The organism is Cupriavidus sp. FW305-3-2-15-C-LB2, assembly GCF_058787575.1.
Genome location: NZ_JBYSZW010000033.1, coordinates 5,024 through 59,362 on the forward strand (window position 1 = coordinate 5,024; position 54,339 = coordinate 59,362).

Below are 54,339 nucleotides of genomic sequence, written 5' to 3' on the forward strand. Positions count from 1 at the left end.
TGCGCGGGCCGTGGCCCGCGCTTCCATGTTGGAATGGTGCCGCTTACGCCGTTTCCACTTCTTCCTTCAGGATCGCTTCCTCGATGTCCTCGAGGTCTTCGATCGGCTCGAATTCGTTGACGTTGTCGATCTCGGTGCCCATCGCGATATTGGTCACGCGCTCCAGGATCACCTCGACCACCACCGGCACCGAGAACTCGGCCATCAGGTCGCGCGCTTCGGCGAAGGCCGGGGCGATGTCTTCCGGCTTGAACACGCGGATCGCCTTGCAGCCCAGGCCCTCGACCACCTTGACGTGGTCCACGCCGTAGCCGTTCAGTTCAGGCGAGTTGACGTTGTCGAAGGCCAGCTGCACGCAGTAGTCCATCTCGAAGTTGCGCTGCGCCTGGCGGATCAGGCCGAGGTAGGAGTTGTTCACCACCACGTGGATGTACGGCACCTTGAACTGCGCGGCCACGGCCAGTTCTTCGATCATGAACTGGAAGTCGTAGTCGCCCGAGATCGCCACCACATCCGAATCCGGCGAGGCGGTCTTCACGCCGATCGCGGCCGGGATGGTCCAGCCCAGCGGGCCGGCCTGGCCGCAGTTGATCCAGTGGCGCGGCTCGTTGACCGACAGGAACTGGGCCGCGGCGATCTGCGACAGGCCGATGGTGCTGACATAACGCACGTCGCGCGGGAAGTACTGGTTCATCTCGCGGTACACGCGCTGCGGCTTGACCGGCACGTTGTCGAAATCGCTCTTGCGCTGCATGGTGCGGCGGCGCTTCTGCACGTCGGCCACCCACGACTTGCGGCACGGCAGGCGGCCGGCCATCTTCATTTCGCGGGCAACTTCAACGAACAGTTCCAGCGCGGCCTTGGCGTCCGACACGATGCCCAGGTCAGGTCCGAACACGCGGCCGATCTGGGTGGGTTCGATATCGACGTGCACGAACTTGCGGCCCTTGGTGTAGACATCGACGCTGCCGGTGTGGCGGTTGGCCCAGCGGTTGCCGATGCCCATCACGAAGTCCGAAGCCAGCAGCGTGGCGTTGCCGTAGCGGTGCGAGGTCTGCAGGCCGACCATGCCGGCTTGCAGCGGGTGGTCGTCGGCCAGCACGCCCCAGCCCATCAGGGTCGGCACCACTGGCACGTTGACCAGTTCAGCGAACTCGACCAGCAGATCCGCCGCGTCGGCGTTGATCACGCCGCCGCCGCACACGATCAGCGGGCGCTCGGCCGCGTTCAGCATCGAGATGGCCTTCTCGATCTGGGCGCGCGAGGCAGCCGGCTTGTACGGCTGCAGCGACTGGTAGGTGTCGACATCGAATTCGATCTCGGCCACCTGCACATCGAACGGCAGGTCGATCAGCACCGGACCCGGGCGGCCCGAACGCATGATGTGGAAGGCTTGCTGGAACACTTGCGGCACCAGGGCCGGCTCGCGCACGGTCACGGCCCACTTGGTCACGGGCTTGGCGATCGACTCGATATCGACGGCCTGGAAGTCTTCCTTGTACAGGCGGGCGCGCGGGGCCTGGCCGGTAATGCAGAGGATGGGGATCGAATCGGCCCAGGCCGAGTACAGGCCGGTGATCATGTCGGTGCCGGCGGGGCCCGAGGTGCCGACGCAGACGCCGATGTTGCCCGGCTCGGCACGGGTGTAGCCTTCGGCCATGTGCGAGGCGCCCTCGACGTGGCGGGCCAGCACGTGGTTGATGTTGCCCGACTTGCGCATTGCCGAGTAGAACGGGTTGATGGCCGCGCCCGGCACGCCGAATGCCGTGGTCACGCCTTCCTTCTCCAGCACGGCGATTGCCGCGTCGATTGCTCTCATCTTTGCCATGATCTTGTCTCCAGTGATGGTGTGAATTCCGTTGGAGTCGATCCTATTCCCGCAGGCGGGGTGGGATAAACAGAAGGGAGATCAGTTGATTCGATACCTGGGGTACGCAATATCGCCTTGGAAGCCAGATCGGACGGTCGGCGGGGGTACGCCGGGGTACGCAATTGGATATGTGGTGTGACGGTGCGGGCACGCAGCGCAGCGGTGGGTACGGGGCCGCGCCAGCCGGCCGCCGCAGCGCAGTGCGGCAAAATGGCGGGATTCCTCGCCATCCGGGCCGACCATGTATTCCAGGCTGCCGTCTACTTACGAACTGCTTGAGGCGCTTGTCGCCGTCCCGCCCGGGCCGGCCGCCTACCCTCCGGCGCCGGGCGGCCGCCTCGGGCGCGCGCTGTGGGCGGGCTTCATCGCGGCGCTGGTCGCGACCATCCTGAGTGGCGCGGCCCTGGCCGTCTGGCGGCTGTGGCTGAAGCACCCGGTGCCGCCGTGGTCGCTGCGGACCTTCGAGGCGCTGCTGGCCTTGTCGGCCGCCTGTTACGTCGGCGCCGGACTCACGCGCGCCGGCACCGTGCTGGCCAGGCTGCGCCATCCGCTGCGCTGGCAGGCCGCCGAGATGGACCGCCACAGCGTGGCCGAGGATGCGCTGCTGCGCCGGTTGGCGCGCATCCCGCCGCAGCAGCTGCAGGCGCGCCAGCGGCGTGTGGTGTTGCAACTGCGGTTGTGGGAAGGTGCTGCGCGTACCCTGGCAGGGCTGCTGGCACTGGCGCCGGCCGCGGCCGTGGTGGCGGCACTGCCGCGCCAGCAGGCCATGGCCGGGACGCTGCTGTGGCTCTACGGCGTGATGGTGGTGACCGGCGCGGCCTGCTACCTGTACCTGCACGTGCAATGCAGCCGGCCGCTGCGGCGGCTGGCCCATGTGCTGGGCGAAGCGGCCGAGATGAACGCGCAGGTCAGGGCGCGGGCGGCTCCGGCCGCCTGATTCCGCACCGGCTTGGGGTGACGCGGCATGCCCCTGGCAGCGGCCCTGACGCGGCCGTATGCGGATGCCGCGATCCTGCCCATCAGCCGCGCAGGGATGCCACATCCCCGGGGATGCCGCACAATGGCGCCCGGGAGACGAATATCCGATGGACAAACTCAAGCAAATCGAAGCCTTTATCGCCGTGGTGGAGCACGGCAGCATGGCGGCCGCGGCGCTCACGCAGAACGTGACGCCGGTGATGATCGGCCGCCGCATCAACGCGCTGGAAGCCCGCATCGGCGTCAAGCTGCTGCACCGGTCCACGCGCCGCATCGCCGTGACCGAGCAGGGCGCGGTGTTCATGGAGCAGTGCAAGAAGGCGCTGGCCGACCTGGACCGCGCCGAGATGCTGATCGCCGAAGGCAAGCACAAGGCCACCGGCCACCTGATCGTTTCGGCACCGGCGGCGTTCGGGCGCAAGCACGTGGCACCGCACGCGCCGGCGTTCCTCTCGGCCAACCCGGAAGTGCAGATCTCGTTCAACCTGACCGACCGCGTGGTCGACCTGGTGCGCGAAGGCTATGACGTCGGCATCCGCATCGGCGGCGCCATCGACCCGAACTTTGTCGCGATCAAGCTGGCCTCGAACAAGCGCGTGGTGTGCGGCACGCCGGCGTACTTCGCCAGGTACGGCGTGCCGCAGACGCTGGACGACCTGGCCCAGCACAACTGCCTGGCGTTCAACCTGCAGGGCGGCCAGCAGCGCGGCTGGTACTTCAGCCAGAACGGCAAGACCGTGACCGTGCGCGTCAACGGCAACCTGGACTGCAACGACGGCGAGCTGCTGCACCGCTGGACCGGCGAGGGCCTGGGCCTGGGCTGGCGCTCGACCTGGGAGATCCTGCCGCAGCTGGAAAGCGGCGAGCTGATCACGGTGCTGGACGAATACGCGCTGCCGGCCTACGACATCCTTGCCGTGTACCCGCAGCAGCGGCCGGTGCCGGCCAAGATCCGTTTCTTCATCGAGCACCTGAAGGCGCAGTTCGCGCGCCCGGGCTACTGGATGGACACGGCGGGCGGCAACTGAGGCCGCCGCCGAGCGCGATGCCGATCACAGCCTGGCTGGCCGACCTGGTGGTCATCGTGCACGGGCTGTTTATCCTGTTCGTGGTGGCGGGCGGCCTGCTGGTGTTGCGCTGGCCGCGTGTCGCATGGCTGCACCTGCCGGCGGCGGTGTGGGGCGTGCTGATCGAATGGTCCGGCTGGATCTGCCCGCTGACGCCGCTGGAAAACATGCTGCGCCGGGCCGCGGGACAGGCGGGCTACAGCGGCGGTTTTGTCGAGCGCTACCTGTTGCCGCTGATCTATCCGGCCGGGCTCACGCCCGCGGTGCAGCTGTGGCTCGGCGCGGTGGTGCTGGTGGTCAACGTGGTGGTCTATGCGTTGTGGTGGCGCCGCCGGCGAGCCGCGCGGCACCACCACTGAGCGGCTTGCTTCAGCCCGCCGGCTCGAAGCGCGGCGCGCGCTTCTGCATATTGGCCAGCACTGCCTCGCGCTGGTTGGGTGAGCCGACCAGCCGGTCCTGCTCGTCGGACTCGGCCTGCAGGATGGCGGCATTGTCGCCGCGCTCCACCACCGCCATCAGGCGCTTGGCCGCGCGGATCGCATCCGGGTTCTTCTGTGCCACCTGGCGCGCGGCTTCCAGCGCCGCGGCGCGCGGGTCGTCGGCGAGGTAGGTGCCCAGGCCCAGTTCGCAGGCTTCGGTGCCGCTCAGCACGCGCGCGCTGTAGATCAGCTCGCGCAGCACGTCGGGGCGCACCAGGCCGCGCGTGAGCACCATGCCGGCCATGTCGGGCACCAGCCCCCACTTCATTTCCATGACCGACAGCCTGGTATCGGGCGCGACGTAGCGTACGTCAGCGCCCAGCGCCACCTGCAGCCCGCCGCCGAAAGCCACGCCGTGGACCGCGGCGAAGACCGGCACCGGCAGTTCGCGCCAGACCATGCACGCGTACTGCGGGCGATTGGACATGCCGTTGGTACGCTTGCCGAGGCGGCCCGCGCCGATGCTGTCGTTGTGGGATTCGCCGCCACCGCCCGACAACATGCCCGCCATGCGGCCCATGTCCAGCCCCGCGCAGAAGGCGCGGCCCTCGCCTGACAGGACCACGGCGCGCAGGTCGGGCATGCGCGCCAGTTGCTCGCCGGTCTCGATCAGCGCGTCGAACATGGCCTGGTCGAGCGCGTTCATCTTGTCGGGGCGGTTCAGGCGGACGTCGGCGACGCCGTCTTCGATGGTGACGAGGATACGTTCGTTGCTGCTGGCGCTCATGCGCTGGCTCCTTGTGATGCGGGTTCTCAACGGCCCTTGAACTGGGGCTTGCGCTTCTCCATGAAGGCGGCTACGCCTTCCTTGCAGTCATCGCTGCGGCTGGCGCGCGACTGCAGCGTGGCCTCCACTTCGAGCTGCGCGGCCAGGTCGTTGTCGAAGCTCTGGTTGAGGGCTTCCTTGATCATGCCGTAGGCCATGGTCGGCATGGTGGCCAGGTGGCGGGCCAGCTTGCCGGCCTCGTCCTGCAGCGCGTCGTCGGCGTGGACCTTCCACACCAGGCCGATGCGCTGGGCCTCCTCGGCATCGATCTTCTCGGCCAGGATGGCCAGCGCGCGGGCGCGCATCTCGCCGGCATAGCGCGGCACGAAGTAGGTGCTGCCGGCGTCCGGGACCAGGCCGATCTTGGAGAAGGCCTGCAGGAAGCTGGCCGAGCGGGCCGCCAGCACCACGTCGCCCGCCAGCGCCAGGCTCATGCCGGCACCGGCGGCCACGCCGTTGACCGCGGTGACGACCGGCTTGGGCATCTGGCGCAGCGCCATGATGATCGGGTGGTAGCGCTCGCGCAGCAGCGTGCCGGAATCGGAGATGCCATCCTTGCCGCGCGCGGCCAGGTCGGCGCCAGCGCAGAAGCCGCGGCCCGCGCCGGTGATCAGCACGGCGCGCACGCCGGCATCGCCGGCGGCGCGCTCAACGCCCTCGCGCAGCTCGCGCATCAGGTCGCCGTTCATCGCGTTGAGCACGTCCGGGCGGTTCAGGGTCAGCGTGGCCACGCCTTCGCTGGCTTGATAGAGGACGGATGCCGTCATGGGTGGTTCTCCTTGTTGCTTGGTCGTGGTTCGGTGCGGGTGCGGAAACCTACTGCGGCTTCTTCAGCGCGTCGGCGGAGGCGTCGCCCAGCTTGCTGCCGCCGTCGCAGTCGAGGATGGTGCCGGTGACGTAGTGCGCGTTGTCGCTGCTCAGGTACATCGCGGCATCGGCGATATCGTCCTTGGTGCCGTAGTCGCGCAGCGCCAGGCGGGCCTTGTAGCGCGCCTCCATCTCGGCCGTGGGCGCCAGCCGCGCCATGCCTTCGGTGTCGGCGATCGGGCCGGGCGAGATGCCGTTCACGCGCACGCCGGCCGGGCCCCATTCCATCGCCAGGCACTTGATCAGCATGTTGATGCCGGCCTTGGCGGCGCAGGCATGGGCCTGGAACATCATGGCGTTGACCGCCTGCGGCGCGGTGATCGCGATCAGCGACGCACCCGGCTTGGCCAGGTGGTCGAAGCTGGCGCGGAACACGTTGAAGGTGCCGAGCAGGTCGATATCGACCACCGTCTTGAAGGCATTGGCCGACATGCCGACCACGGGCGCGAGGAAGTTGCCCGCGGCGCCGGAGATCACCACGTCGATCGGTCCCAGTTTGTCCTGGGCGCGTGCGAAGGCCGCTTCCACTGCGGCATAGTCGCGCACGTCGGCGGCCATGCCGATGGCGGTGCCGCCGGCCGCGGTGATGGTGTCGGCGGCGGCCTGGATGCGCTCGGCGGTGCGGCTGATCAGCGCCAGCTTCGCCCCGGCGCGCGCGAAGCCGTGCGCGATGCCGAGGTTGATGCCGGAGGAGGCGCCGGCGACGAATACGGTCTTGCCGGCAAAGGCGTCGGGGCGGAAGGCACTGGGCATGGGAAGTCCTCTCGATCGATGGTCATGCGATGCGGGCCGCGATCCGGCGTCAGACAGGACCGTGGCGTTGCGAAATGCAGGGGAGAGCTAGCGCCGGCGGCGTGGCTGCAGCGCAGGTATCGCGCGATGGCGCATGACGGTCTCCATGTTTCTGTTCTGGTGTGCGTCCGCCCCGGATCCTGCGGGGGGCGGCGCCGGCCTCTGGCTCGGGCCTCCGGCATCCTAACCCGAAGCCGGGATTCGATCTCGCGTATTGCCGGCAATGCCGGCCACCGCGGACGCAACAATGGCGGCGCCGGGAATGCCTTCCGGGCGCTGCAACTAGCTGGCGGGAAAGGAAAAAACGGGTGCGGGACTGCGTCGCGGCCAGGCGGCGGGACAGGGCGCCATTCCGCAGCGCAAAACCCAGTCCTCAGAAAAAAGAAAGCCCGCACACCGTTGCAGCGTGCGGGCGGCCTACCGACGATGAGGTGCCGGAAGGCAGAGTGCTCATGAAGTGCGCCCCCGCGTCTTCATGGCGGGGTCAAGTGTGCGCGCGGGCGGCAGTGGCCGCTTTGACTCACGTCAAGCAGACGCCTACGCGAGCAGCGCGGTCACCAGGTCCTTGCCGCGCGACACCGGCGCGGTTTCCTCGAAATGCAGCGCACCTTCCACGTGGCCCAGGTGGTCCACCATCAGCGTGACGGCCCGCTCGACATCGCCGGCACGGGCGGCCTCGATGAATTCGCGGTGCTCGTCCGACGAGCAGGCCGCGTCGCGGCGCGACTGGTACAGCATGGTGATGACCGCGCTGCGCGTCGACAGCTCGCGCATCATCTCGGTCAGCACGCCGTTGCCGACCACCTCGGCCAGCACGATATGGAAGTCGCCCAGCAGCCGGGTGCGTACCTGCGCATCGTTGCCACCCAGCGCCTTGCGTTCGGCCGCCAGGTGGCGGTCGATGCGCTTGTAGTCGGCCGGGGTCGCCTTGGCAACGAACTCGCGCGCCAGCGCCGCTTCCAGGATGCGGCGCACCGCGAAGACCTCGCGCGCCTCCTCGGCGCTGGGCTTGGCCACGAAGGCACCCTTGTCGGGCACGATCTGGATGACCTTGTCCTTGGACAGCATCAGCAGCGCCGCGCGCACCTTGGTGCGGCTGACGCGGTAGACACTGGCCAGGGCCTCCTCGCGCAGCTTGGTGCCGGGCGGCAGGCGGTGCGAAACGATGGCCGCGACAATGTCTTCGGCGATCGCTTCGGCGGTCATGTCAGGATCGATATGCTCGGGCATGGCAGCGCACTTGCGCAGGGGCTGCGCGGTTGGGGAGATGGCATGATTCTATCGCCCCGGCGCAGGGACCGGAGAACCGGCGGTAACGCCGTCCTCCGCCATCGCGGCCAGGCCAGCATCCAGGTCGGTCGCCTCGATGGCGCCGTTGAGCACGCCATGGGCCCGTTCGCGGTCGATATCCTTCTCCCAGGCGGCCACCACCACGGTCGCCACGCAGTTGCCGATCAGGTTGCCCAGTGCACGCGCGATGCCGATGAACCAGTCCACCGACAGCACCAGCACCAGCCCGATGGCGGGAATCGCCGGGTGTGCCGACAGCGTCGCGGCCAGGATCACGATGGCCGAGCCGGGGATGCCGTGCGCGCCCTTGGAGGTGACCAGCGCCACCGCCAGGATGCCGAGCAGGTCGCCCATCGCCAGCGGCGTGTTGGTCGCCTGCGCGATAAAAACCGCGGCCAGCGTCAGGTAGATCGAGAACGCATCCAGGTTGAACGAGTAGCCGGTCGGGATCACCAGGCCCACCACCGACTTCTTGATGCCCATGAACTCCAGCTTCTTCATCACCTGCGGCAGCACGCTGTCGGACGAGGCCGTGCCCAGCACCACCAGCAGCTCGGCGCGCAGGTAGCGGATCAGCTTGATCACCGAGAAGCCGCACACGCGCATGATGGTGCCCAGCACCACCAGCACGAACACGATCACCGCGCCGTAGAACAGGAATACCAGGAAGCCGAGCTGCTTGAGCGAGCCGATGCCGTACTTGCCCACGGTGAAGGCCACCGCGCCCAGCACGCCCAGCGGCGCCAGCTTGATGATGAAGCCCATCATCTTGAACAGCGTATGCGAGAAGGTGTCGATCAGCCTGACCAGCGGCCGGCCCGGCTCACCCACCAGAGACAGCGCGCAGCCGAACAGGATCGACACCAGCAGCACCTGCAGCACGTCGCCGTTGGCAAAGGCGCCGAACACGGTATTGGGGATCAGCTTGAGCAGGAAGTCGACCGTGCCCTGGTCCTTCACCTTGGTCGCGTTGTCGATAAATCCGGCGATGGCCGACGCATCGAGCGAACGCGGGTCGACATTCATGCCGACGCCGGGCTGGAACACATAGGCCAGCAGGATGCCCAGCGCCAGCGCGATGGTGGTGACGATCTCGAAGTACACCACCGCCTTGATGCCGACGCGGCCGACCTTCTTCAGCTCGCCGGCGCCGCAGATGCCGGCCACCACCACGCAGAACACGATCGGGCCGATCAGCATCTTGATCAGCTTGATAAAGGCATCGCCAAGCGGCTTGAGCTTGGCGGCGAATTCAGGGAATGCCAGGCCGAGTGCCGTGCCAATTACCAGGGCAATCAGCACCTGGCCAAACAGCGAACGGGTGAAGCGGATGTGCAAACGGGGCTGGGGGGCGCCGGGGCGGGGCTGCGAGGGAACTGCATGCTGCATGGTTGTCTCCGTACCGGGCCGGTCCGGCGCCTGTCCATTGGCTGGCGCTGGCTGGCCCATCTGATCCAGGAATCACCGGCGGCCCCGTACTGCTCTACTGGCGGGTGGCTGCCGGCCTTACGTTCCGTGCTGGCTTCCGGGTCGGGAGCGCGCCACTTCGCGGATGGCCCCCCTGTTGAGGCGGAATCCACGCAATCGCCTGTCCGGACCGGATTGTCCGCGGCAAATTGTCTGAACGTGGAAGCGAATATAGTGCATATCATTTTTGTATGCAATTTTTGAATTCACTGTGCTAACATGAATCGCACAGAATAGAGCTTCGGCCCGGGCGCCACGCCCGCGCCGGCAGGCCTTGCGGCAGACGCCGGCGGGTCTTGCCGGACCACCCGCCGCGGCGTTCACGCACTTCCAGCAGGAGACAACGCATGGCAGCAAATCCGTCGCCGTCCGCCGCAGAGACTGGCACGCGCATCATGGCCTGGGCCGACGCCCTGGCCGTCCACACCGAGCAGCCCGGCATGCTCACCCGTACCTACCTGACCGAGGCCCACCACGGCGCCGCCGCGCAGCTGACCGAATGGATGCAGCAGGCCGGCATGACGGTGCGGCGCGACGCCGCCGGCAACGTGATCGGCCGCTATGAGGGCACTTCGCCCGATGCGCCGGCGCTGCTGACGGGCTCGCACTTCGACACCGTGCGCGACGGCGGCCGCTATGACGGCAACCTCGGCGTGATCCTGCCGATCGCGTGCGTGGCCGAATGGAACCGCCAGGGCAAGCGCTTCCCGTTTGCGATCGAGGTGGTCGGCTTTGCCGAGGAAGAGGGCGTGCGCTTCAAGGCCACGCTGCTGGGCAGCCGCGCCATCGCCGGCACCTTCGACAACAACGTGCTGGACAACGTCGACGACAGCGGCAAGACCATGCGCCAGGTGATGCGCGAGGCCGGTTTCGACGCCACTGCCTTGCCCGCCGCCAGGCATGACAGCAGCAAGGTCGCGGCCTTCATCGAAGTCCACATCGAACAAGGTCCGGTGCTGCTCAATGAAAACCTGCCGGTGGGCGTGGTGACGGCAATCTCCGGCGCCACCCGCTTTATCGTCGAGCTCGAAGGCCTGGCCGGCCACGCCGGCACGGTGCCGATGGACATGCGCCGCGACGCCGCCATGGCCGGGGCCGAGATCGGCCTGTATATCGAGAAGCGCTGCGGCGGCAAGCCGGGCCTGGTCGGCACGGTCGGCCAGTTCAACGTGCCCAACGGCGCCGCCAACGTGGTGCCGGGCCGCGCCGTGTTCTCCATCGACATCCGCGCCGGCGCTGACGCCGAGCGCGAGGCCGCCGTCAACGACGTGCTGGCCGAGATCGAGCGCGTGTGCGCGCGCCGCAACGTGCGCACGCAGGTGCGCAAGACCCATGAGGCCAAGAGTGTTCCCTGCGCCCCGTGGCTGCAAGAGCAATGGGCCGCCGCGATTGCCCGCCAGGGCGTGCCGGTGCGCCACCTGCCGTCGGGCGCCGGCCACGACGCCATGGCCATTGCCGCCATCGCCGACGTCGCCATGCTGTTCGTGCGCTGCGGCAACGGCGGCATCAGCCACCATCCCACCGAAACCATGACCGCCGAGGACGCCGCCCTGTCCGCGCGCGTGTTCAGCGATTTCGTCGAGCACTTCCGCCTGCCGCAGTAAGCCAGCGCAGATTCCCCGGAACCCACCCGAACCCCTCCGTAGTTGAGAGAACAAGTCATGACCGCACGAGACAATATGAACCCCACTGAAACCACGCTGACGCAGTTCATCGACCAGCACCGTCCGGAACAGGAAGCCTTCCTGGCCGAACTGGTCAAGGTGCCCTCGGACAACCCCGCAGGCGACTGCGACGCCCATGGCAAGCGCGCCAAGGAACTGCTGGAGGGCCTGGGCTTCACGGTGGAGGCGCACAAGGTGCCGGACGAGCTAGTGAAGGCAGCCGGCATGATCAGCGCCACCAACCTGATCGTGCGCAAGCAGTTCGGCACGGGCGGCCCGACCATCGCCATGAACGCCCACGGCGACGTGGTGCCCCCGGGCCTGGGCTGGACCAAGGACCCGTACGGCGGTGAAGTGGCCGACAGCGAGCACGGCCCGGTCATGTACGGCCGCGGCGTGGCGGTATCCAAATCTGACTTCGCCACCTACACCTACGCCGTGCTGGCGCTGATGGAAGCAGAGAAGCAGGGCGCCAGGATCAACGGCGCGGTTGAGCTGCAGTTCACCTATGACGAGGAAACCGGCGGCGACATCGGTCCCAAGTTCCTGCTCGACAACAACCTGAGCAAGGCCGACTACGCCATCTCGGCCGGCTTCTCGTACGGCATCACCTCGTCGCACAACGGCTGCCTGCACGTCGAAGTGACGGTCAAGGGCAAGCAGGGCCACGCCGCCATGCCGCATACGGGCGTGGATGCGATCGAAGCCGCCACCCACATCCTGCAAGCCATCTACGGCCTGCGCGCCGAGCTGGCCACGCGCAAGTCGAAGGTGCCGGGCATCGACACCGCCACGCTGAACGTCGGCCTGATCAAGGGCGGCATCAATACCAACGTGGTGCCTGACCTGGTGACCTTCCGCGTCGACCGCCGCATGATCCCCGAGGAAATCGGCTTCGACGCCGAAGGCGAGATCCGCGCCGTGGTGGAAAAGGCCGCCAAGGACCGTCCGGGCATCGAAGTGAAGGTCGAGCGCATCATCCTGGCCGAGCCGCTGTCGGAACTGCCGGGCGTGGAAAAGCTGATCGGCGCGCTGAAGAGCCGTGCCGAGTCCGTATTCGGCGTGGAGATCCCGGTGCAAGGCGTGCCGCTCTACACCGACGCGCGCCACTACACCAAGCGCGGCATCCCGACCGTGCTGTACGGCGCCGGCCCGCGCACGCTGATGGAAGCCCGCGGCCATAACTCGGACGAGAACCTGCGCCTGAACGACCTGAACCGCGCGACCAAGGTGGTGGCGCTGGCGCTGTCGGACCTGATGAAGTAAGTCATTTCGATTGAGCCGGACTGCCAACAGGCGGTCGGCCAACGCAAAAGCGCCACGGAGACCCCGTGGCGCTTTGCTTTCTTGTTCTCAAGCTTTCCGCAATATCGCGGCACACCACGCGGCGGACTCTGCTTCCACCTGCTCATTCGGAATGCCGATGCCGGCACGCATCGAAACCCTGCCTTCCTCAATCATCTGCTGGAAAAGGACCTCCTCGTCGCGTGCCTGCCTGCGCCGCGCCAGATACTCGCGCACCAGCGCCTCAGCAACCTGCGAGGTGGTAAGGCCCTCAGCCGCGGCCTCGGCTATGAATGCGTCACGCAATTGCGGGTTCAGCGTGAGAATGAACGGGGCTTCTTCCGACACCAGCATGTCCAATGTCCTTGTAATGACGAAGAATAGGCATTGTCGATACCAGGGCACCTGCGCGACTATGGGACACGTCGGAACTTGCCGCGGCCGATTCCTCCTACGCCGGCAGCGTCGTCGCCCCCACCCCCAGCACCCGCTGCATCAGCACCGTATCGATCCATTGCCCGTGCTTGAACCCCACCGCTTCCAGCCGGCCGACGGTGCGGAAGCCCAGGCGCTCATGCACGGCCAGCGAACCGGCGCCTTCGCCGCCGGCGGTGCAGGCGATCACGGCGACCATCTGGCGCCAGGGACCGGTCTCGCAGCGGGCGACCAGTTCGGCCAGCAGGGCCTGGCCCAGGCCCTCGCCGACGCGGCGGTGGTCGATATAGATCGAATCCTCGATGGCGAAGCGGTAGGCGCTGCGCGCGCGGTAGGACGATGCATAGGCATAGCCCAGCACCTCGCCGTCGCGCACGGCGACCAGGTAGGGCAGGCCCTTGCGGTGGACTTCGGCAAAACGCAGCTGCATCTCGTCCAGGCTCGGCGGCGTTTCCTCGAACGAGGCGCGGCCGTGCAGCACATGGTGCGCGTAGATGGCGTGGATGGCAGGAACGTCGGCGGGTGTGGCGTCGCGCAGGGTGAAGGGTTTGCGCGTGCCGGCGGACGGCGTCGTGGCGGAAACGGTAGTGGAAGTCATCGGGAATGGCGCCCTATGCAAGGACTTGGGGCAACGCAGGATGCGTGCCGGCCACTTGCACCAGCGTGATGCTGCGCGAGGGCCGGTGTCTTGTATATAGTGCGGATTGATTTGCACCGCATTAGTGCCAACGCCCCGGGGCGGGGCACGGCAACGACAAGAAAGGACCCTGCCATGATCACCATCTACCACAACCCCCGCTGCTCCAAGTCGCGCGAAACGCTCGCCCTGGTCCAGGCCGCCAGCGAGCGGCTGGGCGAACCGGTGGAAATCGTGGAATACCTGAAAGAGCCGCCGTCGCTGGCCACGCTGCGCCAGTTGCACACCATGCTGGGCGTGCCGGTACGCGAGATGCTGCGCGACAACGAAGCGCCGTACGCCGATCTGGGCCTGGCCGATCCTGGCCTGACCGAGGCCGAGCTGCTGGCCGCCGTGGCCGACAACCCGATCCTGCTGCAGCGTCCGGTGGTGGTGCGCAACCGCCGCGCCGCGATCGGCCGGCCGCCCGAGAACGTGGCGCCGCTGCTGGCCTGAGCCAGCCCATGCACGGCACCAAATAAAACCGGCCCCCACGTGGTGGGGGCCGGCCGGTGCTTGAGGCAAACAGCTTCAGGCGGGTCGTCTAATGAACACCCAGCCAGTGCATGGCCTCCTGACCGAAAGCGATGGCCGCCAGTACGACCAGTAGCACCACCAGCGTCACCGTGCTGACGTATAGCGTGGCCTTGGCGACTTCGGCGTCCTCATCCGAGGTGTGGCGATGGGTGATAGGTGTGGCGCCCCGCGTGGCATGCGGCCAATGGATCCGGCCGGCCAGGTCTCTCAAGTGCAGGTCGGTATGAAAACGCATGATCGACACCTCCTCGGCAGGCGCCGCGCGATCCGGGCAACATGGCTCAAACGGCATATGGCGTGGCTGCGCAAGTGCGCCGGATAGTCTGTGGCTCGTTTCGCCCGGTACGCCATATCCGCTTCTACTATAGGCGCGCTGGCGTGGGATGCGAACGCAAAGCCTGCAAGGGGCGTGCCGCCGTGGCTGCCGCGGCGCAGCAACCGTTCAGGGCTGCCCGGACGAAGGTGAGGGCTCGCTAGCGTCCGCTGCGGCATCGGACGCCAGGCTGGCCAGTGCGGCCTCGCGCTCACGCAGCGTAGCGAGCATGTTGCAGAACAGCGCACCCTGTTCGAGCGCATCGTCCAGCGCCACATGGGTGTGCGGCAGCGGATCCATCCAGGCGGCCGGGAAGGCCGCCTTGACGGTCTTGCGGTAGGGGCGCCCGGTCAGCGCAAAGCCCAGCGTCTTGATGTCGAGGGCGGCCCAGCCAAAGGGCGAGCGCCCGGCGAACCGCATCATGTACCAGAACATCCAGGTGAAATCGAAGCCGGCCGGAAAGGCCACGAAGACCGGCTTGCCGGGCAGGCTCTCGACCCATTCGACATAGCGGACCATGGCGTCCTCGGGGCGCTGCAGGTCGCGCCGGCAGGCGCTCCAGGCTTCGGGCTGGGTTTGCCACCACTGCATCTGCACCGGGTGGCCGGCGGCGCCGGGCAGGGTCTCGAGGTTGGCGGAGAACGTGCCCACCACGGTCTTGTCCGCCAGCATTGCCGCGGACGCGAACGACAGCATCGAATGCGGGCCCGGGATCGGGCCGTCGGCTTCCACGTCGGTGCTGACGTAGATCTCCGGGCGGGTGTCGGGCACCTGTCGCTTGGCCACGGCCTCAGCCCACTTCGGTCAGGTGATCGGCCACGAACGGGTTGTTGCGGCGTTCCTCGCCGAAGGTGGAGACCGGGCCGTGCCCGGGAATGAAAGTCACGTCCTCGCCCAGTGGCCACAGCCGCGTGCGGATCGAGCGGATCAGATCGGCATGGTTGCCGCGCGGGAAGTCGGTGCGGCCGATCGAGCCGGCGAACAGCACGTCGCCCACCACCGCCAGCCGGTTGGCGCGCGAGAAGAACACCACGTGGCCGGGCGTGTGGCCGGGGCAGTGGTAGACCTCCAGCGTCTCGTTGCCGAACTGCACGGTGTCGCCGTTCTCCAGCCAGCGGTCTGGCTCGAAGCTCTCGGCGTGGCCGAAGCCGAAGCGGCGCGTCTGCTCGGGCAGCTGCTCGATCCAGAAGCGCTCGTCCTGCTGCGGGCCTTCGATGGGGATATCCAGCTCGCGCGCGAGCGCTGCGGCGCCGGCGCAGTGATCGACATGGCCATGCGTCAGGAAGATCTTTTCCAGCGTGACGCCTTGCTCCCTGACCGCCTCACGGATGCGATCCAGGTCGCCGCCGGGATCGCAGACCGCGGCGCGGCCGGTGCTTTCATCGATCAGCAGCGAACAGTTTTGCTGGAAGGGCGTGACGGGAATGAGCAGGGCTTTCATGGACGATTTCTTGTGCGCCGGGCGCCTTCTGGCCGGGCGCCACGGAGTGGCCCGCACGGACGGCGGGCGGTGCCCAGCATTGTAGCGCCGGGCGGCGATTCACCGCCCGCGATGCAAGTCGTGTGCTTTATGCATTACCCGCGCGAAAGCCCCGTCTCGGGCGGGAATCCCTTGCCACAAGCGGGATTCCGGGCAGATAGGTCATGATCGTGCGAAATCGCACAGATTTCGTAACAAAATGAAAGAGATAGTCGTAAAGAGTCAATGTTAGACTGCCGCCCATGTTACGGATCTCCGCTCTCGTTAAGCGCTGGCAACGGCTGGCCAAGCTCGGCGCATGCACCGCATGTGCCGTGGTGCTGGCCGCCTGTGCCACGCCCCCTGAAGGCGACAACGCAAGCAACGACAACGCTGGCGCCGTGCCCACGCGCGCGGCAAAGAACGGCAAGGCCGGCAAGACCGATCGCACCGACGCAGACAACAAGTCCGCGCGCGCCTCGGGCAGCGGCAGCTGGAACCTGTTCGGCTATGACGCGGACGAAGGCCGCAGCGGCAGCTCGCTGGACGGCCTGCGCGCCGACATCGGCACGTTCGAGCAGCGCGGCGTTTCGTCCTGGTACGGCAAGGGCTTCCACGGCCGCAAGACCGCCAACGGCGAACGCTTCGACATGCGCGCCATGACCGCCGCCCATCCGACGCTGCCGCTCGACAGCTGGGTGCTGGTGCGCAACCTGCGCAACAACAAGGTTGCAGTGCTGCGCATCAATGACCGCGGGCCATACCACGGCAACCGCGTGCTGGACGTGTCCTACGGCGCCGCGCGCCGCCTGGGCTTCGTCGAACGCGGCGCCACCAACGTCGAAATCCGCCGCCTGACGCGCACCGAAGTGGCCGCGCTGGGTCCGCAGATCGATGCCGGCGGCACCGAGGCCGGCGACGGCAGCGGCGACGACGACGTATCCGTGCCGGAACTGGCCAACTCGCTGGCGCCCGCCAAGGCGCGCAAGTCGACCAAGGCCGGCGGCAAGACCGTCAAGCGCACACGGCGCTGACCAGGGCAGCGCCGCCGCATGCCGCCGCGCGCTGACACCTCTGCTTTACCTTCCTCCTCCCGATCCCGGGATCACGCGCGCACCGCGTCAGTCCTCTGCCTGCCCCGCGCGCTGCGCCAGCGCCAGCTGGTAGAGCGCATCGGTGCCGGCGCCGGTGATGGCGGCCGCCAGCTTGGCGGCGCGCTTGGCCGGCAGTTCCGCCAGCAGCAGCGCCAGCACGCGCTGGGCCTCGGCATCCGGCAAGCCATCCGCGGCAGTTGCGGCGCCAGCGCCTTCCACCACCAGCACGAATTCCCCCTTGGCCCGGTTCGGGTCGGCGGCCAGCCAGGCCGGCGCCTGCGCCACGGGCAGCACAGCGATGTCCTCGAACAGCTTGGTCAGTTCACGCCCGACCAGCAGCCGGCGCTCGCCTGGCAGGCCCGCGGCCAGCGCTGCCAGCGTGTCGGCAATGCGGTGCGGCGCCTCGTAGCAGACCCAGGCGTGGTCCAGCGCCGCCAGCCGGGCGATGGCCTCGGTGCGCGCCTTGGGCTTGCTGGGCAGGAAGCCGACAAAGGTGAAGCGGCCTTCGCCGGCATCGAGCATGTCGCCCGCCACCGACAGCGCGGCCACCGCGGCACTGGGGCCGGGCAGTGGCACCACCGGATGGCCGGCGGCGCGCACCGCCTCGACCAGGCGCGCACCCGGGTCGGAGATGCCCGGCGTGCCGGCGTCGGAGACGTAGGCGATGCGCTCGCCGGCCGCCAGGCGCGCCGCGATGCGGCCCGCGGCCTCGCGCTCGTTGTGCTCGTGCACGGCCACCAGCGGCCGCTGCAGGCCCACGCGCGACAGCAGCTGGCCGGTATTGCGGGTGTCTTCGCAGGCCACGGCGTCGGCCAGGCCGAGCACATGCAGCGCGCGCAGCGACAGGTCGGCGACGTTGCCGATGGGCGTGGCCACGACATAAAGGGTGCCGGCCGGATAGGACTGGCTGGCCGCCAGGGAGATCCAGTCACTCATGCTTGAGAACTTCCGTTGATGCCATCATTCAAATCCACCACGCAGTTGCAAAACACACAGCTACGCGGTGCGCAGGCGGAGGACCGGGCCCTGGCACACCTGCGGCGCCAGGGCCTGGAGCCCGTGGTGCGCAATTATCGCTGCAAAGGCGGCGAGATCGATCTGGTCATGCGCGCGCCGGACGGCACGCTGGTGTTCGTTGAGGTGCGCCAGCGCAGCGGCCGGGGCTTCGGCGGCGCGGCCGCCAGCGTCACGCCGGCCAAGCAGCGGCGCGTGCTGCTGGCAGCAGCGCACTACCTGGCCACGCTGGCGCAGGTGCCGCCGTGCCGCTTCGACGTGGTGGCCCTGGAACCCGGCCGGCTGGACTGGCTGCAGCATGCCTTTGACCAGGATGCCGCCGGGGCTGGTTCATAATGCGCGGCAGACCCTAAGGTACGATCCGCGGATCGCAATGGCAACAACAAGGCCCCAGAGCCATGAGTATCGACAGTATCCAGCAACAGTTTCTAGACAGCGCCGAGACCAAGCGACAGGCCGCGGCGGTGATGGCCCCCTATATCGACGCCGCCGTGGAACGCATGGTCGGCGCGCTGACCAGCGGCAACAAGATCCTGGCCTGCGGCAACGGCGGCTCCGCAGCCGATGCGCAGCACTTTGCCGCCGAACTGGTCGGGCGCTTCGAGCGCGAGCGCCCCGGCCTGGCCGCGATCGCGCTGACCACCGACAGCTCGATCCTGACCGCGATCGGCAACGACTATGACTTCAGCAAGGTGTTTTCCAAGCAGGTCGAGGCGCTGGGCCAGCCCGGCGACATCCTGCTGGCGCTTTCCACCTCGGGCAATTCTGCCAACGTGATCGCCGCCATCGAAGCCGCGCGCCAGCGCGAGATGGCCGTGGTTGCGCTGACCGGCAAGGGTGGCGGCACCATCGCTGGCCTGCTCGATGAATTCGATATCCACCTGTGCGTGCCGAGCGAGCGCACCGCGCGCATCCAGGAAGTGCACCTGCTGACCCTGCATTGCCTGTGCGACGGCATCGACGAGGCACTGCTCGGGGAAGCCTGATGCTGCCTTCCTCCCATTCCCAACATCCAGCCACAGCAAGGACCGCATGACGAACCTGCCCACTACGCAAGCCCCCCGGAACGGCGCCGGCGCGCGCCATCCTTCCCGCACCGCCGGCCTTGGCCGCGCCAGCCTGGCCGCGGCGGCCGTGCTGGTCTGCGCCACCCAGCTCGCCGGCTGCTTCCCCGTGATCGCCGGCGCCATGGGGACCGGCGTGGCCATGGCCACCGACCGCCGCCCGGCCGCCACCCAGACCGTGGACCGCGGCCTGCAGCTCGAGGCCGAGAACACCATCAACTCGCGCTACCGCGGCCAGGCCCGCGTCAACGTGACCGTGTTCAACCGCAAGGTGCTGCTGACCGGCGAAGCCAGCAACGACACCGTCAAGCAGCAGGTCGAGCAGTATGTGCGTGGCCTGCAGAATGCGCGCGTGGTGATCAATGAGCTCGAGGTCGTCAACTCGCCGGGCTTCATGACCCAGAGCCAGGACGCCTACCTGACCAGCAAGGTCAAGACCCTGCTGATGACCGCCGACGGCGTGCCGTCCAACTCGATCAAGGTCACCACCGAGAAGAGCGTGGTCTACCTGCTGGGCGTGGTCACCGCCGCCGAGGGCGACCGCGCCACCGACGTGGCGCGCAATGCCTCGGGCGTGACCAAGGTGGTCAAGGCCTTCGACTACGTCAACGACACCGAGCGCGCGCGCCTGGACTCGGCTTCCACCTCGCAGAACCCGTCGTTCGACGGCAATGTCGGCACGCCGGCGCCGGTGCAGTCGGTGCCGGGCGTGGGCGGTCCGATCGATGCGCCGGCCGGGGCCGCCACGGGCACCACCGCGACCACCAGCCCGGTCGCCGCACCGGTGACTTCGCCGGTGACGCTGCCGCCGGGCCGCAACCTGCCCTGAGCACGCGCCCGGCCCAGCTTCCCGGGCCGGTTCCGACGGCGTCCGCTCATGCGGACGCCGTTTGTCCTTCTGCGGTTTTCACCGCACACGGTCCCCGCCCGATGTGCTACGGTAGCCACGCCGGCCGCCCCCAAGCGGAACCCAGCGCCGGCCCTACACGGAGCGAGACCATGACAATCTTCCCCCGGCCCGCTGTGTTGCTGCGGCTGGCGCTGCTGGCCGCGGCGCTGTGCGGCGCCCAGCCGGCGCTGTCGGCAGACAGCGCCGCCCCTGCCACCGATGCCGCGCTGCGTGCGCGCAGCCAGGCCGCCGCCTGCACCAGCTGCCACGGCCCCGCCGGGCGCGCGCCGGCGGGCAGCACGATCCCGCCGCTGGCCGGCCGCCCGCAGGCGGAACTGGCCGCGCAGATGCAGGCCTTCAAGGCCGGCACGCGGCCGGCCACGGTGATGCACCAGATTGCCAAGGGTTACAGCGACGACCAGATCGCGGCCATCACGGCGTGGTTCGCCGCGGTGCGCTGACAGCGGGGGACTACCATGCAAAGACGAAGCTTCCTGGGCGCCGCGGGCGCCGCAGTACTGGGTTCGGTCGGGGTCGGGTCGGCACGCGCCGCGGCGCCGGCCAGGGTGGTGGTGGTGGGTGGTGGCTACGGCGGCGCCACCGCCGCGCGCTACCTGCGCGAGTGGAGCGGCCAGGCGATCGAGGTCACGCTGGTCGAACCCAATCCGGCCTTTATCTCCTGCCCGCTGTCGAACCTGGTGCTCGGCGGCAGCCGGCAGCTGGCGGACCTGACCTTGCCGTACGACGCGCTGGTGCGCCGCCACGGCGTGCGGCTGGTGCGCGATACCGCCGTGGCCATCGACCCGGCCAAACGGACCGTGCGCCTCGCGGGCGGCGCCACGCTGCCCTACGACCGCCTGCTGCTGTCGCCCGGCGTCGAAATGATGAGCGATGCGCTGCCCGGGCTGAAGCAGCCCGGCGGCGACCAGGTCCTGCACGCCTGGAAGGCGGGCCCGCAGACCGTTGCGCTGCGCCGCCAGCTGGAGGCCATGCCGGACGGCGGCACCTATGCCATCAGCGTCCCGCTGGCGCCCTACCGCTGCCCGCCGGGACCCTACGAGCGCGCCTGCCAGGTGGCGTACTACTTCAGGCAGCACAAGCCGCGCAGCAAGGTGCTGATCCTGGACGCCAACCCCGACATCACCTCCAAGGCCGGGCTGTTCCGCAAGGTGTGGGCGTCGCAGTACCCGGGCATGGTGGAATACCGGCCGCAGTTCAACGCGGTGGATGTGGACCCCGCCACGCGCACGCTCAAGTTCGAGGTGCAGGACGACGAGCGTGCCGACGTGCTCAACGTGCTGCCACCCCAGCGCGCCGGTGCGATCGCGGTGTCGGCGGGGCTGGCCACGGCCAATGGCAAGTGGTGCGAGGTGGACTTCGTCACCTTCGAGTCGCGCGCCGCGGCCAATATCCACGTGATCGGCGATGCCATCCAGATCGCGCCGCTGATGCCCAAGTCGGGCCATATGGCCAACCAGCATGGCAAGGTCGCGGCCGCGGCCATGGTCGCGCTGCTGTCGGGCCGGGCACCCGACCCGCAGCCGCTCTACAACAACACCTGCTACAGCTTCACCTCCGACCGCGAGGCGGTGCACGTGGCCAGCGTGCATCGCTATGACGCGGCGCAGAAGACCATGGTCACGGTGCCGGGATCGGGCGGGCTGTCGGAGGCGCCGAACCAGCTCGAAGGCGACTACGCACTGGCATGGGCCAAGGGCATTTGGGCGGAGATGCTGGGGTAGGTGCAGGGCGGGCCATGCCCCGAAGGCCGGGGGCTGCTACCCTACGGGTTTTGTCCGGCACTGTGCCGGGCCGCGCCCCCAGCCCCCTCATGCAAGCCAGAGACCGTCTACTCGCCCTCGCCATCGTCTGCGTCTGGGGCGTCAACTTCGTCGTCATCAAGGTTGGCCTGGCGGACATGCCGCCGATGCTGCTGGGTGCGCTGCGCTTCCTGCTGGTGGCGTTCCCGGCGATCTTCTTCGTGCCGCGCCCGCGCGTGCCGTGGCGGCTGCTGCTGGCCTACGGCGTCACCATCAGCCTGGGCCAGTTCGCCTTCCTGTTCTACGCCATGGCGGTCGGCATGCCGGCCGGCCTGGCCTCGCTGGTGCTGCAGTCGCAGGCCTTCTTCACGCTGGCCATTGCGGCGCTGTGGCTGGGCGAGCCGGTGCGCTGGCACAACATCGCGGGCATGGCGGTGGCGGCGGGCGGGCTGGCCCTGATCGGGGCCGGTGCCGGCAGCGCCGGCGGCATGAGCGTGGCGGGCTTCGTGCTGACGCTGTGCGCGGCGTTCTGCTGGGCCAGCGGCAATATCGTCAGCAAGAAGATCGGCCCGGTCGACCTGCTGGGGCTGGTGATCTGGGGCGCGCTGATCCCGATCGTGCCGTTCGCCTTGCTGTCGCTGTGGGTCGAGGGCCCGGCGCGCATCGTGCAGAGCGTCACCCATGTGTCGGGCATGGCCGTGTTCGCCGTGGCCTACCTGGCCTTTGCGGCGACGGTGTTCGGCTACACCATGTGGGGCCGGCTGCTGACGCGCTACCCGGCCAGCCAGGTGGCGCCGCTGACGCTGCTGGTGCCGGTGGTGGGGCTGGTGTCGGCGCATGTGCTGCTGGGCGAGGACCTGTCCGGCGCGCAGTGGGCGGGCGCGGCAGTGGTAATGGCCGGGCTGCTGCTCAATGTGTTCGGCCAGCGCCTGTGGGCGGGCAGGGCGCTGGCGCGCCGCTGATCCTCCCGCCGCACTTATGCTGTGCTGCATCAGTGGGTAAACACTATATGCGCATTCACGCATATACGAATATATTGGATGCCATGGAAGAGCTGGATCGCGTATTCGAAAAGGTATCGGGCTACTTCAGCCTGTTGGCGGAGCCGACGCGGCTGAAGATCCTGCACGCCTTGTGCGATGGCGAGAAGCCGGTCAGCACGGTGGTCGAGACGGTGGGTTCGTCGCAGACCAATGTGTCGCGGCATCTCAACGCGATGTACCGCTCGGGCGTGCTGTCGCGCCGCAAGGAGGCGAACCTGGTGTTCTACGCCATTGCGGACGAAAGCGTGATCGAGCTGTGCCGCACGGTCTGCGTGCAGGTGGCGAGCCGGCTGGAGGACAGCGCCTTGCCCTCCGGCGTGGTCGACCGCTTCATGGCACAGCCGGCACCCGAAGCCCCGGCGCGCAGGCGGCGCACCGCAGGCTAGCTCAGCTCTTCCGGTAAACGGATCGCTGCCGCACCCGCTGCAGCGGCCCGATAACAGGCACGCCGACCGGTCCAAGGGCCGTGGCGAGCGCGCCGGAGGAGACCGATTTGCAGGAACGGAACCGGCCCGGGCGCATCGTGCCCGCGCCCGAGCACTTCGTCAGCGCATCGCTGCAGCAGGACATCGGCCGGCACGGCCTGGACGCGCCGCGGCGCGACTTCCTGCGCAAGAGCTTCCTGGGCGCGGCCGCGGGGATTGCCGCCGCCACGGCGGGCCGCCAGGCACTGGCAGCCGACGGCGATCCCGCCATCCTGCAGCCGCAGCCGTGGGCCACCTCGCTCGGCCAGCCGGTGGCTGCACGCCCGTACGGGCAGCCCTCCGTGCATGAGAAAAACCTGGTGCGGCGCGAGTCGCCGGGCCTGACGCGCGTCTCCGCCGCTTCGGTGGCCTTCGCGCCGCTGCAGGGCTTCTTCGGCATCATCACCCCCAACGGCCTGCATTTCGAGCGCCACCACCAGGGCTGGCACGATATCGACCCGGCCCGCCACCGCCTGATGCTCAACGGCCTGGTGCGCACGCCGCGCGTCTACACCATGGACGACCTGATGCGCCTGCCGGCGGTGTCGCGCATGCATTTCATCGAATGCGGCGCCAATACCGGCATGGAATGGGGCAACGTGGCCGTGCCCACTGTGCAGTACACCCACGGCATGCTGTCGTGCTGCGAGTTCACCGGCGTGCCGCTGCGGGTGCTGCTGGACGATGCCGGCGCCGACCTGCGCCGCGGCCGCTACCTGCTGGCCGAAGGCGGCGATGGCTCGTCGATGACGCGCACCATCCCGATGGAGCTGGCCGACGAGATCATCGTCGCCTGGGGCATGAACGGCGAGATGCTGCGCCCCGAGAACGGCTATCCGCTGCGGCTGGTGGTGCCGGGCGTGCAGGGGGTGTCGTGGGTCAAGTGGCTGCGCCGGCTGGAGCTGGGCGACCAGCCCTGGAATGCGAAGGACGAGACCATCCACTACGTGGACATGATGCCGGACGGCAAGCTGCGCCAGTACACCTCGATCCAGGAGTGCAAGTCGGTCATCACCACGCCTTCGGGCGGGCAGCAGATGGTGGGCAAGGGCTTCTACAACATCAGCGGGCTGGCGTGGTCGGGGCGCGGGCGCATCAGGCGTGTCGATGTCTCGACCGACGGCGGGCGCAACTGGCGCAGTGCGCGGCTGGAGGCGCCGGTGCTGTCCAAGTGCCTGACGCGCTTCAACCTGGACTGGGTCTGGGACGGCGGCCCCGCCATCCTGCAAAGCCGCGCCATCGACGACACCGGCTATGTGCAGCCGAAGCTGGGGCAGCTGCGCGCGGTGCGCGGCACGCGCTCGATCTACCACAACAACGCTATCCAGAGCTGGCAGGTGGCGGCAGGCGGCGAGGTGTCCAATGTCCATGTGGGCTGAACTCAGGACCGCCGCCGCCCTGGTGCTGGCAGCCGTCAGCGCCGCCCCGGCGTGGGCGGGCACGGCCGACGCGCGTGCGGCACTTGGCCGCACCGCCACGCCCGCCGAAGTCGCCGCGTGGGACATCGACGTGCGCCCGGACTTCCAGGGCCTGCCCAGGGGCAGCGGCACGGTGGCGCAGGGGCAGAAGGTCTGGGACGGCAAGTGCGCGTCGTGCCACGGCGACTTCGGCGAATCCAACGAGGTGTTCACGCCGCTGGTCGGCGGCACCACCGCCGAAGACATCAGGCGCGGCCGCGTGGCCGGCATGACCGGCAACCAGCCGTACCGCACCACGCTGATGAAGGTCAGCACCGTCAGCACGCTGTGGGACTACATCCACCGCGCCATGCCGTGGAACGCGCCCAAGAGCCTGAGCGTGGGCGACGTCTACGCGGTCACCGCATATATGCTGCACCTGGGCGAGGTCGTCCCGGCCGACTTCACGCTGTCCGACGCCAATATCGCCGAGATCCAGCGGCGCATGCCCAACCGCGACGGCATGACCACCGGCCACGGCCTGTGGCCGGGGCGCGGCCGCCCGGACACGCGCAATACGGCCTGCATGAAGGATTGCGCCGGCAAGGTGGCGATTACCTCGTCGATACCGGACTATGCCCGCGATGCCCATGGCGAACTGGCGCAGCAGCAGCGGAGCTTCGGCCCGGTGCGCGGCGTGGCCGCGGGCAATACCGTATCTAAAAGTGCTGCATCAGCTCCTTCGGAGCCGGCCGCGCCGGGCGCGCGGCTCACCAGCCAGTACCAGTGCATGGCCTGCCATGCGATGGACCGCAAGCTGGTTGGGCCGTCCTTTGCCGACATCGCCGGCAAGTACAAGGGCCAGGACGCGCATGGCGCGCTGGCGCGCAAGGTCAAGGCAGGCGGGCAGGGCGCATGGGGCAGCGTGCCGATGCCGGCGCAGCCGCAGATCCCGGATTCCGACGTGCAGGCCATGGTGGGCTGGATTCTTGAGGCAAAATAGCGGACTGGCCACCGCAGTGCCCCCGGGCGGCGGCCAGTGTGTGCCGCGAAGCCATTGCAGTACGGCCCAGCGGCCTTTGCCGTCCCCACGGCTTTACAGAGCTTGGAGAGCTTAACAATGAAGCAGTTTGTCATCGCAGCGCTGATGCTCGGCGCCGCCGCATCGGCCCACGCGGTCGATGCCGCCAAGGCACAGGAGATCGCCAACAAGAACGCCTGCATGGGTTGCCACCAGGTCGACAAGAAGCTGGTCGGACCTTCCTACAAGGAAGTGGCCGCCAAGTACAAGGGCGACAAGAACGCCCTGGCGACGCTGACCAAGAAGGTCAAGAGCGGTGGCTCGGGCGTCTGGGGCCCGGTGCCGATGCCCGCGAATGCGGCGCTCAACGACGCCGACCTGAAGACCGTGGTCGAGTGGGTGCTGGCTGGCGCCCCCGCCAAGTAAGCCTTACCGACCAGGCGGGCAGTCCGCCGATGCACCAGGCCGGGCGGTGAATGCCGCGCGGCCAGGACAGACCAGCGGCCGGCCATGTACCGGCCGCATGAAGCAGATCCCCGAAGCGGTCATCGACCGACTGGAACGGAGTAGCCGGAGAGCAGAAACATGAATTCCAAACGACGAGAAGTGCTGCGGGTCACCGCTGTCCTGTCGCTGATGGCCGCCACCGGCCTGATCAGCGAGGCGCAGGCGGCCGAGTGGAACAAGAACGCCTTTGACGGCAAGAGCGTTGCCGACGTGATCAAGGCGCTCGGCGGCAGCGGCACCGAGAAAAGCACCGCCATCACCTTCACCGCCCCCGACATCGCCGAGAACGGCGCCGTGGTGCCGGTGGCCGTGACCAGCACCATCCCGGATACCGAGCAGATCGCGATCCTGGTGGAAAAGAACCCCAACACGCTGGCCGCCGACTTCATCATCCCGGCCGGCACCGAGCCGTTCGTCTCCACGCGCGTGAAGATGGGCCAGACCTCGGTCGTGCATGCCGCGGTCAAGGCCGGCGGCAAGTGGTACGTGGCATCGAAGGAAATCAAGGTCACGCTGGGCGGCTGCGGCGGCTGACGCCGCGCCCCGGATCGAGATTCCCAAACTGCAACAGGAGAAACACATGGCAGACCCGATGCGCGTACGCGCCACCGAAAACGGCGGCGTGGTTGACGTCAAGATTCTGATGAAGCACGACATGGAAACCGGCCAGCGCAAGGACGCATCCGGCAAGGCCGTGCCGGCCTGGCATATCCAGACCGTGACCGCCCAGTGCAAGGGCAAGGAAGTGTTCCGCGCCCAGTTCGGCCCGGCGGTGTCGAAGGACCCGTTCCTGAACTTCAAGTTCAAGGGCGGCGCCAAGGGCGACAAGGTCGCAGTGACCTGGATCGACAACAAGGGCGACAAGCGCACCGACGAAGCGACCATCGCCTGACAGCCGTTCCGCGGCCGGCAGGCCATGCCGTCCTCTGCTAAGGTTCGGGACGGATGCCGGGACTGGCCCGGCGGGAAGGAACAACATGCGGCGAGCATTTATTCGAGCATCGGCGGCACTGGCCGCCATCGGCCTGTCGGCAAAAGCCGTGGCCCAGGCCGCGCCGGCTGCGGGCAAGGGCGGGCGCATCAAGGTGGTGTACCAGCTGTCGGAAGGCATCGACCAGGCGGTGCGCGCGATGGGCAACCTGCGCAACCACCTGAACGGCGCGCCGGGAACGAAGATCGTGGTGGTGGCGTTCGGCTACGGCATCGATTTCCTGGTCGAAGGCGCCAAGGATGCGCGCGGCAACACCTTTGACGGCCCGGTGGGCGCGCTGGCCTCGGCCGGGGTGGAGTTCCGCGTGTGCCGCAACACGCTGACCGCACGCAAGATTGCGGAATCGAGCCTGTTGATGGAAGCCAAAGTGGTACCGGCCGGCGTGGTCGAGATTGCGCGCCTGCAGGCCGAAGAAGGCTACGCCTATATCAAGCCCTGAGCCGGGCGGCGTAGCTTCCGGCAACAAGAGAGAGAACGGCCCGCCACGGTGCGAGGCCGCGAGGAGAAGCCCCATGAACACCATCCGAAGCCTGGCCCGGCGCGCCGCGCTGGCCGCGGCGGCCACCGCTGCGGTGGCCTCAGCTGCCGCCGTGCATGCGCAGGGCAGCACCGCCGACGAAATCGCCAAGTACCGCCAGATGCTGGCCGAAGGCAATCCCGCCGAATTGTGGGAAGCCGCAGGCGAAGAACTGTGGAAGAAGCCGGCCGGCCCGAAGAACGCCTCGCTGGAACAATGCGACCTGGGCAAGGGCCCGGGCGTGACCAAGGGCGCCTACGCCGAGCTGCCGCGCTACTTCAAGGACGCCGGCAAGGTGATGGACCTGGAGCAGCGGCTCGCCTACTGCCGCATGACGCTGCAGGGGCTGACCAGGGAAGAGGCAACGAAGAACCCGTTCTCGTCGTCGGGCAAGCCGTCCGAGATCGAGCGCCTGGTGGCCTACCTGACCGGCGAGTCGCGCGGCGTGAAGATGAACGTGCAGCTCGGCCATCCCGAAGAAAAGCGCACCTATGCGCTGGGCGAGAAGATGTTCTTCTACCGCGGCGGCGCCTATGACTTTGCCTGCGCCACCTGCCATGCGGTGGACGGCCAGCGCATCCGCCTGCAGGACCTGCCCAACCTGCTGACCGACAAGGGCGCGCAGGCGGCCTACACCACCTGGCCCGCCTACCGCGTCTCGCAGGGCGAGGTCCGCACCATGCAGCACCGCCTGTACGACTGCCTGCGCCAGCAGCGCTTTCCCGAACCCGCCTATGGCTCGGACGTGATCACCGCGCTGACCATGTTCCTGGCGAAGAACGCCAACGGCGGGACCTACGACGGTCCGGCGATGAAGCGCTGACCAGTACGGGAGAGACAACATGCAACGACAACACCAGGCACTGGCCATCGCGGCCCTGGCCACCCTGCTGGCAAGCGGCGCCCACGCGCAGGACAGCGCCAAGGCCCGCGCGCCCAAGGGCAAGCCCGCCGCCGTCAGCGGTGCCGATATGAAGCACCTGATCGAGGACTCGTTCTCGTCGCGCGGGCCGGTCACGGTCGAGGGTGTGCTCAACCAGGACGGCATGCAGCAGGCCTGCAGCCAGTACCCGGACCGCACCAAGGTGCCGGCAAAGCTTGCCAAGAAGATCGAAGCGGCCGAGCTCAAGCAGGTGAAATACCCCGCCGAAGACAAATGGCTGGGCGACTGGAAGGAAGGCGAAAAGGTCGCCCAGAACGGCCGCGGCATGCAGTTCACCGACCAGGTCGGCGGCACCAACGGCGGCAATTGCTACGCCTGCCACCAGATGACCAAGGCCGAGATCTCGTTCGGCAATATCGGCCCGTCGCTGTACCAGTACGGCAAGCTGCGCGGCAACTCGCAGGAAGTCATCAAGTACACCTGGGGCAAGATCTGGGACTCCAGCGCCTACGCCGCCTGCTCCAACATGCCGCGCTTTGGCCACAAGGGCATCCTGACCGAGGCCCAGATCCGCGACGTGATGGCGCTGCTGCTCGACCCGGCCTCGCCGGTCAACCAGTAAGGCCGATGCGCGCGCCTGCCGTGCTGCTGCGCTGGCTGCTGGCCTTCAGCCTGACCGGCGCCGCAGCTGGCGCGGCAGCGCTGGAGGTCGGCGACACCGTGCGCCTGCCCGACGTGCGCACGCTCGACGGACGCACGCTCAGCGCTGGCGCGCTGGCCGGCAAGCCGCTGGTGGTCGAATACTGGGCCTCGTGGTGCCCGTTCTGCGCGATGCAGAACCCGCGCCTGCAGAAGCTTTACGAACGCACGCGCGGCACGCCGCTGCAGGTGCTGACCATCAGCATCGACAAGGATCCGCGCGAGGCTGCCGACTACATGAAGAAGCGCGGCTACACCTTCCCGGCGACGATGGATTCGCCCGAGCTGCAGGCCGTGTTCGGCAAGCGCAAGGGACTGCCGGAGCTGTACGTGATCGACGCGCGCGGCCGCGTGGCGCAGAAGGAAGTGGGCGAAATGCTTGAAGACGACGTGGCGGCGCTGGAGCGGTACGCGCGGCCATAGTTTTGCGATGGCGGACGCCCGCGCCAGGGCCGACCGCCAGCGCCAATTCCAGGAAGAGACATGAACCGACGCGAGTTCCTGCAGGTGCTGGCCATTGCCGGCGCCGGCGGCATGACGTTCCCCCATCAAGACGCGCACGCCGCGCAGGCCGCCGAGGCCATGTACGACCTGCCGCGCTTCGGCAACGTCCACCTGCTGCATTTCACCGACTGCCATGCGCAGCTGCGGCCGGTGTATTTCCGTGAGCCCAACGTCAACCTGGGCATCGGCGACTATGCCGGCAAGCCGCCGCACCTGGTCGGCGACGCGCTGCTGCGCCAGTACGGCGTCCGCCCCGGCACGCCGCAGGCGCATGCGTTCACCTACCTGGATTTCAATGAGGCCGCGCGCCGCTATGGCAAGGTCGGCGGGTTTGCGCACCTGGCCACGCTGGTGAAACGGCTGAAGGCGGACCGGCCGGGCGCCTTGCTGCTCGATGGCGGTGATACCTGGCAGGGCTCGGCCACCGCGCTATGGACCAAGGGCCAGGACATGGTCGACGCCGCGCTGGCGCTGGGCGTGGACGTGATGACACCGCACTGGGAGATGACCCTGGGCGCGGACCGCGTCAAGGAGATCGTCGACAAGGACTTCAAGGGCAAGGTCGCCTTCCTGGCGCAGAACATCAAGACCAACGATTTCGGCGATCCGGTGTTCGATCCGTACGTGATCCGCGAGATCAACGGCGTGCCGGTGGCCATCATCGGCCAGGCGTTCCCGTACACGCCCATCGCCAACCCGCGCTACTTCGTGCCGGACTGGACCTTCGGCATCCAGGAAGAGAACCTGCAGCAGGTCATCGACGCAGCGCGCGGCAAGGGCGCGCAGGCGGTGGTGCTGCTGTCCCACAACGGCATGGATGTGGACTTGAAGCTGGCCTCGCGCGTGCGCGGGCTCGATGCCATCCTGGGCGGCCATACCCATGACGGCATGCCCGCGCCGGTGCCGGTGAAGAATGCCGGCGGCACCACGCTGGTGACCAATGCCGGCTCCAACGGCAAGTTCCTCGGCGTGCTGGACTTTGATGTGAAGGGCGGCAAGGTCGCGGACTTTCGCTACCGGCTGCTGCCGGTGTTCGCCAACTACCTGCCGGCCGACCCCGCCATGGACGCGCTGATCAGGAAGGTACGCGCGCCCTATGAGCAAAAACTGGGCGAAGTGCTGGCCGTCAACCGCGGCCTGCTGTACCGCCGCGGCAATTTCAATGGCACCTTCGACCAGCTGATCCTGGACGGCCTGATGCAGGCCCAGGGCGCGCAGATCGCGTTCTCGCCGGGCTTCCGCTGGGGCACCACGCTGCTGCCGGGCGAGGCCATCACCATGGAACACCTGATGGACCAGACCGCCATCACCTACCCGTACACCACGATGACGCAGATGAGCGGCGAGACCATCAAGACCATCCTGGAAGACGTGGCCGACAACCTGTTCAACCCCGACCCGTACTACCAGCAGGGCGGCGACATGGTGCGCGTGGGCGGGCTGCAGTACACCATCGATCCGACCGCCGGCATGGGCAAGCGCATCAGCGACATGCGCCTGGCCGGCAAGCCGCTGGAAGCCGGCAAGACCTACAAGGTGGCGGGCTGGGCCCCGGTGGCCGAAGAGGCGCGCCAGGCCGGCGGCGCGCCGATCTGGGACGTGATGGCGCAGTGGCTGCGCAGCACCAGGGAAGTCAGCGCCCGCCCGCTGAACCTGCCGCGCGTGCGCGGCATGGACGGCAATCCGGGCATGGCCGCCTGATGTTGTGCGGCCCCGTCACGCGCCGCGCAGAGGATTGAAGGGCGCTGCGGTATTACGCTACAATCAACCGCCACGGGCCGATAGCTCAGCTGGGAGAGCGCTGCGTTCGCAATGCAGAGGTCGGGAGTTCGATCCTCCTTCGGTCCACCAGATATCCCGCGCAAAAGCCCCGGAAAGCCAACGCTTTCCGGGGCTTTTGTGTTTCTGCCGCCCGCGCTGTCCGTCATCTCGCGCTGGCAGCCGCCATACGCTATCGTTGACTCCTCGGCACAGGCGTACGCGCCTTTGCCGCCGCCAACCTACGCCCGCCGGGGCCTTGTTCGATCCCATGCAAGCCAACAGGAAATCGAGCCACCCGCTGGCGATGTCCCTGCGCTGGCAATCCTGAATCTCAAGAGACATCCATGAGCCACATCCTGCTGATCAACCCGAATACGTCGAGTGCCACCACGCAGATGATGGTCGAGATCGCGCGCGCCTGGTTCGCGCAGGCCATGGCCGCGCCGCCGGCCGTGGTCGGCGCGACGGTCTCGCGCGGGGCGCCGATGATCATCGATGAAGACGACCTTGCCGTCGCCGCCGAGGCTATGTGTGATGCAGACATGCTGCGCCTGGCCGGCGGTGCCGACGGCGTGATCATCGGCGCCTTCGGCGACCCCGGCATCGAGGCCCTGCGCGCGCAGCTGTCAGTGCCGGTGGTGGGTATCGGCGAAGCCTCGATGCACGCGGCCGCGGCCGGGCGGCGGCGCTTCGGCATCGCCACCACCACGCCGCGGCTGGCGGCGTCGATCAGCGCCAGCGTGCGCCGGCAGGGGTTGGACGAGCTGTTCACGGGCACGCGCTTCACCGAGGGCGATCCGCGCGCGCTGGGCGGCGCGCCGCAGCAGCAGGAAGACCTGCTGGCGGGCGCAGTCGATACCTGCATCCGAGCCGACGGCGCGCAAGCCGTGATCATCGGCGGCGGCCCGCTGGGCGAGGCCGCCCGTGCGCTGGGCCAGCGCTTTCCGATTCCCGTCATCGGCCCGGTGCCGGCGGCGTGCGCGGCCATGTCGCGGGCGCTGCGCTATTGCCCGGCGGCGTAAGCCGGCCCATGGGGACAACAAGGAGCGCGAGTGATTTGCCCGGCCGTGTGGGTCGCGCCAGCGTGCAGGCGCGGGTAGGCTAGGCCACCCGGGTCGGCCGGCGGGCCTTCATCGCCGAGGGCCGTACCTGTTGCAGCGCGCGCAGCGACTGCAGCGCGTCCTCGACCGCCTCGATGCTGTCGCGCAGGCGGCCGATGGCATAGCCAAGGCGGCTTTGCGCATCGGCGTCAGGGGTGGAAAGGTTCTCTAATGCATCGACTTCCGCCTGCATCTGTCCGACCAGGCGGCGCAGCTGGGATGTGCTGTGCGAGGCAAGTGACCGAATCGCCATCGTTGGGTCCTCCTTGCAGTGTCCGGGTGTTTCCGTCCTGTGTAACGGTAAAGGCGACACCAGAACTTCGCCAGCGCTGTTACGAAATCGGCACGGCAGCGCCGCCGTGGCCCGGTCCGCCTATCGCGGATGTTGGGCTATAGTCACCCGATGGAATCGGAACACAACCCTCTGCGGCCGGCATCCGCCGGCCTTCCGGACGACGCCACCGCCGCCAGCCCGGCCGAGGCCGACGCGCGCCACCGGGCTGGCCGGCGCAGCACGCTGGTCAGCGTGGCCGTCAATATCGGCCTGACCGCCGCGCAGGCGGTGGCCGGTGTCATCTCTGGCTCGCAGGCGCTGATCGCCGACGCCGCGCATTCCCTCTCGGACCTGCTGTCCGACTTCGTGGTGCTGCTGGCCGCCTGGCAGAGCCGCAAGGATCCGGACGCCCACCACCAGTACGGCCACCTGCGCTTCGAGACCGCGGCGTCGCTGGCACTCGGCGTGCTGCTGCTGGCGGTGGGGGCAGGCATGCTGTGGGCGGCGGTGGACAAATTGCAGCACCCGGCCAGCCTGCAGCCGGTGCAGCCAGTGGCCTTGTGGGTGGCGCTGGTCGCGCTGGTGTCCAAGGAACTGCTGTTCCGCTACATGCTCGCGGTGGCGCGGCGCGTGCGCTCGGGCATGCTGGTGGCCAATGCCTGGCATGCGCGCTCGGATGCGGCCTCGTCGCTGGTGGTGGCGCTGGGTATTGGCGGCAACCTGCTGGGCTACCACATGCTCGACCCGGTGGCGGCCATCGTGGTCGGGCTGATGGTGGCGCGCATGGGCCTGCGTTTCGGCTGGGATGCGCTTAACGACCTGATGGACCGCGCGGCCGACGAGGAAACCGTCGCGGCGATCCGCGCGACCATGCTGGGCACGCCCGGCGTGCTGGGCCTGCACGACCTGCGCACCCGCAAGATGGGCGACCAGGTGCTGGTTGACGTGCACCTGGAGATCGATGCCGCGCTGACGGTGGCGCAGGGGCATGCGATCGCGGTCGAAGCCCGGCGCCGCACCCTGGAGAACCATCACGTGCTCAACGTGATGACGCACGTCGATCCCGTATCCGTATACATGAGCAGCCAGGCCAGCGCTGCCTGAGCCCGGCCTGTGGACATCTTTGCCGGTTGCTGGGGATAACCGGCCGGACAAGCTGTGCCCCGCCTGGGGGCGCCTTGTGGGACGTATACGGATAACTCAGACGCCCGCACTGCCGACGTATACGTGACTGCCGCGCTATCCCGGCGAATCAGGGTTATCCCGCAGTGGTTATCTTTGCTGCAAGTCCCTGAGCCAAAAGGGGAAAGGTGACTTATCCACGGCCTGATGCCTGGTTTACCTACTACTACTATGTTTACATATGTAAACAATATTAAAGACATAGACAGGACCGTTGCGCTGTTCGCATTGGCCTGACGTTTACGCGGGCCATGGCGCTGGTACGCCGGCGTATACCTGGCGCGCCGGGTATACGTCCACGCAACGCTAGCGCGGCACCTTGAACACCTTGCGTGCAGCCAGTACCTCGGCACGGGTCGTGCAGCCTTCCTGGTGGTCATTGACCAGCCCCATCGCCTGCATCAGCGCGTACATGGTGGTGGGACCGACAAAGCGCCAGCCGCGCTTCTTCAGGTCCTTTGACAGCGCCGTGGATTCCGGCGAGGTCGCCATGGTTCGCAGCACCTCGGGTGTCAGCACTTTGGGCCGGCTGGCCGGATCGGGCTCGAAGCGCCAGAAGTAGGCGGCCAGCGATGATTCCGTCTCCAGCAGTTCGCGGGCCCGCTGCGCATTGTTGATGGCCGCCTCGATTTTGCCGCGGTGGCGCACGATGCCGGCGTCGCCGAGCAGGCGCGCAATATCGCGCTCGCCGAAGCGCGCCACCTTTTCGATGTCGAAATTGGCAAATGCCTTGCGGAAGGCCTCGCGCTTGCGCAGGATGGTCAGCCAGCTCAGGCCGGACTGGAAGCCTTCCAGGCACAGCTTCTCGAACAGCCGGCGGTCGTCGGCGACCGGAAAGCCCCACTCGGTGTCGTGGTAGTGGCAATAGTCCTCCAGCGTGCCGCACCAGCCGCAGCGCACCGCTGCTTCCTTCTTGCTTGTCATGGGTACATGTTCCCTGTTGAAAGTCCCGCACGCCGGCCAGGCTCTCGCCGACCGGCGCATTTGCTGCGATCATGCCCGCACCTGAGAGATTGCGGAAGGCTGAAAATGGACATGCGATTGACAACCCTGGACGAAGACGGATGGGAGCTCGACGACGCCGAGCCCATCGCCGCCGCCCATCCCGAGACCTTCTGGATGCCGCCGCGCGAGGAGCGTGATGCACTCGCACCCGGCCAGCTGGTCAAGCTGATCTTCCGCATCCTGGTCGCGGACGAGACGGGCAGCGAAGAGGTTCACGTGGAGCGGATGTGGGTGATCGTTACCGGGCGCGAGGGCAGCCTTTATACCGGCGAGCTCGATAACCAGCCGTATTGCACCGAGGAGATGAACCCGGGCATGCCGCTGTGCTTCGAGGCTCGGCATGTGATCAATATCCACCGGGACGAGCACGAGGCGAGCTAGGTTGGGTTGTCCGCGCGCACTGTTTGGTTCGGCGCCAACCCAATAAGGCCAGGCCAGGCTCAGAAGCTGACCGCCAGCCCCAGCGAGACGCCCGACACGTTGTTGCCGAACACATAGCGCAGCACCGCCCGGATCCGCGTGACAAAGACCTCGTGCGCGCTGGTGTCCAGTTCCAGCCCGGTGCCGAGCGTGGTCAGGTAGTTGAAGCCGAGGATGCCGGCCTGGCTGCCAAGATAATGCGAATGTGATAGCTCAAGCACGTATCGTACCGGCCGGTCGAACGCATGCATCCCGGTCGGGGCCCGCCAGCGCGCCCACAGGTTGGCGGTCTGCGCCGTGGCCGTGCCCGTGACCGCGCTGGACGTGCCGCCGAAGCTCTGCAGGTGGATATTGGTGTAGCGCAGTTCCACGTCGATCTCGTAGTTCTCGCGGTAGTGCTCCCAGTCCAGCATCACCGACCCGCCCAGCCCGTAGGCATTCAGGCTGCCGCCGTCGAGGAAGTTGAGCTGGCGGTCGGTGACCTGCTCGACCGCGAACTTGCCGATTGACAGGTCGCTGGAGACATTGCCCAGCGAGGCGTTGAAGATCGGCCGGAACACCAGTTCCTTGTTGGCCGTCAGCGGAAAGTCCCAGCCCACGCCGATGGTGCCGGAAAAGGTGTTCCAGCGGGTCGGGATGGCGCGGGATTCGGCGCCATTGGTGGCAATGAAGGTGGGATCGTAGCGGCTGTAGGCAATGGCGCCTTCCAGGTAGAGCGGGAACGACTTGCTGATGGTGAAGCCGCCGCCCAGCTGCGACATGACGATGCCGGGATCGTCGGTGCTGGTGTTGTTGATCGACAGCGAGCTGGAGGTAAGGTCCGGCACCACCGAGTACGCCATCAGCGACAGCACCGCGTTGGCGTGCCGCTGCACATTGGCCCCGGCCAGGCGCAGTCCGGGCGCGCTCTGGGCATGTGCCGCGCCGGCGGCCAGCAGCGCCGCCGCGCCCATGGCGGCCAGGGCCGCCCGCCAAAGGGGCCGCGAGCGGCGGCTAGGCGCGGGGTGGAACCGGCGGTGTCGCTGGCGTGCGGACATGGACAATCTCTGTGCAGTCAGTGCCGCAGCGCGCTGCCGTGCGGCAATCTCCCGCGCATTCTAGCGGCGCAGGATTGTGAGGGAGCGTCGCGCGAAATCTTTCAGATCGGACTGCTGCCGCCTTAAATCGGCGCGGCGCCGGTCATGCGGCCGGATGGCGCCGGGTCGACGGTCCGGAGGGCGGGGAGGGCGGCGTAGCCGGCATGGCCGGATGGGTGGGCGCCGGCCGGCGGCGCGTGAGCCACAGCAGCAGCGCACTGGCGGCCCAGCCGGTCACGAACACGGTGTCGCCGGCATGGTTCAGCCAGGTTGCCGCAGCGGGCGTGCCGGCCAGCGATGCCAGCAAGCCGGCCGGCAGGCGCGCCAGGATCCACAGGGCGACGGCGGGCACGCTGCCGTAGACGCCCGGTTGCCACCAGTGGGCCAGGAAGGGAGGGTGCCGCCCGGGGCGGCGCGGGATGCGCGGTACCACCGAAGTCTCCGGCCACGCATGGCGCGCGGGGCGTGCCGGTGGCATCAAGGCGTTGCAGGAGCCCCGCCGGACGACACCGCCGGGGGCTCACGGTTGCATCATAGGCCGATCGCCCCTGGCTGCGTTGCCGGTGACCGAGGCGCTGTGTGCGCCACGCCACGCTGGGCCCGGCCGTTCAACTTTTTTGCACGACGTGTCCGCAAATGGCGCCCGTGCCTAGCGCGGATCTTTGCCAAACTGGTTGCAGGTACACAAACAGTTTGAAGGTGGTCCTGCCATGCTTCCCTCGCTCTACATCTCCCACGGTTCCCCGATGCTCGCCATCGATCCCGGCCCCACCGGCGCCGCCTTCGATGCGCTGGGCGGGCAACTGCGCACCCGGCGCCCGCGCGCGGTGCTGGTGATCTCGGCGCACTGGATCTACAGCACGCTGGCTGTCTCCAGCCGCGAGCGCCAGGAAGCCTGGCACGATTTCGGCGGCTTCCCGCGCGAGCTGTACGCACTGCGCTACGACGCCCCGGGTTCGCCGGCGCTGGCCGGGCGGGTCAAGGCCCTGGTCGAGGCGGCAGCGGTCCCCGGTGCCGGGTTTGTCGGCCAGGACGACGAACGCCCGCTGGACCACGGTGCCTGGATGCCGATGCGCCACTTCTTCCCGGATGCCGACGTGCCGGTGGTGCAGCTGGCGCTGAACCCCTACCTGTCGCCCGCAACGCAGATCGAGATCGGCCGCGCGCTGGCCCCGCTGCGCGACGAGGGCGTGCTGGTGCTGGCCTCCGGCAGCTTCACGCACAACCTGCAGGAAGTGTTTGGCGGCGGCCGGCGCGACCAGCATGGGCCGCAGGCCGAGCCGTATGTGGAAGCCTTCCGCGGCTGGATGGCGGAAGCCCTCGACGAGGCCCTGGCCAGCGGCGATACCAGCCGCATTGCCGACTACCGCGCCCAGGCGCCGTATGCGCGCCGCGCGCACCCGACCGACGAGCACCTGCTGCCGTTCTTCGTGGCGCTGGGCGCGGCCTTGGGGCCGCAGGCTGCCAGTGGCGCAGGGCCGGCGCCGGCCAGCGTATCGCGGGTTGCCGATGAGGTGACCTATGGCGTGCTCGCCATGGACAGCTTCGTGTTCGAGGGCCTGGGCGCCGGCGCGCGCCGGCAGGTAGCGCCGTGCCGAGCGCGCGCCCGCAAGCGCGATCCAGCCCATGGTCAGCGCCACCAGCGCCAGCCCGATGCGCAGGTTGGACAGGTGCGCGACCCCGCCGATCAGCACCGGCCCCAGCAGCAGCCCCAGGTAGGCAAAGCGCGCCACGCGCGAAATTGCTTCGGCCGGCGCCACGCCCGGCAGCCGCGACGCGGCAACGAAGAAGATCGGCACCATATTGGCCGCGCCCAGCCCCATCAGCGTAAAGCCCGCCAGCGCGGCTAGCGGCAGCGGCACCAGCAGCGCCAGCGCAATGCCGCCAAAGCCCAGCCAGGCACTGCCAGTCAGCGTGGCGCCGTCGCCCAGGCGCGCGCGCAGGCGGTCGCCGCCGAAGCGTCCGCACGCCATCCCGCCCGAGAACGCAGCGTAGCCCAGGCCGATCCAGCCATCGGGCGCCTGCGCCACGTCGCGCATATAGACGCTGGTCCAGTCGTACATCGCGCCTTCGCCGACCAGGCCCAGGAACGCCAGCAGGCCCAGCAGCCACAGCGCGCGCACCGCGTGGTCGCGGTGGTGGGCCGCCGATGGCAGCACCGGATGGTCCGACAGCAGCCCGGGCAGCGTACCCAGCGCCACCGCCGCGGTCACGCCTGCCATCATCGCCGCATGTGCCAGCGGCGCCACGTCCAGCGACAGCATCAGGCCGCCCGCGCCCGCACCGGCCATGCCGCCCAGGCTGAACATGCCGTGCAGCGCCGACATCACCGGCCGCGTGCGGCTGGACTCGACCGTGGCGGCCTGTGCGTTCATGGCGACATCGAAGGCCGCATTGGCCATGCCGAACGCCACCAGCGCGGGCAGCAGCAGCCAGAACGACGGCATCGCCAGGATCGCCACCGTGGCCAGCGCAAACAGCAGCCCGCCCGTCATCGACGCCCGTGCGCTGCCCGCGCGCGCCACCCAGCGCCCGACCGGGCCCATCGCCAGGATGGCGCCGCCGGCCACGGCCAGCATCGCCAGCGACAGCATCGCGTCGGACAGGCCGAAGCGTGCCTTGATGGTGGGAATATGCACGCCCCACGTGGCAAAGGTGGCGCCATTGACGAAGAACAGCGCCATGGTGCCGCGCGTGGCGCGCGACACCGCGGCCGGCAAGGGCGCGGAAGCCGTCGGGGAGTGCGGATCAGGCATGGGAGGGTGCGGCAGGCGGGGCAGCGGTGGCCCTGCAAAAGCCGTCATTGTCCCGCATCGGCGTGAGGCGGGTATGACAACGCCGTGCTACCGGCCGGCGCCATCCACGCGCAGCAGTCCGCGCCGGTGCAGCGCGTAGCCGAAGGCCAGCAGCGCGCCCAGCGCCAGCGCCACCATCACCCACAGCATCAGCCAGTAGCCGCCGGCGGCACGCCACAGCAGCGCGCCCAGCCACGGCGCGGCGGCCTGCATCAGCAACACCGGCGTCATCATCAGGCCGTTGAGCGTGGCGTAGTGATGGCGCGAGATCAGTTCCGGCATGGCCATCGCGCGCAGCATGGTGTTGACGCCGTTGGCGCAGCCGTACAGCACCGCGGCCACCATCAGCCAGGCGCCGTGCCCCAGCGCAAGGCACAGCAGCCCGGCGCCCATCAGCGCATAGACCGGCAGCGACAGCCGCACCGGGTGGCGCACCCCCGCGCGCATCATCAGCATGCGGCCCGCTACCTGGGCCGGGCCGATCAGCGCCGCCACTACCAGTTGCTGCGCCACTGGCATGCCCTTCTCCGTCAGCATCGGGATCAGGTGCGCGCCCAGCAGCGAGGCCACCACCGCGGTCGCGGTAAAGGCCAGCACCACCGCCCAGAACACCGGCTGGCGCAGCGTGGCGCAGGCAATGTCGCGGCTGCCGGCCTGGCCGTCGGCGGGGGTCATTCCGGAATAGGTGGGATGCAGCGCGTAGCGCATGCGCGCGTGCAGCGGCGCGCAGACCAGCAGGTTGAGCGCGGCGAAGCCGATCAGCGTCGGGCGCCAGCCCAGATGGATCACCAGCCATTGCGCCAGTGGCACGAAGATCGTGCTGGCAAAGCCGGCCATCAGCGTGACCACCACGATCGGCTTCTGGTACTGGTCGCCATAGGCCTGGCGCAGCACCACGAAGGCGGGCTCGTACAGCGTGGTCGCCATGGCCAGCCCGATCGGCACCCACATCAGCAGGAACACCGGCTGCGACGGCGTCCATGCCCACAGCAGCAGGCCCAGCCCGGCCAGCACCGAGCCCGCGCCCATCACCTTGCGCGCCGGCGCGCGGTCCAGCAGCCGCCCCACCGCGAACGAGCACAGCGCCCATACCAGCAGCCCCAGCGAATAGCCGCCCGCCAGGAAGGGCTTGGACCAGCCCAGGCTGCGGATCATGGGGTCGATGAAAACGGTGAAGGCGAAGAACAGCGTGCCCCAGGAGATGGTCTCGGTCAGGCCGAGGATCCAGACCAGCCGGCGCGGCGGCGTGGCGGGGTGCGCGGGTCCGGTGCGTGCCGGGCTGGCGTCTGAGTCGGTGCTGGCGGCGTCCGCGTCGGAGCTGGCTTCTATTGTTGTCATGGCGGGCCCGGCGGGGGTAGTCGCCATGGACGGCGGCGCGTTGGGCCAGTCGGAAATTGTAGCGATCCCGCGCGCACTGCGCGCACGGGGCACGCGCGTTACTGTGCGGTCACCGGCGCGGGCGGTCCCTTGAGCTCGACCACGTTGCCGTCCGGATCGCTCACATAGAGCGACGGTCCCTTGCCTTCGGCGCCGAAGCGCTGCGCCACCTCGCCGGCGTCCACGCCATGCCGCGCCAGGTGCGCCCGCACCGCGTCGGCATCGAACGGGTCGATGCGCAGGCAGAAATGGTCCAGGTTGCGGCCCTGCGCTCCCGGTCCGGCGCCGCCGGCGCGGCCGAGCGGGCCGTCGAGCGCGACCAGGTCGATCAGCCCGCTGCCCGCGCGCAGCTGCGTCAGGCCCAGCTCGGTTTGCTCGCGCTCAACGCTGCAGCCGAGCACCTCGACATAGAAGCGCCGCAGCGCGTCCACGTCGGCGCTGCGCAACACCAGGTGGTCGATGCCCAGGATGCGGAACATGGCGGCCTCAGTGGTGCAGTCCGTCGTAGTCGATGACCTTCAGGCTGTCCAGGTCGACATTGTCCAGGCAGCGCACATTGACTGCGGCCATCGGCTTGCCGTCCTTGTCCTGCCCGTCCGCATACGGACCGCAGCCGCACACCGGGCAGAAGCGGTGCGCGATCTTCATGGTGTTGAAGCGGTAGGTGGAGGCATTGCTCTCCGGCGTTTCCAGCTTGAACGTCGCGCGCGGCACGAACCACAGCAGGTGGCCACGCCGGCGGCAGATCGAGCAGTTGCAGCGGATCACGCTGGGGATGCCGTCGGCCTCCACTTCGAAGGCAATGGCGCCGCAGTGGCAGCTTCCGTGGAAAGTCATGTCGTCTCCTTGAGGTCGGTCCGGCGTGCCCACTAAATATCTGGAATCAGTCGTTTGCCCAGGCTGACCACTTCATCGGGCGCATAGCCCAGCTTGTCGTAGAAATCGATCACGGCGCGGTTGCCTGCGCGTACCAGCAAGTTGATCTTGGGGCAGCCCCGCTCGATCAGCAACTGCTCGGCATGCGCCATCAGCATGCGCCCGTACCCTTTGGCCTGCAGGTCGGGCTGTACCGCCAGATAGTAGACCCAGCCGCGATGCCCGTCGAACCCCACCATGGCAGTGGCGACGGGTCGGCCGTCGATGTCGCCGACCAGAAACAGTTCAGGCTGCTCGGTCAGCTTGCGCGCGATATCGCGCTGCGGGTCGTTCCACGGACGGGTCAGGCCGCAGGCCTGCCACAAGGCAATGACGCAGGATTGGTCTTCCGGGCGGAAAGGACGGATCAGCATGCTTGTTGGTGCGCCGCAATATGCCGGCACATTGTTAGCTTTTTGACAGTGTAGCGCCGCTGCGGGTGCCACAATGCCTGCAAGACATGACGAGACGATGCGCGGCCATCGCGCACGCTGCCACCAAAGGAGACCCGCATGAGCGACACCCACGCGCCTGCACGCGCCACCTTCAGCCATATGGAACACGGCACCCGCGAGGACTGGGCCGCCATCTCCGCCGAGTTCATGCCGTTCGCGCGGGCGCTGCCGGATCGCGTGCTGGCGCACCTGCGCCTGCTGGATGGCGATTGCGGCGGCTTCCCCGTGGACCGGCTCACGCATTCTCTACAGACCGCGACACTGGCGCACCGCGACGGCCAGGACGAGGAATACGTGGTTTGCGCGCTGCTGCACGATATCGGCGATACGCTCGGCAGCTTCAATCATCCAGACATTGCCGCCGCCATCCTCAAGCCATTCGTCAGCCCCGAGAACCTGTGGATGGTGGAAAAGCACGGCGTGTTCCAGGGCTACTACTTCTTCCATCACCTCGGCCTGGATCGCAACCTGCGCGAGCAGTACCGCAGCCAGCCCGAACTGTTCGAGCGCACCGCGGAGTTCTGCCGCAAGTACGACGGTGCCGCCTTCATGACGGACTACGACACGCTGCCGCTGTCGTTCTTCGAGCCGATGGTGCGGCGCGTGCTGGCGCAGCCGCGCAACTCGATGTATGTGAAGCCGGGAGAAGCGACGCTGGCACAGCCCTGAAAGCACAACGGCCTCGCTTCATGCGAAGCGAGGCCGTTGTGTCATGCCATGGCCAGTCAGGCCGCGCGCTGCGCCGTCTCCGGATGCCGGAACTGCTCCAGCAGCTTCGCCCAGCGCCCGCGTACCGCCTTCAGGTTGTTTTCCTTCACATGCCCGAAGCCGCGGATATCGTCCGGCAGGTTCGCCAGCGTGACCGCGGTGTCGTAGTTGGCGGCATTGAGGCCCGCCACAAGTTCATCCAGCAAGGCCCGGTACTCGCCGATCAGCGCGCGCTCGGTGCGGCGCTCCGCGGTCTTGCCGAAGATGTCGAAGGCACCGCCGCGCAGGCCCTTCAGCTTGGCCAGCACGCGGAACAGCTTCATCGTCGACGGACCGAACTTGCGCTTGATCAGGTGGCCCTTGTCATCGCGCTTGGCGTTAATCGGCGGCGCCAGCCAGAAGTTGAGCTGGTAGTCGCGGCCCGGCTCGCCTTCAAACTGGGCGCGCAGCTTGTCCAGGAAGACAGGGTCGGTGTAGAGCCGCGCCACTTCGTACTCGTCCTTGTACGCCATCAGCTTGGCCAGGTTGCGCGCCGCAGCCTCGGTCAGCGGCAGGGCCTTGCCGCTGCCAGCCAGCGTGCTTTCGGCCACGCGCACGCGGTCGATGGCTTCGCGGTAGGTGCGCGCGTACGCGGCATCCTGGTAGGCGGTCAGGTGTTCCATGCGCCGGGCGACCAGCTTCTCCAGCATCGCGCCGCTCGAGGTCGGCAGCTTGACCACTTCCGCGCCTTCGGCGGTGTTCTTCAGCTTGCCGGTCAGCGACAGCACGTGCTCGGGGTCGTGCGCCATATGCCGGCCCCAGTCGAACGCGGCCTTGTTCTTCTCGACAGCGACGCCGTTGAGTTCGATGGCGCGCTCCAGCGCCTGCAGCGTCAGCGGGATCCAGCCCTTCTGCCAGGCATAGCCGAGCACCAGCGGGTTGGTGTAGATCGCGTCGCCCAGCAGCGCCACGGCGAGACCCGAGGCGTTGATGAACTCGCACTTCTCGCCCACCGCGGTGCGCACATCCTGCTCGGCCGACAGGCCGGGGAACTGCCACTTCGGGTTCTTGATGAAGTCGGCGGTCGGCGTCTGCGCGGTGTTGACCACGGCGCGGGTGCGGCCGGCCTGGGTCTTGGAGATGACTTCGTCGGTGGCCGACACGATCGCATCGCAGCCGATCACCAGGTCCGCCTCGCCCATTGCGATGCGCGTGGCATGCAGGTCGTCCGGGCGCGCGGCCAGCTGCACGTGCGACAGCACCGCGCCGCCTTTTTGCGCCAGGCCCGCCATGTCGAGCACGGTGACGCCCTTGTTCTCCAGGTGCGCGGCCATGCCGAGCAGGCCGCCGATGGTCACTACGCCGGTGCCGCCCACGCCGGTCACCAGGATGCCGTAGGCGCGGCGGATCGGCGGCAGCTCAGGCTCTGGCAGCGCGGGCAGGGTGTTCATCGACACGCCGTGCTGCTCGGGCTTGCGCACCTGCGCGCCTTCGGCCGTGACAAAGCTCGGACAGAAGCCGTTCACGCACGAGAAGTCCTTGTTGCACGACGACTGGTTGATCTGGCGCTTGGTGCCGAAATCCGTTTCCAGCGGTTCCACCGACAGGCAGTTGGACTTGACCGAGCAGTCGCCGCAGCCTTCGCACACCGCGTCGTTGATAAAGGCGCGGCGTTGCGGATCCTCCATCGTGCCGCGCTTGCGGCGGCGGCGCTTCTCGGTGGCGCAGGTCTGGTCGTAGATCAGGATGGAGCAGCCCGGCACCTCACGCAGCTCACGCTGCACGCTGTCGAGCTGATCGCGGTGATGGATGGCGATGCCTTCGGGCAGCTTGATCGCGCCGTTGTACTTCTCCGGCTGGTCGCTGACGATGACGATCTTCTTCGCGCCTTCGCTATGCACCTGCCAGGCGATGTCCCGCACCGACAACTGGCCGTCCACCGGCTGGCCGCCGGTCATCGCCACCGCATCGTTGTACAGGATCTTGTAGGTGATGTTGACGTTGGCCGCGATCGACGCGCGGATCGCCAATAGACCGGAGTGGAAGTAGGTGCCGTCGCCCAGGTTGGCGAACACATGCTTGTCGCCAGCGAACGGCGCCTGGCCGATCCACGCCACGCCTTCGCCGCCCATCTGGCTGAAGGTGCTGGTATTGCGGTCCATCCACACCGTCATGTAGTGGCAGCCGATGCCAGCCAGCGCGCGCGAGCCTTCGGGCACATTGGTCGAGGTGTTGTGCGGGCAGCCCGAGCAGAACCACGGCTTGCGCTCCGCCGTCACGCGCGGCGTGGCCAGCGCCTTTTCCTTGGCCTCGATGATGGCCAGGCGCGCGGTGATGCGCGCGCGCACGTCGATCGGCAGCTCGAACTTGTCCAGCCGGGTGGCGATGGCCTTGGCGATGATCGCCGGCGACAGCTCATAGTGCGCCGGCAGCAGCCAGTTGCTTTGCGGGATCGACCATTCGCCGCCCGCGTTGTCCTTTTCGTCGAACTTGCCGTAGACCTTGGGGCGCACGTCGTCGCGCCAGTTGTACAGCTCTTCCTTTAGCGCGTACTCCATGATCTGGCGCTTCTCTTCGACCACCAGGATTTCCTGCAGGCCTTCGGCAAAGGCGCGCGCCCCATGCGCCTCCAGCGGCCACACGCAGCCGACCTTGTACAGGCGGATGCCGATCTGCGAGCAGGTGGCATCGTCCAGGCCCAGGTCGGCCAGCGCCTGGCGCGTGTCCAGGTAAGCCTTGCCGCCGGTCATGATGCCGAAGCGCGCGTGCGGCGAATCGATTTCGATGCGGTCGATCTTGTTGGCCCGCACATAGGCCAGACCCGCGTACCACTTGTAGTCGAGCAGGCGCGCTTCCTGTTCCAGCGGCGGGTCCGGCCAGCGGATGTTCAGGCCGCCCGGCGGCATGATGAAGTCGTCCGGCAGCACGATCTGCACGCGGTGCGGATCCAGCTCCACCGAGGCCGACGATTCCACCACGTCGGTCACGCACTTCATCGCCACCCACAGGCCGGAGTAGCGGCTCATGGCCCAGCCGTGCAGGCCGTAGTCCAGGTATTCCTGCACGTTGGACGGGTACAGCACCGGCAGGCCACAGGCCTTGAAGATGTGCTCGGACTGGTGCGCCAGCGTCGAGGACTTGGCCGAGTGGTCGTCACCGGCCAGCACCAGCACGCCGCCGTGCTTCGACGATCCCGCCGAGTTCGCGTGCTTGAACACGTCACCGGTGCGGTCCACGCCCGGCCCCTTGCCGTACCACATGCCGAACACGCCATCGAACTTGGCGTCCGGATACATGTTCACCTGCTGCGACCCCCATACCGAAGTCGCGGCCAGGTCCTCGTTGAGGCCAGCCTGGAACACGATGTTGTGCGCGGCAAGGTGCTTCTTGGCCTTCCACAGCGACAGGTCGAGCGCGCCCAGCGGCGAGCCCCGGTAGCCGGAGATAAAGCCGGCGGTGTTTAGCCCGGCGGCGCGGTCGCGCTCCTGCTGCAGCATCGGCAGGCGTACCAGGGCCTGCGTGCCGCTGATATAGATGCGGCCACGCTCCAGCGTGTATTTGTCTTCGAGGGAAACGTTTTCGAGCGCGCGGCGGATGGCGTCGCTGACCGGGGAGGTCAGGGGGGCATTCATAGGTGCTCCTCTATGGGCGTGCTGTCGGGATCACCGACACCTACAGTTGTGGGCGACCGCCTCATGACCTCTTGTGAAGGTGTTGGACGGTCGTGTCTCTGCGCGGCATGGTAGCACCGCCACAAAATCGGCGGTACCTTGCAATGCAGCACAAAGCGTGCCCGCCGTGCCCGTGATTTCCCGTATGGACAGGGGTTCGCGTGTACACTGCGTTGCATCGAGATGGCCCGTGCCGCTGCCGGGCTGCCTGCGATGCGCCACATCTGCACAGCCAGCCTGGTGCAACCTGATTTCCGATTGCCGTCCTGATGCACGCATGGGACGGGCAAACCAGTGACTACCTGAACATGACCAATTCCCCCCGCCAGGGCACCGCGACCCTGGCCGTGCTGATCGATGCCGACAACGCGGCGCCCGCCATCGTCGAAGGCCTGCTGGCCGAGGTCGCCAAGTATGGCGTGGCCGCCGTCAAGCGCATCTACGGCGACTGGACCCGGCCCAACCTGGCCGGATGGAAGGAGCGGCTGTTGTCGCACTCGATCCAGCCGATCCAGCAGTTCCGCTACACCGTGGGCAAGAACGCTACCGACAGCGCCATGATCATCGACGCCATGGACCTGCTGTACACCGGGCGCTTCGACGGCTTCTGCATCGTTTCCAGCGACAGCGACTTCACCCGGCTGGCCTCGCGCATTCGCGAGCAGGGGCTGACCGTGTACGGCTTTGGCGAGCGCAAGACCCCCAAGCCCTTTGTCACCGCCTGCGACAAGTTCATCTACTCCGACGTCCTGCGCGCCGATGCGGATACGGAAGGGACCGAAGGCGTCGACGGGGCTGCCGCGCCCACGCGCAAGCGCAGCACCGGCGAGCTGCGCCAGGATTCGCGCCTGGTGCGCCTGCTGCAGAGTGCGGCGCAGGCGGTGTCGGACGAGGACGGCTGGCTGACGCTGGGCAGCATGGGCAACCACATCGCCAAGCAGGCGCCGGAATTCGATTCGCGCAACTACGGGTACGGCAAGCTTTCGGAGCTGGTGCAGGCCACCGGCCTGTTCGAGGTCGAGACCCGCAACGGCGGCAACAACAAGACCATCTGGGTGCGCCTGAAGAAGCGCGCCAAGGGCGGTGGCGAGGGCGATGGCCGCGGCCAGCAGCAGTCGCAACCGCAACAGCAGCAGCGTCCGGCGCAGCCTGAAGCACGCCGCCAGCCGGCACCGGCGCCCGTGCCCGCGGATCCGCCTGCGCCCGCCGTGGCCCAGCCAGAGGCGGCGCCTGAGCCTGTGCCAGTGCGCGAACCCGAGATCGAGCTGTCTGTCGTCGCCGCCGAAGTGGCCGAGCCGGCGGCGGAGGCAGCGCCGCAGGCTGAGTCCAAGGCCCGCCCCGCACGCAAGCGCGCCACGCGCCGCCCCGACGTGACGCTGAGCGAAACCCCGTGGCCGATCGACCAGTCGATCTTTGCCGCGCCGGGCACGACAGTGCTGTCGGCGCAGGTTGAAGCGCAGCCAGAGGCCCAGCCCCAGCCCGAGGCAGCCACTGCCGAGGCGGCGCCTGCCCGGGCACCGGCCAGGAAGACGCGCAAGCGCCCGGCCAAGAAAGCGGAGTGATGTGGCCGGCCGGCGCCATGCCGGCCCTGCCCGCCAAAGAAAACGCCGGCTTCGCGCCGGCGTTTTCTTTGGCAGAGGTCCTTACCGCACCAGCTGGTTGATCTCGATGATCGGCATCAGCACCGCCAGCACGATCAGCAGCACCACCACGCCCATGGTCAGGATCAGCAGCGGCTCCAGCAGGCTGGTCAGGAACAGCGTGCGGCGTTCCAGTTCCTGCGCCTCGCCCTGCGCGGCGCGGTCCAGCATCACCGGCAGATTGCCGGTGGCTTCGCCGGAGCGGATCAGGTGCACCAGCACCGGCGGGAACTGATTCTGCGCCGCCAGCGCGCGCGCCAGCGAGGCGCCTTCGCGCACGCGCGTGTTGGCGTCTTCCACGTTGGCGCGCAGCGCCTCGTTGGTCAGCGTCTCGCCCGCCGCCTGCAGGCTGCGCAGGATCGGCACGCCGGCCGACACCAGGATCGCCAGCGTGCCGGCGAAGCGCGCGGTGTTGTAGCCGCGGATCAGCTTGCCCAGCAGCGGCGCGGTCAGCAGCCAGCGGTGCCATTCCAGCCGCACCGCGGGCTGCTTCAGCACGCTGCGGATTGTGAACGCTGCCGCCGCCAGCACCGCCAGCGCTGCCCACCACCAGTTCCGGACGAAGTCCGACAGCGCCAGCATGATGATGGTCAGCATCGGCAGCTTCTGCTTGGTATTGGCGAACACGCTCACCACCTGCGGCACCACGTACGACAGCAGGAAGATCACGATGGCGAATGCCACCACCGTGACGATGGCGGGGTAGGTGAAGGCCAGCCGGATCTTGGAGGTCAGGGTGTTGCGCGACTCGATATAGCCCGCCAGCCGCTCCAGCACCAGTCCCAGGTGGCCGGAGTGCTCGCCGGCCGAGACCAGCGCACGGTAGATGTCGGGGAAGTCGCGCGGATGCTGGGCCAGCGCCACCGACAGCGAGCTGCCGCCCATCACCTCGGCGCGGATGCCGGCCAGCAGCTCGTGCACATAGGCGCGCTCGGCCTGGTCGGCCAGTGCCCCCAGCGCCTCGTCCAGCGGCAGCCCGGCCACGATCAGGCTGGCCAGCTGGCGCGTGAACAGCGCCTGTTCCTGCGTCGACAGCTTGCGCGCAAACAGCTGGCTGCCGCTGCGCGGCGCCAGGCCGGCACCGGCGAGCGGGTCGACGGTCAGCGGTGTCAGCCCGCGCGCGCGCAGCTGCGAACGCGCCTGGCGCGGGCTGTCGGCCTCGATCACGCCGCGGTCGGTCTTGCCGGCGGCGTCGGCGGCTTCATAGCGGAAGGCTGGCATCCGGGCGGCTCCGCTTTAGTCGCGCGTCACGCGCAGCACTTCCTCAAGCGAGGTCGCGCCGCTGTCGATCCAGCGCTGCGCGTCGCCGCGCATGGTGTGCATGCCGTGCGCCAGTGCCACCTGCTTGATCTCGGACTCCGGCGCCTGCCGGTGGATCATGGTGCGGATCTCGTCACCGACGGTCAGCAGCTCATAGACGCCCATGCGCCCCTGGTACCCGGACTGGCCGCACTTGTCGCAGCCCACCGGGTGCCACACGGTCTGCAGCGGCTTGCCCTGCGCGTGCAGCACCTCGGCCTCGGCGGCAGTGACCTCGATCACTTCCTCGCGCTTGCAGTGCTGGCACAGGCGGCGTACCAGCCGCTGCGCCAGCACGCCCAGCAGCGACGACGACAGCAGGAACGGCTCGATCCCCATGTCGACCAGCCGCGTCACCGCCGAGGCCGAGTCGTTGGTGTGCAGCGTGGCCAGCACCAGGTGGCCGGTCAGCGAGGCCTGCACCGCGATCTGCGCGGTTTCCAGGTCGCGGATTTCGCCGATCATGACCACGTCCGGGTCCTGGCGCAGGATCGCGCGCAGGGCCTTGCCGAAGGTCATGTCGATGCGCGCGTTGACCTGGGTCTGGCCGATGCCGTCCAGGTCGTACTCGATCGGGTCTTCGACCGTCATGATGTTGGTGGTGCGCGCATCCAGCCGCGACAGCGCCGCATACAGCGTGGTGGTCTTGCCCGAGCCGGTCGGCCCGGTCACCAGCACGATGCCGTGCGGCTGGCGGATCAGGTGGTCGAAGCCGCGCAGCGTGCCGGGCGCCATGCCCAGCTTGGCCAGGTCGAGCCGGCCTGCTTCCTTGTCCAGCAGGCGCAGCACCGCGCGCTCGCCATGGCCGGTGGGCAGGGTCGAGACCCGCACGTCGACCGGGCGCCCGCCCACGCGCAGCGTGATGCGGCCGTCCTGCGGCAGGCGTTTCTCGGCGATGTCGAGCTGCGCCATGATCTTGATGCGCGAGATCAGCGCGCCGTGCAGCGCCTTTTTCGGCCGCACCACGTCGCGCAGCGTGCCGTCGACGCGGAAGCGCACCACCGACGACGACTCGAACGGCTCGATATGGATATCCGAGGCGCCTTCGCGCGCGGCCTGTGTCAGCAGCGCATTGATCATGCGGATGATCGGCGCGTCGTCCTCGGATTCAAGCAGGTCCTCCACCGCCGGGATGTCCTGCATCAGGCGCGACAGGTCGACTTCGCCTTCGACCTCGCCCACCACCTGCGCGGCGCTGCCGGCGTCCTGGCGGTTGTAGGCATCGGCCATGGCGCGCTCCAGCGCGTCGGGCTCCAGCACGCGCAGGCGCAGCGCGCCATGCACGCGCGCGACCTCGGCCAGCGCGGTCGGAGAGGTGGCGCGGGTCACCCAGACTTCCAGTCCGTCAGGGCGCTGGTGCGCGACCAGCAGCGGCGCCTCGCGCGCAAAGCCGTACGAGACCAGCCGCGCCGCCATCGGCGAGGGCGGCTCCAGGGTCTCGGCCGGCGCGCTGGTGCCGGCGGGCAGGGCAGTTTGGACTTCGCTGGCCATGTCGGGGCTTAGTTCTGGAGCGCAGACTCGCCGCGCGGGTTCAGCGGCTGGGATGCGTTCGCCGGTGGTTGCGGCAGCTGCTGCGGTGCCGGCTGCATGGGCTGTGGCTGGCCCGGCACGCCGGGCTGCGGGGCATTCTGCGGAAGGGTCTGCTGCAGCGGCAGCGGGGCGGCAAGCGGACCGTTTGCACGCGGATCGACGAACGGCGTGGACGGGGCGTCGGCCGGCGGCAGCAACGGCGTGTTGGTATCACGCACCATGATGTTAGGCGAAACAAAGCCCTGCTGCTGCGCGCGCATATAGTCGTAGCGGTCCTGCGTCAGGCGGTCGGCGGCGCCGGCCGTGCGCATCACATAGGGGCGCAGGAACACCAGCAGGTTGGTCTTGGCGCGGTTCTTGTTCTCGTAGCGGAACAGGCCGCCGATCCATGGGATGTCGCCCAGCAGCGGCACCTTCTGCACGCCGTCGCCGTACGAGTCCTCGATCAGGCCGCCCAGCACGATGATCTGGCCGTCGTCGACCAGCACATTGGTCTCGATCGAGCGCACATTGGTGGTCGGGCCCTGGATCAGGTTGGCGGTTGCCTGCACCACGTTCGACGATTCCTGGAAGATCTGCATCTTCACCAGCCCGCCGTCGGTGATCTGCGGCTTCACCCGCAGCGTGATGCCCACGTCCTTGCGGTCGAAGGTCTGGAACGGCGTGACCGAGGCCGCGCCGCCGGTCTGGGCATAGGAGCCGGTGGTGATCGGGATGTTCTGGCCGATCAGGATCTTGGCTTCCTCGTTCTCCAGCGTGATCAGGTTCGGCGTGGACAGCAGGTTGACGCTGCCGTTGGAACCCAGCGCGCGCAACAGCGCGCCCAGCCCCATGGCCTTGTTGACGATGCCCAGGTTGAGGCCGCCGATGTCTTGCACCAGCCCCTGCGCCGCGGCGATGCCGGCGGTGCGGTTGCTGTCGGCCAGCGCCCCGGCCAGGGTCAGGTTCAGGATGTTCTGTCCGCCGGTGCCGAAGTTGGTGCCGGCAAAGACGTTGTTGTTGCCGCCCGGCGAGCTGATCAGGCCCTGCCACTGGATGCCAAGCTCGCTGGCCTGCGTGGAGGTCACCTCGACGATCATCGATTCGATGTAGACCTGCGCGCGGCGCGCGTCGAGGTCGTCGATGACGCCGCGCAGGTTGCGGTAGACCGGTTCGCTGGCGGTGATGATGAGCGAGTTGGTGGACGGGTCGGCCTGGATGATGCCGCCGGTGGTCGGCTGGGTGCTGGTGCCGAACGACGCGGCGAAGGCCGAGTTGCCATAGGCGCCGCCCGTGCCTCCGGACGCGCCGGTGCCGCCGCGCATGCCGGCCTGGGTGCCGGTGGCGCCGCCGGTGAACTGCCCGCCGGCAGGCGTCGAGACATTGGTCATGCCCGCCGCGCCGCCGATGCCGCCGGCCTGCCCGCCGGGCTGGGTGGCGCTGGCGAAGCTGCTGTCGGCGGCGACGATGGCGCGCAGCGTGGCCGCCAGCTTGACCGCATCGGCGTTCTTCAGCGGCACTACCCAGATATTGCCCGGGCGTGCATAGGGCTGGTCGAGCTTCTCGATCAGGTGGCGCGCCTGCTGCAGGCGCGCGCGGCTGGTGGCGCGGATCATCAGCGAATTGCTGCGCGGCTCCGCCACCACCGAGGTGCGCAGGCTGGCATCGGCTCCCGGTGCGCCGCCGCCGGCGGCGCCCGCGGCGGCGGGGTCGAGCAGCTTCTGCAGCACCGCCGCGGTATCGCTGGCCAGCGCATGCTTGAGCGGCACCAGCTCGACCTCGCCCGAGGCCGGCGCATCGACCGCGGCGATGATGCGCGCCAGCCGGCGCAGGTTGTCGGCGTAGTCGGTGATGACCAGCGTGTTGTTGGCCGGGTAGGCGGTGATGGTGTTGTTGGGCGCGATCATCGGCCGCAGCACCGGCACCAGGTTGTTGGCCGATTCATAGTTCAGCCGGAATACCTGCGTCACCACCTGGTCGCCGCGGCTGGGGCTGGCGCCGATCACGGTGGGCGAGCCCTGCAGCTTGGCGTCGGCCTCGGGCACGACCTTGGTGAAGCCGTTGCTCTCGACCATGGCATAGCCCTGCATGCGCAGCACCGAACCCAGCGTCTGCAGCGCCTGCGCGCGCGAGACCGGCTGCTCGGTGACCAGGTTGACCGTGCCCTTCACGCGCGGGTCGATCACGAAGTTCTTGCCGGTGGCCTGGCCGACCGCCTTGATCACCGAATCCAGGTCGGCGTTGACGAAGTTCAGCACTACCTGGTCGCGGTTGGACGGCGTGATGTCGGGTGGCGCGGGCGGGGTGCCGGTGCGCGCGCCGGACTGGGCCCACAGCGGCGCGGGCGCCAGCAGCGAGAGCCCGCACAGCAGGGCCACGGCGCGGGCGCAGGCGGTATGGAAAACAGGTCGGATGGCGTGGGTTTTCATAGTCATTTCCGGGCGCTCCTGGATTGGCCTGGCATCAGAAGCGCAGCCTTGTCACATGGTTGTCTCGTCGTCCCAGCAGGCTCAGCAGGCTGGTCAGTTGGGTTGCCGCTTCGGGCTCGGCGTGCGCGGTGCCCTCGAAGCGCGCCTGCCGCCCCAGCGTGCCGCTGCCCTCCAGGTGCAGCGGCCCGGCGATGGTGCTCAGCTGCAGCTTGCCGCCGCCCTCGCCGGTCCAGTCGAGTTCGGCGCGGTAGCTGCCCAGCGGGCGCAGCCGGCTCACGGCCGACGACACCTGTTCGATGCGCAGCGTCATATGGCCGCTCATGCCCTGGCCCGAAAAGCGGCCCTGCAGCGTGGACCAGTCCACGCGCATCAGGCCGTCCGGGCGCAGCGTATTGAACGGCGCGCCGATGCCTTCGAGCAGCGCCGCGGGCAGCCGCATGGCGCCTGCCTGTGCGCTCCAGCCGCCGGGTGTCACGGTGATGGCGACCGGCGCGGCCATGGCCTCGGAGTGGCTCACCACCAGGCGCGCGCTGCCGCCCAGCAGCGGCCAGAACGCCAGCGTCCATTGCAGTCGGCCCGGCAGCACGGTCGCGGTCTGGCTGCCGGCGCCGGCCGACAGCGCCAGCGTGGCGCTGCCATGCCAGAGCGAGCCGCTGGCATCGGCCAGCAGTACCCGTCCCTGCGTCTGCGTGGCCACGCGCGCGGCGATCCATGCCGCCGGCAGCATCGCCACCACGGTCACCGCGGCGCTCGCCAGGCCAAGCCCCAGCCAGCGCAGGCGCCGCCCTGCGGCCGGCTGGCGCAGCTTGCGGCGCGGCAGGCGCAGCGTTTCCAGCCGTACCATCAGCTGCGGCCGCCCGGACCCTGCAGGGTCGCGCTGACGTTCACCAGCGCCGTGGCGCCAACATAGACGATACGGGCGTCGATCACCTTCATGCGCTGCTGCTGGCGCA

The 54,339-nt window shown here is 68.5% G+C and carries 55 protein-coding genes, 1 tRNA gene and 2 pseudogenes (1 of these 58 running past the window's edge); 31 read left to right on the forward strand and 27 right to left on the reverse strand.

Translation table 11 applies throughout. The annotated features are described in order from the left end of the window. Positions 1–43: 43 nt before the first annotated feature. Entirely contained in the window at positions 44–1,828 is a 1,785-nt protein-coding gene (gcl, locus tag AC3WRR_RS22150) for a glyoxylate carboligase (protein WP_010812147.1), read from the reverse strand. Between the two features lie 283 nt (positions 1,829–2,111). Between gcl and AC3WRR_RS22155 the strand changes: the two genes are divergently transcribed. The 3 genes from AC3WRR_RS22155 to AC3WRR_RS22165 all read left to right on the forward strand — a co-directional run bounded on the left by AC3WRR_RS22155 (position 2,112) and on the right by AC3WRR_RS22165 (position 4,274). After that, positions 2,112–2,807 carry a hypothetical protein gene (locus AC3WRR_RS22155; protein WP_011616208.1) on the forward strand — a complete coding sequence of 232 codons (696 nt, stop codon included), beginning with the start codon at positions 2,112–2,114 and terminating at the stop codon, positions 2,805–2,807. A 148-nt stretch (positions 2,808–2,955) separates the two neighbouring features. Then, positions 2,956–3,876: a LysR family transcriptional regulator gene (locus tag AC3WRR_RS22160; protein WP_010812145.1), complete on the forward strand. Its 921-nt coding sequence runs from the start codon at positions 2,956–2,958 to the stop codon at positions 3,874–3,876. A 17-nt stretch (positions 3,877–3,893) separates the two neighbouring features. Further along, the gene (locus tag AC3WRR_RS22165) at positions 3,894–4,274 is read left to right on the forward strand and encodes a DUF2784 domain-containing protein (RefSeq protein ID WP_010812144.1); all 381 of its coding nucleotides are present in this window, start codon (positions 3,894–3,896) and stop codon (positions 4,272–4,274) included. Between the two features lie 10 nt (positions 4,275–4,284). On the opposite strand, the gene AC3WRR_RS22170 is transcribed toward AC3WRR_RS22165, so the two are convergent. From AC3WRR_RS22170 to AC3WRR_RS22190, 5 genes are all read right to left on the reverse strand, one after another. Further along, complete coding sequence (locus tag AC3WRR_RS22170) at positions 4,285–5,121, reverse strand: crotonase/enoyl-CoA hydratase family protein (RefSeq protein WP_010812143.1); 837 nt, start codon at positions 5,119–5,121, stop codon at positions 4,285–4,287. Positions 5,122–5,147: 26 nt separating this feature from the next. Next, a complete protein-coding gene (locus AC3WRR_RS22175; RefSeq protein ID WP_010812142.1) occupies positions 5,148–5,927 on the reverse strand; it encodes an enoyl-CoA hydratase-related protein in 780 nt (259 codons plus the stop codon). 49 nt (positions 5,928–5,976) lie between these two features. Next, positions 5,977–6,780, reverse strand: a complete 804-nt coding sequence (locus AC3WRR_RS22180; RefSeq protein ID WP_010812141.1) for an SDR family oxidoreductase — start codon at positions 6,778–6,780, stop codon at positions 5,977–5,979. A 576-nt stretch (positions 6,781–7,356) separates the two neighbouring features. Then, the gene (locus tag AC3WRR_RS22185) at positions 7,357–8,049 is read right to left on the reverse strand and encodes a GntR family transcriptional regulator (RefSeq protein ID WP_010812140.1); all 693 of its coding nucleotides are present in this window, start codon (positions 8,047–8,049) and stop codon (positions 7,357–7,359) included. Between the two features lie 48 nt (positions 8,050–8,097). Further along, the gene (locus AC3WRR_RS22190) at positions 8,098–9,498 is read right to left on the reverse strand and encodes a C4-dicarboxylate transporter DctA (RefSeq protein WP_010812139.1); all 1,401 of its coding nucleotides are present in this window, start codon (positions 9,496–9,498) and stop codon (positions 8,098–8,100) included. A 425-nt stretch (positions 9,499–9,923) separates the two neighbouring features. On the opposite strand from AC3WRR_RS22190, the gene AC3WRR_RS22195 reads away from it, so the two are divergent. Further along, positions 9,924–11,180 (forward strand): allantoate amidohydrolase, encoded by a 1,257-nt coding sequence (locus AC3WRR_RS22195; protein ID WP_010812138.1) that lies wholly within the window; start codon positions 9,924–9,926, stop codon positions 11,178–11,180. A gap of 57 nt (positions 11,181–11,237) precedes the next feature. Further along, complete coding sequence (locus AC3WRR_RS22200; protein WP_010812137.1) at positions 11,238–12,506, forward strand: M20/M25/M40 family metallo-hydrolase; 1,269 nt, start codon at positions 11,238–11,240, stop codon at positions 12,504–12,506. An 87-nt stretch (positions 12,507–12,593) separates the two neighbouring features. Here the strand turns inward: AC3WRR_RS22200 and AC3WRR_RS22205 are convergent, their stop codons facing one another. Together AC3WRR_RS22205 and AC3WRR_RS22210 are read right to left on the reverse strand one after the other, a co-directional pair. Next, positions 12,594–12,878, reverse strand: a complete 285-nt coding sequence (locus AC3WRR_RS22205) for a hypothetical protein (protein WP_058698094.1) — start codon at positions 12,876–12,878, stop codon at positions 12,594–12,596. A gap of 97 nt (positions 12,879–12,975) precedes the next feature. Next, positions 12,976–13,557 carry a GNAT family N-acetyltransferase gene (locus tag AC3WRR_RS22210; RefSeq protein ID WP_010812135.1) on the reverse strand — a complete coding sequence of 194 codons (582 nt, stop codon included), beginning with the start codon at positions 13,555–13,557 and terminating at the stop codon, positions 12,976–12,978. 174 nt (positions 13,558–13,731) lie between these two features. Here AC3WRR_RS22210 and arsC point away from each other — a divergent pair, with 174 nt between their 5' ends. Then, positions 13,732–14,091: an arsenate reductase (glutaredoxin) gene (gene arsC, locus AC3WRR_RS22215; RefSeq protein ID WP_010812134.1), complete on the forward strand. Its 360-nt coding sequence runs from the start codon at positions 13,732–13,734 to the stop codon at positions 14,089–14,091. 88 nt (positions 14,092–14,179) lie between these two features. On the opposite strand, the gene AC3WRR_RS22220 is transcribed toward arsC, so the two are convergent. The 3 genes from AC3WRR_RS22220 to AC3WRR_RS22230 all read right to left on the reverse strand — a co-directional run bounded on the left by AC3WRR_RS22220 (position 14,180) and on the right by AC3WRR_RS22230 (position 15,926). Then, positions 14,180–14,407, reverse strand: coding sequence for a hypothetical protein (locus tag AC3WRR_RS22220; RefSeq protein ID WP_010812133.1), 228 nt, complete (start codon positions 14,405–14,407; stop codon positions 14,180–14,182). A gap of 207 nt (positions 14,408–14,614) precedes the next feature. Next, positions 14,615–15,271, reverse strand: a complete 657-nt coding sequence (locus tag AC3WRR_RS22225) for a hypothetical protein (protein WP_010812132.1) — start codon at positions 15,269–15,271, stop codon at positions 14,615–14,617. Between the two features lie 4 nt (positions 15,272–15,275). Continuing rightward, the gene (locus AC3WRR_RS22230; protein ID WP_492298169.1) at positions 15,276–15,926 is read right to left on the reverse strand and encodes an MBL fold metallo-hydrolase; all 651 of its coding nucleotides are present in this window, start codon (positions 15,924–15,926) and stop codon (positions 15,276–15,278) included. Positions 15,927–16,207: 281 nt separating this feature from the next. Between AC3WRR_RS22230 and AC3WRR_RS22235 the strand changes: the two genes are divergently transcribed. Next, the gene (locus AC3WRR_RS22235) at positions 16,208–16,978 is read left to right on the forward strand and encodes a septal ring lytic transglycosylase RlpA family protein (RefSeq protein ID WP_439668350.1); all 771 of its coding nucleotides are present in this window, start codon (positions 16,208–16,210) and stop codon (positions 16,976–16,978) included. Between the two features lie 87 nt (positions 16,979–17,065). Here the strand turns inward: AC3WRR_RS22235 and rsmI are convergent, their stop codons facing one another. Then, positions 17,066–17,974 carry a 16S rRNA (cytidine(1402)-2'-O)-methyltransferase gene (rsmI, locus tag AC3WRR_RS22240; protein WP_010812129.1) on the reverse strand — a complete coding sequence of 303 codons (909 nt, stop codon included), beginning with the start codon at positions 17,972–17,974 and terminating at the stop codon, positions 17,066–17,068. A gap of 18 nt (positions 17,975–17,992) precedes the next feature. Here rsmI and AC3WRR_RS22245 point away from each other — a divergent pair, with 18 nt between their 5' ends. From AC3WRR_RS22245 to AC3WRR_RS22335, 19 genes are all read left to right on the forward strand, one after another. Further along, positions 17,993–18,388, forward strand: a complete 396-nt coding sequence (locus tag AC3WRR_RS22245) for a YraN family protein (protein WP_010812128.1) — start codon at positions 17,993–17,995, stop codon at positions 18,386–18,388. A 62-nt stretch (positions 18,389–18,450) separates the two neighbouring features. Further along, a complete protein-coding gene (locus AC3WRR_RS22250) occupies positions 18,451–19,038 on the forward strand; it encodes a phosphoheptose isomerase (protein ID WP_010812127.1) in 588 nt (195 codons plus the stop codon). 46 nt (positions 19,039–19,084) lie between these two features. Next, a complete protein-coding gene (locus AC3WRR_RS22255; RefSeq protein WP_010812126.1) occupies positions 19,085–19,945 on the forward strand; it encodes a BON domain-containing protein in 861 nt (286 codons plus the stop codon). 170 nt (positions 19,946–20,115) lie between these two features. Then, the gene (locus AC3WRR_RS22260; RefSeq protein ID WP_010812125.1) at positions 20,116–20,466 is read left to right on the forward strand and encodes a c-type cytochrome; all 351 of its coding nucleotides are present in this window, start codon (positions 20,116–20,118) and stop codon (positions 20,464–20,466) included. Positions 20,467–20,481: 15 nt separating this feature from the next. Next, entirely contained in the window at positions 20,482–21,747 is a 1,266-nt protein-coding gene (locus AC3WRR_RS22265) for an NAD(P)/FAD-dependent oxidoreductase (RefSeq protein WP_011616200.1), read from the forward strand. Between the two features lie 89 nt (positions 21,748–21,836). Further along, the gene (locus tag AC3WRR_RS22270; protein ID WP_010812123.1) at positions 21,837–22,727 is read left to right on the forward strand and encodes an O-acetylserine/cysteine exporter; all 891 of its coding nucleotides are present in this window, start codon (positions 21,837–21,839) and stop codon (positions 22,725–22,727) included. Positions 22,728–22,774: 47 nt separating this feature from the next. Then, positions 22,775–23,194, forward strand: a complete 420-nt coding sequence (locus tag AC3WRR_RS22275; protein ID WP_011616199.1) for an ArsR/SmtB family transcription factor — start codon at positions 22,775–22,777, stop codon at positions 23,192–23,194. A 107-nt stretch (positions 23,195–23,301) separates the two neighbouring features. Beyond that, entirely contained in the window at positions 23,302–24,651 is a 1,350-nt protein-coding gene (gene soxC / locus AC3WRR_RS22280) for a sulfite dehydrogenase (RefSeq protein ID WP_011616198.1), read from the forward strand. Next, on the forward strand, positions 24,635–25,672 hold the full coding sequence (locus AC3WRR_RS22285; RefSeq protein ID WP_011616197.1) for a c-type cytochrome: 1,038 nt from the start codon (positions 24,635–24,637) through the stop codon (positions 25,670–25,672). The genes soxC and AC3WRR_RS22285 overlap by 17 nt, the downstream gene beginning before the upstream one ends. A gap of 117 nt (positions 25,673–25,789) precedes the next feature. Further along, positions 25,790–26,116 (forward strand): c-type cytochrome, encoded by a 327-nt coding sequence (locus AC3WRR_RS22290; protein ID WP_010812119.1) that lies wholly within the window; start codon positions 25,790–25,792, stop codon positions 26,114–26,116. Positions 26,117–26,275: 159 nt separating this feature from the next. Beyond that, entirely contained in the window at positions 26,276–26,731 is a 456-nt protein-coding gene (soxY, locus tag AC3WRR_RS22295; protein WP_010812118.1) for a thiosulfate oxidation carrier protein SoxY, read from the forward strand. Between the two features lie 46 nt (positions 26,732–26,777). Next, a complete protein-coding gene (gene soxZ / locus AC3WRR_RS22300) occupies positions 26,778–27,089 on the forward strand; it encodes a thiosulfate oxidation carrier complex protein SoxZ (protein WP_010812117.1) in 312 nt (103 codons plus the stop codon). Positions 27,090–27,174: 85 nt separating this feature from the next. After that, complete coding sequence (locus AC3WRR_RS22305) at positions 27,175–27,627, forward strand: DsrE family protein (protein ID WP_492298171.1); 453 nt, start codon at positions 27,175–27,177, stop codon at positions 27,625–27,627. Positions 27,628–27,700: 73 nt separating this feature from the next. Continuing rightward, positions 27,701–28,528, forward strand: coding sequence for a sulfur oxidation c-type cytochrome SoxA (gene soxA / locus AC3WRR_RS22310; RefSeq protein WP_010812115.1), 828 nt, complete (start codon positions 27,701–27,703; stop codon positions 28,526–28,528). Positions 28,529–28,547: 19 nt separating this feature from the next. Next, positions 28,548–29,210 carry a sulfur oxidation c-type cytochrome SoxX gene (gene soxX / locus AC3WRR_RS22315; RefSeq protein WP_010812114.1) on the forward strand — a complete coding sequence of 221 codons (663 nt, stop codon included), beginning with the start codon at positions 28,548–28,550 and terminating at the stop codon, positions 29,208–29,210. Positions 29,211–29,215: 5 nt separating this feature from the next. Next, positions 29,216–29,710, forward strand: coding sequence for a TlpA disulfide reductase family protein (locus AC3WRR_RS22320; RefSeq protein ID WP_011616195.1), 495 nt, complete (start codon positions 29,216–29,218; stop codon positions 29,708–29,710). A 60-nt stretch (positions 29,711–29,770) separates the two neighbouring features. Beyond that, the gene (soxB, locus tag AC3WRR_RS22325; protein ID WP_492298173.1) at positions 29,771–31,492 is read left to right on the forward strand and encodes a thiosulfohydrolase SoxB; all 1,722 of its coding nucleotides are present in this window, start codon (positions 29,771–29,773) and stop codon (positions 31,490–31,492) included. Positions 31,493–31,566: 74 nt separating this feature from the next. Further along, a tRNA-Ala gene (locus tag AC3WRR_RS22330) sits at positions 31,567–31,642 on the forward strand. 254 nt (positions 31,643–31,896) lie between these two features. Next, entirely contained in the window at positions 31,897–32,574 is a 678-nt protein-coding gene (locus AC3WRR_RS22335; RefSeq protein ID WP_492298175.1) for an aspartate/glutamate racemase family protein, read from the forward strand. Positions 32,575–32,653: 79 nt separating this feature from the next. Here the strand turns inward: AC3WRR_RS22335 and AC3WRR_RS22340 are convergent, their stop codons facing one another. Beyond that, on the reverse strand, positions 32,654–32,905 hold the full coding sequence (locus AC3WRR_RS22340; protein ID WP_492298177.1) for a hypothetical protein: 252 nt from the start codon (positions 32,903–32,905) through the stop codon (positions 32,654–32,656). 150 nt (positions 32,906–33,055) lie between these two features. Here AC3WRR_RS22340 and AC3WRR_RS22345 point away from each other — a divergent pair, with 150 nt between their 5' ends. Beyond that, on the forward strand, positions 33,056–34,030 hold the full coding sequence (locus tag AC3WRR_RS22345; protein WP_492298178.1) for a cation diffusion facilitator family transporter: 975 nt from the start codon (positions 33,056–33,058) through the stop codon (positions 34,028–34,030). 384 nt (positions 34,031–34,414) lie between these two features. Here the strand turns inward: AC3WRR_RS22345 and AC3WRR_RS22350 are convergent, their stop codons facing one another. Next, the gene (locus AC3WRR_RS22350; protein ID WP_010813432.1) at positions 34,415–35,032 is read right to left on the reverse strand and encodes a DNA-3-methyladenine glycosylase I; all 618 of its coding nucleotides are present in this window, start codon (positions 35,030–35,032) and stop codon (positions 34,415–34,417) included. 105 nt (positions 35,033–35,137) lie between these two features. Between AC3WRR_RS22350 and AC3WRR_RS22355 the strand changes: the two genes are divergently transcribed. Then, complete coding sequence (locus tag AC3WRR_RS22355; protein ID WP_010813433.1) at positions 35,138–35,494, forward strand: hypothetical protein; 357 nt, start codon at positions 35,138–35,140, stop codon at positions 35,492–35,494. 59 nt (positions 35,495–35,553) lie between these two features. On the opposite strand, the gene AC3WRR_RS22360 is transcribed toward AC3WRR_RS22355, so the two are convergent. Continuing rightward, the gene (locus AC3WRR_RS22360; RefSeq protein ID WP_371258348.1) at positions 35,554–36,570 is read right to left on the reverse strand and encodes a hypothetical protein; all 1,017 of its coding nucleotides are present in this window, start codon (positions 36,568–36,570) and stop codon (positions 35,554–35,556) included. Positions 36,571–36,712: 142 nt separating this feature from the next. Further along, on the reverse strand, positions 36,713–37,087 hold the full coding sequence (locus AC3WRR_RS22365; RefSeq protein WP_011616191.1) for a hypothetical protein: 375 nt from the start codon (positions 37,085–37,087) through the stop codon (positions 36,713–36,715). Positions 37,088–37,319: 232 nt separating this feature from the next. On the opposite strand from AC3WRR_RS22365, the pseudogene AC3WRR_RS22370 reads away from it, so the two are divergent. After that, positions 37,320–38,198 (forward strand): annotated as a pseudogene (locus AC3WRR_RS22370) (DODA-type extradiol aromatic ring-opening family dioxygenase); the annotation flags it as partial. Here the strand turns inward: AC3WRR_RS22370 and AC3WRR_RS22375 are convergent. The 5 genes and pseudogenes from AC3WRR_RS22375 to AC3WRR_RS22395 all read right to left on the reverse strand — a co-directional run. Further along, a pseudogene (locus AC3WRR_RS22375) lies at positions 38,178–39,365 on the reverse strand (MFS transporter); the annotation flags it as partial. The pseudogenes AC3WRR_RS22370 and AC3WRR_RS22375 sit on opposite strands and share 21 nt — an antisense overlap. An 87-nt stretch (positions 39,366–39,452) precedes the next feature. Next, a complete protein-coding gene (locus AC3WRR_RS22380; protein ID WP_454749984.1) occupies positions 39,453–40,742 on the reverse strand; it encodes an MFS transporter in 1,290 nt (429 codons plus the stop codon). Positions 40,743–40,840: 98 nt separating this feature from the next. Beyond that, the gene (locus AC3WRR_RS22385; RefSeq protein ID WP_010813439.1) at positions 40,841–41,260 is read right to left on the reverse strand and encodes a VOC family protein; all 420 of its coding nucleotides are present in this window, start codon (positions 41,258–41,260) and stop codon (positions 40,841–40,843) included. 7 nt (positions 41,261–41,267) lie between these two features. Then, positions 41,268–41,618 (reverse strand): GFA family protein, encoded by a 351-nt coding sequence (locus AC3WRR_RS22390; protein WP_010813440.1) that lies wholly within the window; start codon positions 41,616–41,618, stop codon positions 41,268–41,270. A gap of 32 nt (positions 41,619–41,650) precedes the next feature. Continuing rightward, the gene (locus AC3WRR_RS22395) at positions 41,651–42,070 is read right to left on the reverse strand and encodes a GNAT family acetyltransferase (RefSeq protein WP_010813441.1); all 420 of its coding nucleotides are present in this window, start codon (positions 42,068–42,070) and stop codon (positions 41,651–41,653) included. A gap of 138 nt (positions 42,071–42,208) precedes the next feature. On the opposite strand from AC3WRR_RS22395, the gene AC3WRR_RS22400 reads away from it, so the two are divergent. Beyond that, the gene (locus AC3WRR_RS22400; RefSeq protein ID WP_010813442.1) at positions 42,209–42,820 is read left to right on the forward strand and encodes an HD domain-containing protein; all 612 of its coding nucleotides are present in this window, start codon (positions 42,209–42,211) and stop codon (positions 42,818–42,820) included. A gap of 56 nt (positions 42,821–42,876) precedes the next feature. Here AC3WRR_RS22400 and AC3WRR_RS22405 read toward each other — a convergent pair whose 3' ends face one another. Then, positions 42,877–46,470: an indolepyruvate ferredoxin oxidoreductase family protein gene (locus AC3WRR_RS22405; RefSeq protein WP_454749983.1), complete on the reverse strand. Its 3,594-nt coding sequence runs from the start codon at positions 46,468–46,470 to the stop codon at positions 42,877–42,879. A 347-nt stretch (positions 46,471–46,817) separates the two neighbouring features. Here AC3WRR_RS22405 and AC3WRR_RS22410 point away from each other — a divergent pair, with 347 nt between their 5' ends. After that, positions 46,818–48,071 carry an NYN domain-containing protein gene (locus AC3WRR_RS22410; protein WP_439671057.1) on the forward strand — a complete coding sequence of 418 codons (1,254 nt, stop codon included), beginning with the start codon at positions 46,818–46,820 and terminating at the stop codon, positions 48,069–48,071. 81 nt (positions 48,072–48,152) lie between these two features. On the opposite strand, the gene gspF is transcribed toward AC3WRR_RS22410, so the two are convergent. The 5 genes in view from gspF to AC3WRR_RS22435 are tightly spaced (at most 34 nt apart) and all read right to left on the reverse strand, a layout consistent with a single transcriptional unit that may run on beyond the window. Continuing rightward, positions 48,153–49,370, reverse strand: coding sequence for a type II secretion system inner membrane protein GspF (gspF, locus tag AC3WRR_RS22415; protein WP_010813445.1), 1,218 nt, complete (start codon positions 49,368–49,370; stop codon positions 48,153–48,155). Positions 49,371–49,385: 15 nt separating this feature from the next. Further along, complete coding sequence (gspE, locus tag AC3WRR_RS22420) at positions 49,386–50,939, reverse strand: type II secretion system ATPase GspE (RefSeq protein WP_011616184.1); 1,554 nt, start codon at positions 50,937–50,939, stop codon at positions 49,386–49,388. Between the two features lie 8 nt (positions 50,940–50,947). Further along, entirely contained in the window at positions 50,948–53,386 is a 2,439-nt protein-coding gene (gene gspD, locus AC3WRR_RS22425) for a type II secretion system secretin GspD (protein WP_011616183.1), read from the reverse strand. Between the two features lie 34 nt (positions 53,387–53,420). After that, positions 53,421–54,230 carry a type II secretion system protein N gene (locus AC3WRR_RS22430; protein WP_010813448.1) on the reverse strand — a complete coding sequence of 270 codons (810 nt, stop codon included), beginning with the start codon at positions 54,228–54,230 and terminating at the stop codon, positions 53,421–53,423. After that, positions 54,230–54,339 carry the end of a type II secretion system protein M gene (locus tag AC3WRR_RS22435; RefSeq protein ID WP_052181617.1) on the reverse strand. The gene runs 499 nt beyond the window's last position, so only the last 110 of its 609 coding nucleotides appear in the window; the start codon falls outside the window, past its right edge; it ends in the stop codon at positions 54,230–54,232. Before AC3WRR_RS22435 ends, AC3WRR_RS22430 begins: the two co-directional genes overlap by 1 nt.

What these genes read in the sequence shown, in the direction of transcription:
- AC3WRR_RS22270 (WP_010812123.1), top strand. Translation starts at nt 21,837, where the DNA reads ATGCAAGCCAGAGACCGTCTACTCGCCCTCGCCATCGTCTGCGTCTGG.
- soxA (WP_010812115.1), top strand. Translation starts at nt 27,701, where the DNA reads ATGAACACCATCCGAAGCCTGGCCCGGCGCGCCGCGCTGGCCGCGGCG.
- soxB (WP_492298173.1), top strand. Translation starts at nt 29,771, where the DNA reads ATGAACCGACGCGAGTTCCTGCAGGTGCTGGCCATTGCCGGCGCCGGC.
- AC3WRR_RS22350 (WP_010813432.1), bottom strand. Translation starts at nt 35,032, where the DNA reads ATGACAAGCAAGAAGGAAGCAGCGGTGCGCTGCGGCTGGTGCGGCACG.
- AC3WRR_RS22220 (WP_010812133.1), bottom strand. Translation starts at nt 14,407, where the DNA reads ATGCGTTTTCATACCGACCTGCACTTGAGAGACCTGGCCGGCCGGATC.
- AC3WRR_RS22390 (WP_010813440.1), bottom strand. Translation starts at nt 41,618, where the DNA reads ATGACTTTCCACGGAAGCTGCCACTGCGGCGCCATTGCCTTCGAAGTG.
- AC3WRR_RS22245 (WP_010812128.1), top strand. Translation starts at nt 17,993, where the DNA reads ATGCCATCATTCAAATCCACCACGCAGTTGCAAAACACACAGCTACGC.
- soxX (WP_010812114.1), top strand. Translation starts at nt 28,548, where the DNA reads ATGCAACGACAACACCAGGCACTGGCCATCGCGGCCCTGGCCACCCTG.
- AC3WRR_RS22405 (WP_454749983.1), bottom strand. Translation starts at nt 46,470, where the DNA reads ATGAATGCCCCCCTGACCTCCCCGGTCAGCGACGCCATCCGCCGCGCG.
- AC3WRR_RS22365 (WP_011616191.1), bottom strand. Translation starts at nt 37,087, where the DNA reads ATGCCACCGGCACGCCCCGCGCGCCATGCGTGGCCGGAGACTTCGGTG.
- AC3WRR_RS22345 (WP_492298178.1), top strand. Translation starts at nt 33,056, where the DNA reads ATGGAATCGGAACACAACCCTCTGCGGCCGGCATCCGCCGGCCTTCCG.
- AC3WRR_RS22165 (WP_010812144.1), top strand. Translation starts at nt 3,894, where the DNA reads ATGCCGATCACAGCCTGGCTGGCCGACCTGGTGGTCATCGTGCACGGG.
- AC3WRR_RS22320 (WP_011616195.1), top strand. Translation starts at nt 29,216, where the DNA reads ATGCGCGCGCCTGCCGTGCTGCTGCGCTGGCTGCTGGCCTTCAGCCTG.
- AC3WRR_RS22305 (WP_492298171.1), top strand. Translation starts at nt 27,175, where the DNA reads ATGCGGCGAGCATTTATTCGAGCATCGGCGGCACTGGCCGCCATCGGC.
- AC3WRR_RS22185 (WP_010812140.1), bottom strand. Translation starts at nt 8,049, where the DNA reads ATGCCCGAGCATATCGATCCTGACATGACCGCCGAAGCGATCGCCGAA.
- gcl (WP_010812147.1), bottom strand. Translation starts at nt 1,828, where the DNA reads ATGGCAAAGATGAGAGCAATCGACGCGGCAATCGCCGTGCTGGAGAAG.
- AC3WRR_RS22175 (WP_010812142.1), bottom strand. Translation starts at nt 5,927, where the DNA reads ATGACGGCATCCGTCCTCTATCAAGCCAGCGAAGGCGTGGCCACGCTG.
- gspD (WP_011616183.1), bottom strand. Translation starts at nt 53,386, where the DNA reads ATGAAAACCCACGCCATCCGACCTGTTTTCCATACCGCCTGCGCCCGC.
- AC3WRR_RS22190 (WP_010812139.1), bottom strand. Translation starts at nt 9,498, where the DNA reads ATGCAGCATGCAGTTCCCTCGCAGCCCCGCCCCGGCGCCCCCCAGCCC.
- AC3WRR_RS22195 (WP_010812138.1), top strand. Translation starts at nt 9,924, where the DNA reads ATGGCAGCAAATCCGTCGCCGTCCGCCGCAGAGACTGGCACGCGCATC.
- AC3WRR_RS22235 (WP_439668350.1), top strand. Translation starts at nt 16,208, where the DNA reads ATGTTACGGATCTCCGCTCTCGTTAAGCGCTGGCAACGGCTGGCCAAG.
- AC3WRR_RS22160 (WP_010812145.1), top strand. Translation starts at nt 2,956, where the DNA reads ATGGACAAACTCAAGCAAATCGAAGCCTTTATCGCCGTGGTGGAGCAC.
- AC3WRR_RS22290 (WP_010812119.1), top strand. Translation starts at nt 25,790, where the DNA reads ATGAAGCAGTTTGTCATCGCAGCGCTGATGCTCGGCGCCGCCGCATCG.
- AC3WRR_RS22385 (WP_010813439.1), bottom strand. Translation starts at nt 41,260, where the DNA reads ATGTTCCGCATCCTGGGCATCGACCACCTGGTGTTGCGCAGCGCCGAC.
- AC3WRR_RS22210 (WP_010812135.1), bottom strand. Translation starts at nt 13,557, where the DNA reads ATGACTTCCACTACCGTTTCCGCCACGACGCCGTCCGCCGGCACGCGC.
- AC3WRR_RS22430 (WP_010813448.1), bottom strand. Translation starts at nt 54,230, where the DNA reads ATGGTACGGCTGGAAACGCTGCGCCTGCCGCGCCGCAAGCTGCGCCAG.
- AC3WRR_RS22155 (WP_011616208.1), top strand. Translation starts at nt 2,112, where the DNA reads ATGTATTCCAGGCTGCCGTCTACTTACGAACTGCTTGAGGCGCTTGTC.
- AC3WRR_RS22230 (WP_492298169.1), bottom strand. Translation starts at nt 15,926, where the DNA reads ATGAAAGCCCTGCTCATTCCCGTCACGCCCTTCCAGCAAAACTGTTCG.
- AC3WRR_RS22180 (WP_010812141.1), bottom strand. Translation starts at nt 6,780, where the DNA reads ATGCCCAGTGCCTTCCGCCCCGACGCCTTTGCCGGCAAGACCGTATTC.
- gspE (WP_011616184.1), bottom strand. Translation starts at nt 50,939, where the DNA reads ATGGCCAGCGAAGTCCAAACTGCCCTGCCCGCCGGCACCAGCGCGCCG.
- AC3WRR_RS22265 (WP_011616200.1), top strand. Translation starts at nt 20,482, where the DNA reads ATGCAAAGACGAAGCTTCCTGGGCGCCGCGGGCGCCGCAGTACTGGGT.
- AC3WRR_RS22260 (WP_010812125.1), top strand. Translation starts at nt 20,116, where the DNA reads ATGACAATCTTCCCCCGGCCCGCTGTGTTGCTGCGGCTGGCGCTGCTG.
- AC3WRR_RS22255 (WP_010812126.1), top strand. Translation starts at nt 19,085, where the DNA reads ATGACGAACCTGCCCACTACGCAAGCCCCCCGGAACGGCGCCGGCGCG.
- AC3WRR_RS22410 (WP_439671057.1), top strand. Translation starts at nt 46,818, where the DNA reads ATGACCAATTCCCCCCGCCAGGGCACCGCGACCCTGGCCGTGCTGATC.
- AC3WRR_RS22335 (WP_492298175.1), top strand. Translation starts at nt 31,897, where the DNA reads ATGAGCCACATCCTGCTGATCAACCCGAATACGTCGAGTGCCACCACG.
- AC3WRR_RS22395 (WP_010813441.1), bottom strand. Translation starts at nt 42,070, where the DNA reads ATGCTGATCCGTCCTTTCCGCCCGGAAGACCAATCCTGCGTCATTGCC.
- soxZ (WP_010812117.1), top strand. Translation starts at nt 26,778, where the DNA reads ATGGCAGACCCGATGCGCGTACGCGCCACCGAAAACGGCGGCGTGGTT.
- AC3WRR_RS22380 (WP_454749984.1), bottom strand. Translation starts at nt 40,742, where the DNA reads ATGACAACAATAGAAGCCAGCTCCGACGCGGACGCCGCCAGCACCGAC.
- AC3WRR_RS22360 (WP_371258348.1), bottom strand. Translation starts at nt 36,570, where the DNA reads ATGTCCGCACGCCAGCGACACCGCCGGTTCCACCCCGCGCCTAGCCGC.
- AC3WRR_RS22205 (WP_058698094.1), bottom strand. Translation starts at nt 12,878, where the DNA reads ATGCTGGTGTCGGAAGAAGCCCCGTTCATTCTCACGCTGAACCCGCAA.
- soxY (WP_010812118.1), top strand. Translation starts at nt 26,276, where the DNA reads ATGAATTCCAAACGACGAGAAGTGCTGCGGGTCACCGCTGTCCTGTCG.
- AC3WRR_RS22200 (WP_010812137.1), top strand. Translation starts at nt 11,238, where the DNA reads ATGACCGCACGAGACAATATGAACCCCACTGAAACCACGCTGACGCAG.
- rsmI (WP_010812129.1), bottom strand. Translation starts at nt 17,974, where the DNA reads ATGAGTGACTGGATCTCCCTGGCGGCCAGCCAGTCCTATCCGGCCGGC.
- arsC (WP_010812134.1), top strand. Translation starts at nt 13,732, where the DNA reads ATGATCACCATCTACCACAACCCCCGCTGCTCCAAGTCGCGCGAAACG.
- AC3WRR_RS22355 (WP_010813433.1), top strand. Translation starts at nt 35,138, where the DNA reads ATGGACATGCGATTGACAACCCTGGACGAAGACGGATGGGAGCTCGAC.
- AC3WRR_RS22285 (WP_011616197.1), top strand. Translation starts at nt 24,635, where the DNA reads ATGTCCATGTGGGCTGAACTCAGGACCGCCGCCGCCCTGGTGCTGGCA.
- AC3WRR_RS22340 (WP_492298177.1), bottom strand. Translation starts at nt 32,905, where the DNA reads ATGGCGATTCGGTCACTTGCCTCGCACAGCACATCCCAGCTGCGCCGC.
- gspF (WP_010813445.1), bottom strand. Translation starts at nt 49,370, where the DNA reads ATGCCAGCCTTCCGCTATGAAGCCGCCGACGCCGCCGGCAAGACCGAC.
- AC3WRR_RS22275 (WP_011616199.1), top strand. Translation starts at nt 22,775, where the DNA reads ATGCGCATTCACGCATATACGAATATATTGGATGCCATGGAAGAGCTG.
- AC3WRR_RS22170 (WP_010812143.1), bottom strand. Translation starts at nt 5,121, where the DNA reads ATGAGCGCCAGCAGCAACGAACGTATCCTCGTCACCATCGAAGACGGC.
- AC3WRR_RS22250 (WP_010812127.1), top strand. Translation starts at nt 18,451, where the DNA reads ATGAGTATCGACAGTATCCAGCAACAGTTTCTAGACAGCGCCGAGACC.
- AC3WRR_RS22400 (WP_010813442.1), top strand. Translation starts at nt 42,209, where the DNA reads ATGAGCGACACCCACGCGCCTGCACGCGCCACCTTCAGCCATATGGAA.